The 57,671-nt window shown below is 31.0% G+C and carries 57 protein-coding genes (1 of these 57 running past the window's edge); 33 read left to right on the forward strand and 24 right to left on the reverse strand.

Annotated features, from left to right (window positions below; genetic code table 11):
- The first annotated feature begins 269 nt into the window (after positions 1-269).
- From HSX10_RS12500 to HSX10_RS12530, 7 genes are all read left to right on the forward strand, one after another.
- Complete coding sequence (locus tag HSX10_RS12500; protein ID WP_173588571.1) at positions 270-1,769, forward strand: class I SAM-dependent DNA methyltransferase; 1,500 nt, start codon at positions 270-272, stop codon at positions 1,767-1,769.
- Positions 1,762-2,946: a restriction endonuclease subunit S gene (locus HSX10_RS12505; RefSeq protein ID WP_173588572.1), complete on the forward strand. Its 1,185-nt coding sequence runs from the start codon at positions 1,762-1,764 to the stop codon at positions 2,944-2,946. Before HSX10_RS12500 ends, HSX10_RS12505 begins: the two co-directional genes overlap by 8 nt.
- Positions 2,947-3,001: 55 nt before the next feature.
- On the forward strand, positions 3,002-3,190 hold the full coding sequence (locus tag HSX10_RS12510; RefSeq protein ID WP_173588573.1) for a hypothetical protein: 189 nt from the start codon (positions 3,002-3,004) through the stop codon (positions 3,188-3,190).
- Between the two features lie 20 nt (positions 3,191-3,210).
- Positions 3,211-3,702 (forward strand): N-carbamoyl-L-amino acid amidohydrolase, encoded by a 492-nt coding sequence (locus HSX10_RS12515; protein ID WP_173588574.1) that lies wholly within the window; start codon positions 3,211-3,213, stop codon positions 3,700-3,702.
- A 5-nt stretch (positions 3,703-3,707) separates the two neighbouring features.
- Complete coding sequence (locus tag HSX10_RS12520; RefSeq protein WP_173588575.1) at positions 3,708-3,908, forward strand: hypothetical protein; 201 nt, start codon at positions 3,708-3,710, stop codon at positions 3,906-3,908.
- 392 nt (positions 3,909-4,300) lie between these two features.
- Complete coding sequence (locus HSX10_RS12525) at positions 4,301-5,848, forward strand: reverse transcriptase domain-containing protein (RefSeq protein ID WP_173588576.1); 1,548 nt, start codon at positions 4,301-4,303, stop codon at positions 5,846-5,848.
- A gap of 14 nt (positions 5,849-5,862) precedes the next feature.
- A complete protein-coding gene (locus HSX10_RS12530; protein WP_217363271.1) occupies positions 5,863-6,702 on the forward strand; it encodes a GIY-YIG nuclease family protein in 840 nt (279 codons plus the stop codon).
- A 378-nt stretch (positions 6,703-7,080) separates the two neighbouring features.
- Here HSX10_RS12530 and HSX10_RS12535 read toward each other — a convergent pair whose 3' ends face one another.
- From HSX10_RS12535 to HSX10_RS12590, 12 genes are all read right to left on the reverse strand, one after another.
- The gene (locus HSX10_RS12535; RefSeq protein ID WP_173588577.1) at positions 7,081-7,668 is read right to left on the reverse strand and encodes a hypothetical protein; all 588 of its coding nucleotides are present in this window, start codon (positions 7,666-7,668) and stop codon (positions 7,081-7,083) included.
- A gap of 342 nt (positions 7,669-8,010) precedes the next feature.
- Entirely contained in the window at positions 8,011-8,427 is a 417-nt protein-coding gene (locus HSX10_RS12540; RefSeq protein ID WP_173588578.1) for a hypothetical protein, read from the reverse strand.
- Positions 8,428-8,669: 242 nt separating this feature from the next.
- Complete coding sequence (locus HSX10_RS12545; protein WP_173588579.1) at positions 8,670-9,248, reverse strand: hypothetical protein; 579 nt, start codon at positions 9,246-9,248, stop codon at positions 8,670-8,672.
- Positions 9,249-9,400: 152 nt separating this feature from the next.
- Positions 9,401-9,949 (reverse strand): STM3941 family protein, encoded by a 549-nt coding sequence (locus HSX10_RS12550; RefSeq protein WP_173588580.1) that lies wholly within the window; start codon positions 9,947-9,949, stop codon positions 9,401-9,403.
- A gap of 215 nt (positions 9,950-10,164) precedes the next feature.
- The gene (locus tag HSX10_RS12555; RefSeq protein WP_173588581.1) at positions 10,165-11,634 is read right to left on the reverse strand and encodes a T9SS type A sorting domain-containing protein; all 1,470 of its coding nucleotides are present in this window, start codon (positions 11,632-11,634) and stop codon (positions 10,165-10,167) included.
- A 222-nt stretch (positions 11,635-11,856) separates the two neighbouring features.
- Positions 11,857-13,869, reverse strand: a complete 2,013-nt coding sequence (locus tag HSX10_RS12560; RefSeq protein WP_173588582.1) for a YHYH protein — start codon at positions 13,867-13,869, stop codon at positions 11,857-11,859.
- A 386-nt stretch (positions 13,870-14,255) separates the two neighbouring features.
- Positions 14,256-14,753: an STM3941 family protein gene (locus HSX10_RS12565; protein WP_173588583.1), complete on the reverse strand. Its 498-nt coding sequence runs from the start codon at positions 14,751-14,753 to the stop codon at positions 14,256-14,258.
- A gap of 289 nt (positions 14,754-15,042) precedes the next feature.
- A complete protein-coding gene (locus HSX10_RS12570; protein WP_173588584.1) occupies positions 15,043-16,059 on the reverse strand; it encodes a TlpA family protein disulfide reductase in 1,017 nt (338 codons plus the stop codon).
- A 130-nt stretch (positions 16,060-16,189) separates the two neighbouring features.
- Positions 16,190-16,906, reverse strand: coding sequence for a CPBP family intramembrane glutamic endopeptidase (locus HSX10_RS12575; protein WP_173588585.1), 717 nt, complete (start codon positions 16,904-16,906; stop codon positions 16,190-16,192).
- Between the two features lie 311 nt (positions 16,907-17,217).
- Complete coding sequence (locus HSX10_RS12580; protein WP_173588586.1) at positions 17,218-17,658, reverse strand: UPF0158 family protein; 441 nt, start codon at positions 17,656-17,658, stop codon at positions 17,218-17,220.
- A 4-nt stretch (positions 17,659-17,662) separates the two neighbouring features.
- Positions 17,663-18,004, reverse strand: a complete 342-nt coding sequence (locus HSX10_RS12585) for a hypothetical protein (RefSeq protein ID WP_173588587.1) — start codon at positions 18,002-18,004, stop codon at positions 17,663-17,665.
- Positions 18,005-18,206: 202 nt separating this feature from the next.
- On the reverse strand, positions 18,207-18,617 hold the full coding sequence (locus HSX10_RS12590; protein WP_173588588.1) for a hypothetical protein: 411 nt from the start codon (positions 18,615-18,617) through the stop codon (positions 18,207-18,209).
- A 655-nt stretch (positions 18,618-19,272) separates the two neighbouring features.
- Here HSX10_RS12590 and HSX10_RS18760 point away from each other — a divergent pair.
- The 5 genes from HSX10_RS18760 to HSX10_RS12615 all read left to right on the forward strand — a co-directional run bounded on the left by HSX10_RS18760 (position 19,273) and on the right by HSX10_RS12615 (position 24,525).
- Positions 19,273-20,079 (forward strand): sensor histidine kinase, encoded by an 807-nt coding sequence (locus tag HSX10_RS18760; protein WP_173588589.1) that lies wholly within the window; start codon positions 19,273-19,275, stop codon positions 20,077-20,079.
- Complete coding sequence (locus tag HSX10_RS12600; protein WP_173588590.1) at positions 20,076-20,792, forward strand: LytR/AlgR family response regulator transcription factor; 717 nt, start codon at positions 20,076-20,078, stop codon at positions 20,790-20,792. The genes HSX10_RS18760 and HSX10_RS12600 overlap by 4 nt, the downstream gene beginning before the upstream one ends.
- 97 nt (positions 20,793-20,889) lie before the next feature.
- Positions 20,890-22,077: an Lcl C-terminal domain-containing protein gene (locus tag HSX10_RS12605; protein WP_173588591.1), complete on the forward strand. Its 1,188-nt coding sequence runs from the start codon at positions 20,890-20,892 to the stop codon at positions 22,075-22,077.
- A 155-nt stretch (positions 22,078-22,232) separates the two neighbouring features.
- The gene (locus HSX10_RS12610; protein ID WP_173588592.1) at positions 22,233-23,471 is read left to right on the forward strand and encodes an Lcl C-terminal domain-containing protein; all 1,239 of its coding nucleotides are present in this window, start codon (positions 22,233-22,235) and stop codon (positions 23,469-23,471) included.
- Positions 23,472-23,490: 19 nt separating this feature from the next.
- Positions 23,491-24,525, forward strand: a complete 1,035-nt coding sequence (locus HSX10_RS12615) for an arylsulfotransferase family protein (RefSeq protein WP_173588593.1) — start codon at positions 23,491-23,493, stop codon at positions 24,523-24,525.
- Between the two features lie 97 nt (positions 24,526-24,622).
- Here HSX10_RS12615 and HSX10_RS12620 read toward each other — a convergent pair whose 3' ends face one another.
- From HSX10_RS12620 to HSX10_RS12630, 3 genes are read right to left on the reverse strand one after another with little or no spacing between them, the layout of a single operon-like run.
- Positions 24,623-25,447 carry a hypothetical protein gene (locus HSX10_RS12620; RefSeq protein WP_173588594.1) on the reverse strand — a complete coding sequence of 275 codons (825 nt, stop codon included), beginning with the start codon at positions 25,445-25,447 and terminating at the stop codon, positions 24,623-24,625.
- Between the two features lie 33 nt (positions 25,448-25,480).
- Entirely contained in the window at positions 25,481-26,113 is a 633-nt protein-coding gene (locus tag HSX10_RS12625; protein WP_173588595.1) for a hypothetical protein, read from the reverse strand.
- A gap of 43 nt (positions 26,114-26,156) precedes the next feature.
- Positions 26,157-26,747, reverse strand: coding sequence for a hypothetical protein (locus tag HSX10_RS12630; RefSeq protein WP_173588596.1), 591 nt, complete (start codon positions 26,745-26,747; stop codon positions 26,157-26,159).
- Positions 26,748-27,428: 681 nt separating this feature from the next.
- On the opposite strand from HSX10_RS12630, the gene HSX10_RS12635 reads away from it, so the two are divergent.
- The 18 genes from HSX10_RS12635 (at position 27,429) to HSX10_RS12720 (ending at position 44,099) form a co-directional block, all read left to right on the forward strand.
- Complete coding sequence (locus HSX10_RS12635; protein ID WP_173588597.1) at positions 27,429-28,253, forward strand: hypothetical protein; 825 nt, start codon at positions 27,429-27,431, stop codon at positions 28,251-28,253.
- 35 nt (positions 28,254-28,288) lie between these two features.
- Complete coding sequence (locus HSX10_RS12640) at positions 28,289-28,558, forward strand: immunity 17 family protein (RefSeq protein WP_173588598.1); 270 nt, start codon at positions 28,289-28,291, stop codon at positions 28,556-28,558.
- Between the two features lie 33 nt (positions 28,559-28,591).
- Positions 28,592-28,834 carry a hypothetical protein gene (locus HSX10_RS12645; RefSeq protein ID WP_173588599.1) on the forward strand — a complete coding sequence of 81 codons (243 nt, stop codon included), beginning with the start codon at positions 28,592-28,594 and terminating at the stop codon, positions 28,832-28,834.
- A 33-nt stretch (positions 28,835-28,867) separates the two neighbouring features.
- Positions 28,868-29,605: a hypothetical protein gene (locus tag HSX10_RS12650; protein ID WP_173588600.1), complete on the forward strand. Its 738-nt coding sequence runs from the start codon at positions 28,868-28,870 to the stop codon at positions 29,603-29,605.
- Between the two features lie 34 nt (positions 29,606-29,639).
- Positions 29,640-30,197 (forward strand): hypothetical protein, encoded by a 558-nt coding sequence (locus HSX10_RS12655; protein WP_173588601.1) that lies wholly within the window; start codon positions 29,640-29,642, stop codon positions 30,195-30,197.
- Between the two features lie 439 nt (positions 30,198-30,636).
- Entirely contained in the window at positions 30,637-30,906 is a 270-nt protein-coding gene (locus tag HSX10_RS12660; RefSeq protein ID WP_173588602.1) for a hypothetical protein, read from the forward strand.
- 1 nt (position 30,907) lies between these two features.
- On the forward strand, positions 30,908-31,528 hold the full coding sequence (locus HSX10_RS12665; RefSeq protein ID WP_173588603.1) for a hypothetical protein: 621 nt from the start codon (positions 30,908-30,910) through the stop codon (positions 31,526-31,528).
- 610 nt (positions 31,529-32,138) lie between these two features.
- A complete protein-coding gene (locus HSX10_RS12670) occupies positions 32,139-33,740 on the forward strand; it encodes a tetratricopeptide repeat-containing sensor histidine kinase (protein ID WP_173588604.1) in 1,602 nt (533 codons plus the stop codon).
- A 5-nt stretch (positions 33,741-33,745) separates the two neighbouring features.
- Complete coding sequence (locus HSX10_RS12675; RefSeq protein WP_173588605.1) at positions 33,746-34,480, forward strand: LytR/AlgR family response regulator transcription factor; 735 nt, start codon at positions 33,746-33,748, stop codon at positions 34,478-34,480.
- A 191-nt stretch (positions 34,481-34,671) separates the two neighbouring features.
- A complete protein-coding gene (locus HSX10_RS12680) occupies positions 34,672-35,085 on the forward strand; it encodes a hypothetical protein (RefSeq protein ID WP_173588606.1) in 414 nt (137 codons plus the stop codon).
- 158 nt (positions 35,086-35,243) lie between these two features.
- Entirely contained in the window at positions 35,244-37,400 is a 2,157-nt protein-coding gene (locus HSX10_RS12685; RefSeq protein ID WP_173588607.1) for a toxin-antitoxin system YwqK family antitoxin, read from the forward strand.
- Positions 37,401-37,453: 53 nt separating this feature from the next.
- The gene (locus tag HSX10_RS12690; protein ID WP_173588608.1) at positions 37,454-37,942 is read left to right on the forward strand and encodes a hypothetical protein; all 489 of its coding nucleotides are present in this window, start codon (positions 37,454-37,456) and stop codon (positions 37,940-37,942) included.
- Positions 37,943-38,197: 255 nt separating this feature from the next.
- On the forward strand, positions 38,198-38,971 hold the full coding sequence (locus HSX10_RS12695; protein WP_173588609.1) for a hypothetical protein: 774 nt from the start codon (positions 38,198-38,200) through the stop codon (positions 38,969-38,971).
- A 23-nt stretch (positions 38,972-38,994) separates the two neighbouring features.
- Positions 38,995-40,071 carry a hypothetical protein gene (locus HSX10_RS12700; protein WP_173588610.1) on the forward strand — a complete coding sequence of 359 codons (1,077 nt, stop codon included), beginning with the start codon at positions 38,995-38,997 and terminating at the stop codon, positions 40,069-40,071.
- A 41-nt stretch (positions 40,072-40,112) separates the two neighbouring features.
- Entirely contained in the window at positions 40,113-40,883 is a 771-nt protein-coding gene (locus HSX10_RS12705; protein ID WP_173588611.1) for an SH3 domain-containing protein, read from the forward strand.
- Between the two features lie 67 nt (positions 40,884-40,950).
- A complete protein-coding gene (locus HSX10_RS12710) occupies positions 40,951-41,889 on the forward strand; it encodes a hypothetical protein (RefSeq protein WP_173588612.1) in 939 nt (312 codons plus the stop codon).
- A 207-nt stretch (positions 41,890-42,096) separates the two neighbouring features.
- A complete protein-coding gene (locus tag HSX10_RS12715; RefSeq protein ID WP_173588613.1) occupies positions 42,097-43,200 on the forward strand; it encodes a toxin-antitoxin system YwqK family antitoxin in 1,104 nt (367 codons plus the stop codon).
- Between the two features lie 74 nt (positions 43,201-43,274).
- Complete coding sequence (locus HSX10_RS12720; RefSeq protein ID WP_173588614.1) at positions 43,275-44,099, forward strand: phosphodiester glycosidase family protein; 825 nt, start codon at positions 43,275-43,277, stop codon at positions 44,097-44,099.
- 303 nt (positions 44,100-44,402) lie between these two features.
- Here the strand turns inward: HSX10_RS12720 and HSX10_RS12725 are convergent, their stop codons facing one another.
- Complete coding sequence (locus tag HSX10_RS12725) at positions 44,403-44,660, reverse strand: CAP domain-containing protein (RefSeq protein WP_173588615.1); 258 nt, start codon at positions 44,658-44,660, stop codon at positions 44,403-44,405.
- Positions 44,661-45,048: 388 nt separating this feature from the next.
- The gene (locus HSX10_RS12730) at positions 45,049-46,377 is read right to left on the reverse strand and encodes a sodium:proton antiporter (protein WP_173588616.1); all 1,329 of its coding nucleotides are present in this window, start codon (positions 46,375-46,377) and stop codon (positions 45,049-45,051) included.
- A gap of 275 nt (positions 46,378-46,652) precedes the next feature.
- Here HSX10_RS12730 and HSX10_RS12735 point away from each other — a divergent pair, with 275 nt between their 5' ends.
- Positions 46,653-47,342 (forward strand): hypothetical protein, encoded by a 690-nt coding sequence (locus HSX10_RS12735; protein ID WP_173588617.1) that lies wholly within the window; start codon positions 46,653-46,655, stop codon positions 47,340-47,342.
- A gap of 13 nt (positions 47,343-47,355) precedes the next feature.
- Entirely contained in the window at positions 47,356-47,757 is a 402-nt protein-coding gene (locus HSX10_RS12740) for a hypothetical protein (RefSeq protein WP_173588618.1), read from the forward strand.
- A gap of 156 nt (positions 47,758-47,913) precedes the next feature.
- Here the strand turns inward: HSX10_RS12740 and HSX10_RS12745 are convergent, their stop codons facing one another.
- Positions 47,914-48,309 carry a hypothetical protein gene (locus HSX10_RS12745; protein WP_173588619.1) on the reverse strand — a complete coding sequence of 132 codons (396 nt, stop codon included), beginning with the start codon at positions 48,307-48,309 and terminating at the stop codon, positions 47,914-47,916.
- Positions 48,310-48,461: 152 nt separating this feature from the next.
- On the opposite strand from HSX10_RS12745, the gene HSX10_RS12750 reads away from it, so the two are divergent.
- Positions 48,462-49,454 carry a hypothetical protein gene (locus tag HSX10_RS12750; RefSeq protein WP_173588620.1) on the forward strand — a complete coding sequence of 331 codons (993 nt, stop codon included), beginning with the start codon at positions 48,462-48,464 and terminating at the stop codon, positions 49,452-49,454.
- Between the two features lie 57 nt (positions 49,455-49,511).
- Here HSX10_RS12750 and HSX10_RS12755 read toward each other — a convergent pair whose 3' ends face one another.
- The 6 genes in view from HSX10_RS12755 to HSX10_RS12780 are tightly spaced (at most 56 nt apart) and all read right to left on the reverse strand, a layout consistent with a single transcriptional unit that may run on beyond the window.
- Positions 49,512-50,147 carry a response regulator transcription factor gene (locus tag HSX10_RS12755; protein ID WP_173588621.1) on the reverse strand — a complete coding sequence of 212 codons (636 nt, stop codon included), beginning with the start codon at positions 50,145-50,147 and terminating at the stop codon, positions 49,512-49,514.
- A 5-nt stretch (positions 50,148-50,152) separates the two neighbouring features.
- The gene (locus HSX10_RS12760; protein ID WP_173588622.1) at positions 50,153-52,120 is read right to left on the reverse strand and encodes a tetratricopeptide repeat-containing sensor histidine kinase; all 1,968 of its coding nucleotides are present in this window, start codon (positions 52,118-52,120) and stop codon (positions 50,153-50,155) included.
- Between the two features lie 23 nt (positions 52,121-52,143).
- A complete protein-coding gene (locus HSX10_RS12765) occupies positions 52,144-54,393 on the reverse strand; it encodes a tetratricopeptide repeat protein (RefSeq protein ID WP_173588623.1) in 2,250 nt (749 codons plus the stop codon).
- Entirely contained in the window at positions 54,390-55,049 is a 660-nt protein-coding gene (locus HSX10_RS12770) for a DUF1266 domain-containing protein (RefSeq protein WP_173588624.1), read from the reverse strand. The genes HSX10_RS12765 and HSX10_RS12770 overlap by 4 nt, the downstream gene beginning before the upstream one ends.
- Positions 55,050-55,052: 3 nt before the next feature.
- Positions 55,053-57,539 (reverse strand): hypothetical protein, encoded by a 2,487-nt coding sequence (locus HSX10_RS12775; protein ID WP_173588625.1) that lies wholly within the window; start codon positions 57,537-57,539, stop codon positions 55,053-55,055.
- Positions 57,540-57,595: 56 nt separating this feature from the next.
- On the reverse strand, positions 57,596-57,671 hold the 3' portion of the coding sequence (locus HSX10_RS12780) for an SMI1/KNR4 family protein (RefSeq protein ID WP_173588626.1). Its footprint extends 986 nt past the window's final position; the window shows 76 of its 1,062 coding nt (coding positions 987-1,062); its start codon lies off the right edge, out of view; its stop codon occupies positions 57,596-57,598.

The following is a 57,671-nucleotide window of genomic DNA, read 5'->3' on the forward strand; positions in this document are numbered from 1 at the left end:
ATTAATTAAAAAAGTTATAGGGAGGCACTTCGACTGCGCTCAGTGTGACAAGTAGTAGTAAATAAAATAATAATGTGTATATAAAAGCACTTTAAAATATTAATTAAAAAAGTTATAGGGAGGCACTTCGACTGCGCTCAGTGTGACAAGTAGTAGTAAATAAAATAATAATGTGCATATAAAAGCACTTTAAAATATTAATTAAAAAAGTTATAGGGAGGCACTTCGACTGCGCTCAGTGTGACAAATAAAAGAATTAAAAACAATTAATGAGCATACAAAACAACATAGACAGAATTACAGATATCCTTCGTCGTGATGATGGTATTTCGGGAGCGATGCACTACACAGAGCAAATCTCTTGGATTCTGTTTCTTAAGTTTCTTAACGATTACGAAGATAATAAAGCCGACGAAGCCTTTTTAGAAGGTACAGACTATAATTATGTGCTGCGCAAAGATTTACGCTGGCAACAATGGGCTTGTCCTAAGGATGACGCAGGTAAACTAGATGTTAAACGTGCCTTAACAGGAGACGACTTAATAGACTTCGTTAACAAAACCTTGTTTCCGTATTTACAAGCGTTTAAAGCTACTACTAACGATCCTAAAACGCTAACCTATAAAATAGGCGCTATTTTCGAGTATTTAGATAACAAAATAGCCAGCGGACACACCTTACGAGAGGTGTTAGATATTATAGACGCTTTAGATTTTCAGAGTAGTGATGAGTTATTTGAGCTATCTCAAGTCTACGAAAGCTTACTAAAAGGAATGGGAAGTGATGGTGGCAACTCGGGTGAGTTTTACACACCAAGAGCCATTATTAAAGCCATGGTAGAAACTACAGATATTAAAGTGGGTGATACCATTTACGATGGCGCTGTTGGTTCTGGTGGTTTTTTAGTGGAAGCCTATGAGTATTTAACTGGTGGCGATAAAAAAGAAAAGCTCTCTGCCAAGGATTGGGAAACCATACAAAACGACACCTTTTACGGTCAAGAAAAAACAAGTTTAGGTTATGTTATGGGCATGATGAACATGATTCTGCATGGTATAGAAAGTCCAAACGTATATAAAGGCAACACGCTGATACAAAACATACGCGATTTTCAAGAGAAGGATCGACACAATGTTATTTTGGCCAATCCACCTTTTGGAGGTAAAGAAAAAAGCCAAATACAACAAAACTTCCCTGTAGAAAGTAACGCCACAGAGATTCTGTTTTTACAGCATTTTATGAAAATGCTAAAACTAGAAGGACGTGCTTCTATTGTGATACCCGAAGGTGTGCTCTTTCAAACCAACAATGCCTTTACCAAAGTAAAACAAACCTTATTAGAAAACTTTAATGTACATACCATAGTCAGTTTACCATCTGGTGTGTTTTTACCGTATAGTGGTGTAAAAACTAATATTTTATATTTTGATAGAAAAGGTGCAACGAGTGATATTTGGTATTATGATGTGACACCACCTTATAAACTGACCAAAAATAAACCTATTACTTTCGATCATATTGCAGAGTTTGTGCACCTCTTCCATAACTCAAAAGAGCGTAATGCTACTAATGCCAAAACAGGTAAAGCGTGTAATGATTGGACTGTTAATGTAAAAGACATTAAAGACTACGACCTAAGCGCCAAAAACCCACACAAAGTGGTTGAGGTGATCCACCAAACCCCAAAAGATTTATTAAAGGCTATTAAGCAAAACGACACCGAAATAAACACATTAATGAACCAAATAGAACAGTTGATTGATGGGTAAGTGGGAGGAAGTAAAGTTAGGTGATGGTAAGGTAACTGAATTAATAATGGGGCAATCACCACCATCAAATACTTATAATAGAGAAAAAATAGGATTACCTTTTTATCAAGGGAAAAAAGAATTTGGAGAACTGTATCCTACTGTTGAAAAATGGTGTAGTAAGCCTAATAAAATTGCTGAGTCTGGTGATGTTTTATTATCAGTAAGAGCACCTGTAGGTCCAACAAATTTAGCTTTTGAAAAATGTTGTATTGGAAGAGGACTGGCTTCAATAAGACCGAATTTAGATTTAATTGAAACAAAATTTCTACTATATTATTTTCAGAATTTTGAATTAGAAATTTCATCAAAAGGTCAAGGAAGTACATTTAAGGCAATTTCAGGAAAAGAATTAAGAAATCTTCAAATCCCACTTCCACCATTACCAGAACAACAACGCATTGTTGCAAAATTAGATGGTTTATTTGCCAAAATAGATAAAGCTATTGGGTTGTTAGAGGCTAATATTTTGCATACGCAGGCTTTGATGGGTAGTGTTTTGGATGAGGAGTTTGGGAAGTTGGAGAAACTATCAACTAAATATGATAAGTTAAAAAACTTAACAAAAAAGATAGGAAGTGGTTCTACACCAAGAGGAGGGCAAAGTTCATATAAAGAAAGTGGTATTAGCTTAATTAGAAGTATGAATGTTCATGATTGTTATTTTAAGGTTAAGAACTTGGCTTTTATTGATGATATACAAGCCGACAAATTAAAAAATGTTGAAATTCAAGAAAATGATGTTTTGTTAAATATAACAGGTGCATCTGTTGCTAGATGTTGTATTGTTGATTCAAACTATTTGCCCGCAAGAGTTAATCAGCATGTCAGTATTATCAGAACAGATGAACGTATTTTACCAGAGTTCATGCTTTACTTTTTAATAAGTCCAAAAATGAAGTCTAAGCTTTTATATGATTCATCAGGAAATGCAACACGTGAAGCGATTACAAAATCAATGATTGAAGCAATTGATGTGCCAATTATTTCTCTAGAAATTCAACAAAAATTAATAAATAAAATAAAAGAATCATTTAGATTAAATAATAAAATTATTGAAACCCAAACTCAAAAACTAACTCATTTAAAAGCTTTAAAGAGCAGTTTGTTAGATCAGGCTTTTAAGGGGGAGTTGTGAAATGTTTAGTCAGTCAATAGTAATTTCAAGTAAAGAAGAATTTTATACTGGGTTTATGGATACAAATCCTCAGTACAACGATGTAACTGTTGATATAGATGTTATTATTGATTCAAGTACGATTAATTGGAATTTTAAAATAATAGAAAATGTAGTATTTAATAAACTAGTTAAAGTACAACAAAGCCAAGAACATAGTGGGATGTTGATGCGGTGTTGTTTGCGGGCGGTTTTTGAAGTTTAGAATAACATAAAATTAAATATATGAAAGAGTCACCTTACCTTAAATATGACAACCGTTTAGCAGATGTTATTGCCGCAATCCAAGTTATGGGTATCTATAAATTTTATAAACTTGATTTTAGTCAATGGGCGGATAGAATAAGTGGAGATATAAATGAAACAGCTAAATGGGAAAACGTATTTATTGAGCATCCTGAGTTTTTTAGAATAGACCAAACTAAAAAGAAAGTATCTTTAGTTTGGAGACGTAATTATCCAAAGAATTTCGATGTTGATACAAGAAATGAAATTTCAAAATCAGATTTTCTAGCACTTTCGGATGAAAAAAAAGCTCGTATTTCAAGAAACCCATTAAAAAATGATGATATAACCATGCTTATAGAATCAGCCATAAGTCTACATTCACGTGCATTACAGCTAAAACAAGACAAAAGATGGTGGGTTCCTGTATTGATAGGTGTTATAGCTGGAGTAATATCAACTATAGCTAATATTGTTATGGGTAGCATTTAAGCATAATGAAAATTGAGATAAATAAATCAAAACAAAAAGTCATCGTGAAAAAAGTAAATGCTTTAATGGATTTATGTGATAGGTTAGAGCAAGACGTACAACAAAGCCAAGAATATAGTGCGGTGTTGATGCGGTGTTGTTTGTGGGAGGTTTTTGAGGGGGAGAAAGAATTAAATAAAAATATAATTATATTAGTTAAAAAATAAAAATCTAGTGAGTTAGAGAAGTGCTGAAGAATGCGTTTCAAGGTGTAATTTGTTATGTAAATAACAAAGTATAAGCTTAACATTAAAAGCTGTTAAGAAGAAGGTATTTTACAAATGCAAGAGATTGTTGGATTAATTTCTAATAAGTCTTGTATTACCTCCAGAACCATCATAAAGATGTCTGGGGATACCCTAATAGTTCTGTTGAAGTTATTTAATATCATCGGCAACGTTGTTATTATATGCAAATATACAGTAATTATTTATCGCCCAACTTGAATTGGGGCGGTTGTAGACTTAGGTTTCCAATCGAAAGAGCATGCATTTTTCAGGGGTTTTATAAACCCTAAAAGCAATGCTTCGTAGTTGGCTTCTCTGCTCACTTTTATATAATGGAAAAGAAAAAGAAAGATTGGTTTAAGTTAAAACGGTATCCTCATATTGGTTTTCCGTTAAAATCTAAAGATAGGTATCTTTGGATAGAGGAATATGTAACCTCTCCAGATGAAATACAAAAACATGCTTTCTTACCCTTTATCCATAAAACTTCTAAAAAAAGAAAATTTAGAAAACAATATTCTGAAGACACAGGAAAAGTAATTATAGATACAAAAGCACAAAAGGCTTTAAGAGAGCCTGATATTAAAGATAGAGAATTGTATTATGCTTCTCACTTAGATTCTTTAATTTATAGTTATTATTCAGAAATTTTGTCTAAAAACTATGAAGATAAAATTAAGGAATATGATTTAGAAGAGGTTGTACTTGCTTATAGGTCTATTCCAATAAAATTAGAAAATCCAGAAGGTCCCAATAAATGCAATATTGATTTTGCAAATGATACTTTCAACTATATAAGAAGTTATCCTGATAAAGAGTTTATTGCAGTAGCTTTGGATATTAAAGGTTTTTTTGATGAGTTAGACCATAAAATTCTGCGAGATGTTTGGTTGCAATTACTACAGACAAAAGAAAATATTTTTAAAAAACTACCACCAGATCATTTTAACGTATATAAAAACATTACAAGATTTACTTATGTAGATATTGTTGATTTGTTTAAAGAATTTCAGAATAAAATTTTTATTCAAAAAAGAGATGCTAGTGGTAAATTATTACCCAAAAAAAGAAGCAAAGTTTCTAAAATTAAATTTCTAAAGAATCAAGATGCTGTTGCGTTTTGTACAAAAAAAGAGTTTTATAAAAAGAAAAATAAATTAGTTCGTAATACTAAACTAATAACTAAAGGTAAAAATAAAGGTTTACCTAAAAAATTTGGTATTCCACAAGGTTCTCCAATAAGTTCTGTATTGGCAAATGCTTATCTTTTAAATTTTGATAGAACAATTAATGATTTCATTAAAAAAGAAGGTACTTACAGAAGATATTCAGATGATATGGTAGTTGTGTGTCCTTTAAATAAAAAGGATGAAACAATTAACCTTGTAATGTCTGAAATAAAAAAAGTAAAATTAGAAATTCAAGATTCTAAAACACAAATATTTCATTTTACTAGAAAAAATGGAATTCTTAGTTGCGGTCAACAATTTAAGAACGGAATAAATGAGAATAAAAACCTTATTTATTTAGGTTTTGAATTTGATGGTGAAATTACTTTAGTTCGTTCAGCTAGTATTTCAGCTTTCTACAGGAAAATGAAAAAAACTGTAAAACGTTCTAAACATTATGCTAAAAAAGGTAAAAATAAAGGACAGATTTTTAAAGGAAGAATATTAAAAAAATTCTCATACAAAGGAGCAGATAGAAAAAGAAAATGGGAATGGGATGACTTAATTAAGGGTTTTGTAAAATCTGACAGTTATGATTGGGGTAATTTTTTGTCTTATTCCAATAAAGCAGCAAAAACTATGACAAAAAATAAGATTAAAAAGCAAACAAAAAAGTCTTGGAATAAACTGGTTAAAGAAATAAAAAAGTAATACAATAAAGCAAAATGATCAAACCACAAACCATACAAATATTCCTCCCAGACGGTTCACCAACAAGTATTCGTGAAGCTGAACTCACCAATAGATTGGTAAAAGCGATTCTGTTTCCTAGAAATAAACTGCAAGAAGTAGCCAAACGCGAGATGGTACATTTTACAGGTGTTTATTTTTTGTTTGGTAGTACAGAGGATGGCGCAAAACCAATAGTTTATATTGGAGAAGGAGAAGATTGTTTTACACGAATACAATCGCACAACCGTAAAAAAGACTTTTGGACACATTGTGTTATCATTACCACCAAAACAGACGAGTACACCAAAACAGATGGTAAGTATTTAGAGCATTACTGTTTGGCTAAAGCCAAAGAAATTGGTAGATATGTTACCGATAATGATACGGGTTCTAAAAAGCCCTCTATAAGCGAAAGTAGGGAGTATGATTTGTTAGATAATTTTGATACTGCTAAAATACTATTAGCAACATTGGGCTATCCCATATTTGAAGAAAAACGTAAAGCAAAAAGTCCTAAAGAATTATTTTATTGTCAAGGTAAAGAGGCTTCTGCGGTTGGTGAGTTAACGGATGATGGTTTTCTTATTTATAAAGGAGGGAAAAGTAATATAAAAGAAACTAAATCTATTGGTTCTTGGGTTTCTAGAATACGAAAACAACTTATTGAGGATGCCATTTTAAAAATGGAACATGGTGTTTATGTTTTTCAACAAGATTATGTTTGTAATTCACCAAGTGGAGCGGCAGCAGTAGTGCTAGCTAGAGCTGCTAATGGTTGGATAGAGTGGAAAGATAAGGATGGTAAAACCTTAGATGAGTTGAAGCGGAAGTAAAGTGAGTTTTAAATACCAAATTTGTATTAATTACAATTTTACTTCGGTCAGCATCTTTAAGCGCCTTGCCTAATCTTGCTCACCAGTTGCATGTCCATAATTTGGGGTTGTATCAAAAAAATTGATTCTAAAATCTAAGGATTTATGAACAAGTTTAATTGCTTCAGTTTCTGTTATGCTTTTCTAATCCGAGTTTTGTGCTAGATTGTAATGCCCTGTAAATGCTATACTAAAATAGTAATCTGAAAGGAATTTACAGCTTTGTTGTGTGGTTATTTGCGTGTTTATAAGCGAGGATTTTCAGAAGGAAAATCAGATGCAGGCAAACACGCAATTGCCTTTGAATAAGCACCAAACCGCAATTATTTTTATACGGTGTTATGCAATGTTTTTATATTCATTTAATAATTTGTCATAATTTTCTTGAGATATTTTTGATTTAGACATTTTATGTTGAAAAGCACAAATTGTAAATAAAAGAGGTAATTGTGCCTCGTTATAATCATTGTTTTTAATAGTATTTCTCCAATTATTAATTCCGAACTTGTCTTTAAGAGTTTGTATTAGTTTTTTTTGGAAATCAAATGATTTGTCATAATTAAAATATTCTGGTAATAAGCTCATTCCAATTGCTTTTTGAAATAAATCTCTAACTTCATTTTCTTGCTCAGTTGTTTTTTGAAATACGAAAAAGAAATAAATCGAGATAATCAAGCTGATTAAACCTATAAAGAATGAAATTCCAGAGCTGAGAGGAAAAACATTCTCAAATTGTGAACCTACTAATAATATAGTTGCGATAGCAAAAGTAATCCACGCTAAATAGGTTTTAAAGATACTCTTTATGTTTAATCCTAGTTCTATGTACGACATATCATCAACAACAAATAAACTTTCAACAGGGATTAATGGTAGTCCAATAATGATAAACCTAGTAGTAACATACTGTTTTTCATAAGTTTTCATTTTGCCAAGTTTTTTAATTCCAAATACCATAATCTTTAGATTTTTGCTTTAGTTATTTAATGGGTTCTTAATTTCGTCAAATATTGCATAACTAGTAATAATAATTGGAAAATAGCTATTACCCTGTAAATGCTATACTAAAATAGTAATCTGAAAGCCATTTACAGCTTTGTTGTGTGGTTTACTTCGTCTGTTCGCTGCGCTCGGGTGTTGCGTGTTTGAGCAACTAATTTAGTAAATATTTACCGACCAAGAAAGTCTGCGAGGATTTTTGTAAGTAGGCTATAACTAGCAATAAATTATATATGGTGTTGGCAATAGTTATTTATTCAAATTCAGTTATTAGGTTGTCATAAACAATATCAATATTAATGTCATAATTCCAAGTATTGTGGTAAATCTTCCCATTTTTTTTGATTTAGTCCAACCTGCTAAAGAAATCATTGCAATTAAAGATGTGATTCCTAAAAAAAATGAAATAGAACCTAAAACTCGTGGAAGGAATAAATCATTATCGACTACTTTAAATGGATATCCAACAGTTGTTTTCATTAATACATTAGTCATTGCAAAAACAGTAATCAAAAAGAAACTTGCAGCTAAAGTTGAAACAACCATAATTGTTTTCGATAATTTAGTATTCATATCTGAAACTAATAAATTTGCAATTACAGCAATCGAAAATCCACCAAGTAATGAACTAATTGTAATTGTTTGTTCAGCAAGTTTATTCCAGTATTCAAAGGTAATTTCTGTCATCTATTCAATTCGTTGTTTTTATTCTAAATTCTATAATCCGCTCAATTTTTCATTCAGCCGTAATGTTTTTTTCAGCTTGCAGGTAACGGTTTTGTGTATAGTTTACTTCGTCTGTTCGCTGCGCTCGGGTGTTGCGTGGTTTGGAACTAATTTAGTAAATAAATCACAGATAGAATATTCCGCAGGAATATTAGCAAGTAGGCTAGAACCAAGCAATTAATTATACACGGTGTTGTAGCACGTTATTTTTTATTTTCATACAACTCAATTGCTTTTAACAACTGCTTTCCGCCAAATTCTGTTTGGTCGTATATATATCGTTTTAAGTCTAGTTTAGGGTAATTTTCCTCCACCCAATTTAAAAGTCCTGTTCTGTTCTTTTCCCAAGTAGCTTCGTCAAAATTTAAAGCTTCTTCTTCTACAGAAATTACTTTGTTGTTTTGAAGCGTCAGAATCTGATTTGTCAAAAAAGGCTTTTTCATAAAGAAAAGAATTCTCTTGTCAGTTTTTGAAACTTTTGCTTTGACAGTTCCGTTTTCCAATTTCATTTCAACAACTTTATAAGTTGGTTCAAAAACTGAATCCCATTTTAACCATTTACCCAAGTAATCATTTTTAGAATATCTCGCTTCATATTCATATTTCGGTATCGTGGTTATGAGACTGTCAGTTAATAAATCTTTCATTTCGGAACTATTCGATTCGTTAAGTGCCACGAAATATTTTTCAGCAATTTCAATCTTGTCAATAGTCTTTTCAGAGTTTTTACAAGAAATAAATCCGATTGCTAAAAGGAATAAAAAAACTACGATTTTGTTCATTGGTATCTTGGGTGGTTTAATGTGCTACAACGTGTTTGTATATGGTTTGTTGCGTGGTTTAAGCAACTAATTTAGTAAATAATTGCCGACAAAGAAAGTCCGCGAGGACTTTCGTAAGTAAGTAAGAAGCCAGCAATAAATTATATACGGTGTTACCCAACGTTTTTATTTCGTTCAAATTCAGTTTGTATTAATTGTTCCAGTTTTCCAAAATCATATTTTAGAGTATTGGATGTAATCGAAAGTGGTGTTCCGTACATTTTCATATTCGAACGCATAATTTTGGCTTTCATTCCGCTTTTTGCTTTTTCAATATATTTTTCAGGATTCGTTACGTTAATCAGCAGAAATTTTGTCGACATAACTTGCTTTGTTATGATATCAGTTATATCATTCCATTCAATTAGTCCGACACTCGATGCGTTTGAGTTGTCAGTTATTCCGTTTGAGTCAATTGTCAGTCCAACTTTTTTATCAAACAGTTTTTTAAATCCGAAAATTCCTGTCGCACCAAAAAACAAAATACTTAAAATTCCAACTCCTTTTGCTACCATTGGATTTCTCAATATTCTAAATGAATGTTCTTGAAAACTCTCCGCATTTGTAAACAGCCAAACTCCTAATATTACAAATAGTATAGAACCTCCTATTCCTAAAAGTAATTTGTTTTTGCTTAATGGTATTTCAATTTTTTCTTGCATTTAATTCAGTTTTTGATTTGAGTGGTTAATGTTGGGTAACTAGTAATAATAATTGGAAAACAGCTATTATCCTGTAAATGCTATACTAAAATAGTAATCTGAAAGCCATTTAAAACGTTGTTGTGCAACGTTTTTTATTCATTATCTTAACTTTTAACACTATCAAAAGCCTTAAACATTAATTTGTCTTTTGCTGTTTGTTTTTACTCTATCTACTATCTCAAAATTACTTTAACAACACCTATGCCTTTCTCGGTATGTACTCTCAGTATATAAATACCTTTTTCTTTTCCTGATAAATCTATTTTATTACTGCGTTCTATTACATAAATACTTTTGCCAATCATATCTATCAATTCTATTTTATGAATACGATCTTCATTTATAAAAACAATACCTTCTGTTGGGTTTGGATATATTGAAATATTTGTGCTTTTAAAATCTTCAACTGAGAGTGTACTATTATTAAAAACTCTAACATGACCTGAGTCTTCTCCATTTCCATCATTCAACCTCGCTCCAATAGCAACTATAGAGCCATTAGAACTTAAACTTACTGAGTTACCAGACATGTCATTTTCTGCTTCGCCGTCAATATCCATTCCTACTTTCGTCCAAAGACCATTTAAATTTTGGTAAACACGAACATGACCAGAAAATTCGCCATTCCCATCATTTCCAATAGCTCCAATTGCGACTACCGATCCATCAGAATTCAAGCTCGTTGAAATTCCAGAATTGTCAAATGCAGCTTCACCATTTATATCATTACCTATTTGAGACCATGTACCGCTTATGTTTTCAAATATTCGGACGTGACCTGAAGCTGAAGCACTACCATCATTTCCTTGTCCTCCTATTGCTACTATTGAGCCATCAGAACTTAAGCTTACTGAGTGAAAGAAATCACCTGATGCTTCACCATCGATATCATCACCTATTTGCACCCAAGTATTTTCTTGATTTTGATATATTCTTGCATGTCCAGAATCTTCTCCGTTACCATCATTATTAGGAGCTCCAATTGCTAATATTGACCCATCAGAATTTAGACTTACAGCACGACCAAAGAGATCACCTGCAGCCTCACCATCAATATCGTCTCCTATTTGTACCCATGTATCATTTTGGTTTTCGTAAACACGAACATGACCTGAGTTTGGACCATTACCATCATTTCCTGAAGCACCAATTGCGACTATCGATCCATCAGAATTCAAGCTTATTGAAATACCAGAACTATCAAATGCAGCTTCACCATCAATATCATTACCTACTTGAAACCATGTATCATTTATATTTTCAAATATTCGAACATGACCTGAGGCCATACCATTAGCATCATTTCCTTTTCCACCAATTGCTAAAATAGAACCATCAGAATTTAAACTCACTGAGGCTCCAAAACCATCATTGGCTTCTTCACTATCAATGTCGTCTCCAATTTGTATCCAATTTCCATTTTGATTTTGGTAAATACGGGTATGACCTGCAAATGATCCGTTGCCTTCATTTCTGATTGCTCCAATTGCTAAAATAGAACCATCAGAATTTAAGCAAACTGAACCGCCAGAAAGATCTTCTAAAGCTTCTCCGTCAATATCTGCTCCAGTTTGTTCCCATTGGGCTTGTAGTAATAATATAGGTAGTAATAAAAATATTAGAAATAAAATGTGCTTTTTCATTATTGAAGATTTATAGAAAACAAACGTAATTTATAAAAATGGCTTAGCGTATAATTTTGTTGATATTTTTCTCTAATGTTGCACAACGGTCTTGTGTATGGTTAGTTTTGGGTTTGTATGCGAGGAATTTCCGAAGGAAATTCAGCCGTTACAAACACGCAACGCCCTTTGATTAAGCACTAAACCGCAATTATTTTTATACGGTGTTGTAACCAGTTTTTATCAGTTTCTTCTTGTCATTTCATTTTGTGTGATATAACCATCTTTGTTTTTGTCTCTATTCTGAAAATTTTCTTTTATATTTCCTTTAGCTTCAGATTTTGATATTTTCCCATCATTGTTTGCGTCCATTCTTTTGAGCATATTTGTGAAACTTGGAGGCGTGTTTTCATTTGTTTTTTCTTCCCTTTGTCGTGGTTGGTTTTGCATTTGCTGTGTTTGGTTTCTTCCTCCACCAATTTTAAAATCGTTACTTGGTGTTCCCATAAAACATCTGCTTGCAGAAGGAAACTCATCAGAAACCACATAATAATACGTCCCATTTGGAAATTCAGGTGTTACTCCAGATCTTCCGTTACATTCATCTAAATCACCATAGTTATTTTGGTATTCGTAATCACGCACATATTTTCCAGAATAAATTCCGTTTGGTGCAGAAACTCCATTTCCTGGTCTTTCTCCTTGTTTTAAAGTATAACTAGATTTTAACTGAATAATGCCACTATTTGCATCCATTGGATCTTTATATCCCATTTTATAGTACATAGGGAATCCGTCTGCAGCCCAACCCACTAAAGTCATTTTGTTTTTATCAAAATTAGCAACCAACCCTGATGGTGTACCGTGATAGTGATACTCGCCATTTGGTTGAACGTGAGCGTTGTTATAGTCTTCACCTAAGTTCACTTCTTCACTTAAAGGTTCAAGTGTCCATTCATAATTAGGTTCATTTGTTTCTATGTTTCTAAAATATTCGTTGGCAGAAGGCTCAAATTTCACTCCATTAATAGCAACACCAAATACATAACTTGGTCTTCCTTTATCAATTCCTAAATCATAAACATAGGTGATTTTGTTCGCTAATGTTGGTGTTAAATCAATAGAATATTCTTTGTTTTGTTCTGTAATTGTGTTTGGATTTCCTTTTGTGGGAAATTGACCGACAGTATGATTTGGAATGGCATTGGATTTTATTATACGAACACCATTCTTTTTATCTTCTGTAATAGAAACTTCGTTTTGAAGTGATAGTTTTTCCTTGGAAGAGTTCTTTATTTCTGGCAAGTGTTCATTATTGTGCGAATGAGATATGCCATTATGACTATGAACCTCATTTTCTAGCGGTAATACCATCAAATCTTTAGCGTATAAAATTTTGCCAATATAATTTTTGCGAATTTCTGCAGATGTAGCATCTTCATCAACATTTGTAAAGTTGAAATGCGTTAACACTAAATTTTTAACATTGGCTTCTTTTGCCATTTGTGAACTTTCCGTTAAATTAACGTGTGCTTTTTCTTTAGTTTTAGCACCGCTTCTATTGTTGTTACTTCTTGTAGCATTTCTTTTTTTTCCTAATTCAATAGCTCCACCAGAATCCATTATTAAATAATCGGCATTGTTAGCCAAAATAGGTAATGACTCAGAATATGTTAAGTCTCCAGAAATCACGATAGATTGATTTCCAGCATCAAAACGATAGGCATTTGTGGCAATTGTATGGTTTACTGGCGTGTATGATATTTTTATGTCTCCAATATAGAAAGAATTACTTCCTATCAAGTTTTTAGCAACATAGTTGGACTTTACACTTTTTAAACTTCTTCCAGATTTTGATAATCTATACTCAATGTCTTCTTCATAAATATCAAGAATATTAGCAATGATTGAAGTAGTATGTTTTGGACCCGCAATAGTTATTTTATTTCCGCCTAGTAGCGATTGAATAAAAATAGGAGCAAATTCTTCGTTATGGTCTAAATGATGATGTGTAAAAAGTAATCCATCTAGGTCTTTAATTTTTAGGCGTAATTTGTTCAGATTGGCTTGTGTACCATTTCCCATATCTACCAAAATCTGCGTGTTTTTGTAAGTAATTAATACGGAAGGTCCCACACGTTCTGTGTTAAATTTAGGTGAGCCAGAGCCAATTATTGTTGCAGTTAAATGGTTGTTTTCTTGAGCGAAAAGTTGTGCGCCCAAGCAAACCATCATTAAGACTAAGTATTTTATCATTTTAAATATTTTGTTTTTTAGACACTTTTTTTTCTAAATAGTTTAATTTAAAAGGAAATAAATTCAGACAGGTTTAGTTAAATTGGCTACAGCGGTTTTGTGTATGGTTTACTTCGTCTGTTCGCTGCGCTCGGGTGTTGTGTGGTTAAGCACCTAATTTAGTAAATAAATCACAGATAGAATATTCCGCAGGAATGTTCGTAAGTCGGCAGTGACCAAGCAATTAATTATACACGGTGTTACCCAACGTTTTTACTTATTAAGTATTAATTCAAATTTCTAATTATATAGACAACTCTAATCTTAACATACTTATGGCATTATTTAATTTTCTTTAATGTTATTGATTGTACCAGACTTTTTTTTTGCTTAAATATTATTAATCTTTAACTAAGATTATCAGCTTTTTTTTTGTTTAATTTTGAATTTAGAAAAGCATTTAATTTTGGATAGTCAACTACTAATTGCTCAATATTTAATTTTATTATATTGTTTTTTAATTGAGATTTAGCTGTTTTTTTAAAAAGATATTTGAATTTATCAAAGTTTATATTTCCTTTTTGTTTTAAAACTATCATATGATTGTTTCTCTCTTTCTTAATCTCTGCTTTTGAAATATCGTTCCAAGAAATCATCTTTTTAGTGATTTTTTTATGTTCAATTCCTATATCAGTCAATATTAATTGAGGACTATTATCTAATAAATTATATAATCCGAGTGATATACCTAAAAGACCAAGAATCAAATTTAGAAATCCAATGATATCAATTATAAGTAAATCGGAATTTATACACGAAATTCCTATTATTGTGATTATTGAAGAACTAAGAATTAATTTAGTTATTCTTCCTTTAGAAGTATAAAATTCTAATTTATTTTCCATTTTGTTTTGTTTCAAATGTTGGGTAATTAGTAATAATAATTGGAAAATAGCTATTATCCTGTAAATGCTATACTAAAATAGTAATCTGAAAGCCATTTACAACGGTTTTGTGAATGGTTTACTTCGTCTGTTCGCTGCGCTCGGGTGTTGCGTGGTTGCGCCACTAAGTTAGCAAATAAATCACAGATAGACCCGAGCGCAGCGAACTGGCGAAGCAATATTCCGCAGGAATGTTCGTAAGTCGGCATTGACCAAGCAATTAATTATACATGTTGTTGTAAACAGTTATTTATTCTAATGTTTTTTCAAAATCCTCAAACGAATTATATCTTGCTTTTATTTCTCCATTATTGTTTAAAACCAGATAAGTTGGAAAAGACCATATTGCCATATCTTTTGTAACTCTTTTTAGAGAGTCAATTTCTCTGTAGTTTTTCCAGTTGTAATTGTGTTTTTTTAGATATTCTTTCCAGTCAGAGTGATTTCGGTCAGTAGAAATCCCAATTAGTTCTACATTCTTTTCTTTAAGCAAATCCAATTTTCTGGAAATCAACTTATGGTCTCTGATACAAGGTGGACAGTTAATGAACCAAAAATCAAGAAGATATGTTTTTGATTTTTCTAATTCAATTGATGACATTTCATTCTCAACATTCGCAAACTTATAATCTCCCGTATTTAAAGAATTTACCTTTAGTATGTTTTCTATTTTTCTGTGAATGCTTATAAAATGATTTTTTAAAGTATCGCTTTGGGTTGAAAGTATATCAAATAGTTTTCCAATCTTGGCTTTGTCATTCTGATTTCTGTATATATATGGGCTTGCAATATTATATGAAAATGGACTTTGGGTATTTTGATTAATATTTTCAAGAAGAAAGTTGTCAATTGTAATGCTATCAGCCTTATTTTGAATTAATTCACGATATTTTTTTGAAAAATTGATAGACTTATAATATAATTCGGAATTTAGAATTGTATCGATTTCTAATTTTTTGTTAAGTTTTCCAATTACAATTACATTGTCTCCATTTAACCAAAGTTGATTTGATTTTCTTCCATTTTCTGTGTAAAAATCGATATTATATAAATCATTTAATTTTTCTTTAAAGTTTACTTTAATTGTGTCCTTAAATGGTAAAAAGAAACTTTCTGTTTGTCCAATATTAGAAATCCAAACACTATCAATTTTAGTGTGGGCTTTTATAATCAGATTAATATCGGATAAATTAATTTTATTTGGTTTTATTTCAGATCCACAACCAAAAATGAAAGCGAATATCAATAGTACAATTGTTTGTTTCATATTAGTTCAAAGCTTGTTTATAATTGTTTATGTGTTTGTGTATGGTTTGTTTAAGCAACTAATTTAGTAAACAAAAACGAACGCGATAAAATTCCGAAGGAATTTTCCAAATAATCAACGACCAAAGCAATTAATTATACATGTTGTTAGCGGTAGTACTTTTTATTCTATTATCATATTTTACAATCAAAATGGCACTTACCGCACTAATTATTATAATTGCTAATTTTTGTTTCATTTCGATTCCGCTCAATAATTCGTTTTGTGAAATATTAAAGAAAGCGTGAAATAAAGCCACAAATATTAATGATTTTGATTTGTCAGCTACATATCCAATTCCAAAACTACCTGCGAATAGAATTAGGAAAAAGATTAAATTGTTAAATGTCAGTTCAAAATTCAGATGCCAAATAAACCATAAAACAGTAATTATTAAGTACTTGATTAGTTTGTTTAATTCGCTTAATTCCGATTGTAAATAATTCCTCCAACCATATTCCTCGAATAAGGCATAAACCAAGATTATTGCAATAAATTTAGGTGCATTCAAATAAGGTTTTCCTGTATTCAAAATTCCGACTAATGAAAATAAAACTATCGGAATGCTAATAGCTAAAAGTGTTTTTAAAAATCCAATTCCTAACAGTTTTAGTTCGTTTGGTCTTTTAAGAAATTTTATAACAAAAAGTCCGCCTAAAAGTGGTCCGATTGCTTGTAACAAGACATTAATATAAAGATTTGAATTAGTAAAGAAATCAGGTTTAATTTCAGTTATGTAATATCTTAATCCGATTGCAATAATGTAAAATATCACAATTGCTGAAATTCTTTTGGTGGAATTTGTCATAATATTAAATTTTCTCCAAAGGAATATATTTTATTCAGTCGTTTCAATTTTAGTATTCTCAATTGTTGTTTTCGGGCGATGAGTTGGTATTACAGCTAACTAGTAATAATAATTGGAAAATAGCTGTTAAGTCCTGTAAATGCTATACTAAAATAGTAATCTGAAAGCCATTTACAGCTTTGTTGTGTATGGTTTACTTCGTCTGTTCGCTGCGCTCGGGTGTTGCGTGGTTGCGCCACTAATTTAGTAAATATTTACCGACCAAGAAAGTCCGCGAGGATTTTTGTAAGTAGGCTATAACTAGCAATAAATTATATATTTTGTTGTGCGCTGGCTTTTCCACTGTCTAATTGGTTTTCTACTATTTTTTCCAACTCACTTTTCTTAAATTCAAACCAACTTTGTCTAAATTCAGAATGGTCGATTTTATGTTTAAAATTCTGAAATGGCTTTTTATTTGCTAAAATATTTTCCAATTCCGACTTTATATTTTGGTCAGATAACTGCTCGACAAAAAGCTCCATGATTTTAAATGACTCAAAGCTTTCTAATGACTCAAACTTTATAAAATCCGTTTTATGTTTTTCTACATTTTCTAAACTGTCACTAAAAGCCTCTTTAAAATCTTCCTCATCTGAAAATTGTGCAAAACTCGGAATTGCAACAATTTCATCAGTTTTGATATTATAGTAGCAGTCAAACCCGCAATCCAATTCTTGCGCAATTTCTTTAATTATATTAGATTTTATCATAAACCTATTCTTGATTTTTTGCTTTTATTTTTACTTGATATTCGGTTAAACAGTTTTGAAATACTGGCCATAATTTTTTTCTTTGATTCTCAATTGACATTTTGGTAATCTCAATATATTTCGATTGAGTAAATTCCGCTTGAATTTTTTCGGTCGAGCATTTACAGTATTCGTGAGTCAATTCAGGGTAATTTTCCGCCATTTCTTTTGAGTCAGAAACACATTTATTCGTTAAAATTTTTGAGCTTTCGGCAGTCCATCTTTGATTTTTATCTTTTATTCCACTATAAATTCCGTAACCAGAAATCAAGATTATTAAAACAATAATCCAATGTTTTCCAGACATAAAATTCTTCTTTATCGGTTCTGTCATTTAGTGCAGAGTGTTTTTTTAGCTTGCGCACAGCGTTGTTGTGTATGGTTAGTTGCGTGGTTAAGCAACTAAGTTAGCAAACTTTTACGAACCCGTGAATATTCCGCAGGAATATTCGCAAGTAGAGAAGAATACAGCAATTAATTATACACGGTGTTAGGCATTGGCTTTTTTTTTAATATTCAGTTAGGTTCGGGAAAATATATTTATCATTTTCTTTGTCATATACAAATTTATAATCGGGTAAATTAAATTCGAAAGCTTCCGATGCCCAAAATGCAATTGCATAAAATAGTCCCTCGCTTTGATAATCACATTCATTTAATTCAATTTCTTCAAGGATTATTTTTGTTGTATGTTTAGTTTTTTCAGTAATCATTGAGTCTACCCATTTTATTCCAGATAACAAAAGGTTAATTTCTTGAGTAGTCAATTTTATGTTTTCGACTTTATTTTCATAAAATAAGTTCTCAGATATTTTTATTCCACCGTTATCTTTTTCAATTCTTGCTGAAATTTTAATCAATATTCCCCAACTCAAACCATATTCTCTAATCTTATAAATTGAAGTGAAATTTTTTCCCATTTGAGTGATTTTCAGCTTGTGCCTAACTAGTAATAATAATTGGAAAATAGCTATTATCCTGTAAATGCTATACTAAAATAGTAATCTGAAAGCAATTTACGACAACTGAAAGCTTTAAATGTTTTTTTTGCATCTATTTTGTACCTTGTTGTGGTTGTTGTGGTTGATGTCCTATAAAGAAGGGGGAATTTGTTACTGTATTTGGGACGTAAATTTTAAACCGTAGTTTTTAAGTGTTTTAATTTTTCATTGATTAAAATTAACTTTCTATTGATACTATTTGAATACTACAGATGGAATATACATTTTTGTTTTTGGCTAATTAGCTTCAATTAAAATGTATCTTAGTCTTATGAATAAAAAAATCTTAAATAAACAATGGTCCAGTTTCTTTGAGTCCACTTTTATCAGTTTATTTTGGATACTTCTGTTTGTTTTACCGCTCTTTTACCAATGGATTAATAGTGCTACTATTCGTTGGAATGCAATCTTTAGCGTTTGGATTGACTACTTGCCCTTATTGGTTATATTCTGCATAAATAGATTTGTTTTAACCCCTTTTATATTATTTAAGAATAAGAAATTTTTATATATACTTTCTGTAATTATAGTCATAGGGTTAACGGTCATTGGCTCAATTTCCTTACGAAAAGAAGTGCCATCTCAAAATGTGAATCCGCCACAAAAACGTGTTGGACTTCAGTTTCCTAATTCGAATAAATTGGGTAAACCACAAAGGGGTTTTGAACCACAAGCTGGTGCAGGAACGTATCCGCCGTATGTAAATTTGATCTTGTTATCTATCTTGTTAGTTGGTTTTGATACTGGAATGAAAATCTCTGTAAAATGGGCGGAAACGCAACAACAAAAAGCAGAAGTTGAAAAAGAAAGTATTAAAAATGAATTGGCCTTTTTACGCAACCAAGTTAGTCCTCATTTTTTAATGAATACCCTCAATAATATTCATGCCTTGGTTGATTTTGATACTAAAGAAGCCAAACGTTCCATTGGGAAATTGTCTGTTTTAATGCGTCATTTATTATATGAATCTAGCGACAAACCTATACCATTATCCAAAGAAATTAAATTTATTGAGAGTTATGTAGAGCTTATGAAGTTGCGTTTTCATGAAGATGTTAGTATTGAATTGCATCTTCCTGAAGATCCGCCAACTATTTCCATTCCAACATTATTATTTACCAATATACTAGAGAATGCATTTAAATATGGTATTAGTTATGAGCAGAAATCGTTTGTATATATTACCTTATGTATTCATGAAAATGAGCTTGAATTTACGATTGAAAACAGTGTGCATAAAAAATTAAAATCAGTTGAAAAATCAGGAATCGGTATTGAAAACACAGCGCAGCGTTTAAGGCTGTTATACCAAGACGATTACGTGTTTACATACACAGTGCATGAAAATGTATATCTTTCAACTATTAAAATACCCATATGATCACTTGTATAGCTGTAGATGACGAACCTTTGGCACTTAGACAAATTGTGTCTTATATAGAACAAACGCCTTTTCTTGAACTTAGAGGGAAATTTACCAATGCACTAGAGGTTGGTAGTTTTTTAAAAGAAAATCCTGTTGATTTGTTGTTTTTGGATATTCATATGTCCGATTTAAACGGATTAGAATTGGCTAAAACTTTAGTAAATCCGCCTCGAATTATTTTTACCACGGCTTATAGTGAATATGCCATAGAAGGCTATAAAGTAAACGCCATAGATTATTTACTTAAACCCATTGAATATGTCGATTTTTTATTGGCATCAAACAAAGCCTCAGACACCATACATAAAGAGCGACAACTTGCTTCAGAAGTCAAAAAGAAAGATGATTTTTTATTTATAAAATCTGGTCAGCAACATATTAGAATTCATTTTAAAGATATTAAATATCTTGAAGCTCAAAAAGAATATGTTTCTATAAACTTAGTGCATGGAGCGCCTGTAAAAACCTTACTTCGCCTTAAAAACATTGAAGACATATTACCTAAAGAAAACTTTATGCGTATTCACCGTTCCTTTATTGTGAATCTCAATCATGTTGTTACTGTTAAGCGGAATAGAATTATTTATGGAGAAAAAGAATTTATTGTAGTTAGCGATACGTACCAAGAAGCTTTTAAGAATTTTTTGAGTACTAATTTCTTCAGCTGAAATTTCATTGATAGAAAATGCCCTTCTATTGATTTTATTTTTTTTCTAATCTCTAAATAGAGACCTTTAAGCTAAGTTATATTTTAAGATTAGAATTATGAAAAAGAAGATTAACAAAGAAATTACCGCACTAGTTATGTGTATCGCTGTATTTTATTCTGCAGCCGCGCAAATAACATATCCAATTGTAGATACTGGTGTTACTGAATTTTACAGTGCTAACACTGTCATTTCAGAACCGCATATTGGCGATGCCTTTTATGGTCAAGATGCCACATATACAGGGAGTCAACCTTCATATACAGATCATGGTGATGGTACAATTACAGATAATGTAACGGGATTAATGTGGGAAAAAGATATGGGTGAAAAAATAACCTATGACGCTTCTTTTTCTAAAGCGGAACAATCTCATTTGGGGGGCTATTCAGATTGGAGAGTACCAACCATTAAAGAGTTGTATTCTCTAATTCAGTTTACAGGTCAGGTTAAAGGCGCTACATCTAATAAACTGTTTATAGATACCAATTATTTTAATCAGTCACTAGGAAATACCAATATAGGAGAACGAGAAATTGATGCACAAATCTGGTCTTCTACAAAATATGTTGGTGTAACAATGAGAGGTGATGCGACTGTTTTTGGTGTTAATTTTATTGATGGTCGTATAAAAGGGTATCCTACAGTTAAGAAACGTACACATAGTAAAAACACCATGTATTTTAGAATGGTTAGAGGAAATACTAACTACGGAAAAAATAATTTTATAGATCATGGCGATGGCACCGTAAGTGATTATGCAACAGGATTAATGTGGCAAAAAGCCGATGATGGTAAAGGACGTGATTGGGAAGCCTCTTTAGTATATTCAGAAAACTTAGAACTTGCTGGTTATACAGATTGGCGTTTACCCAATGCCAAAGAATTGCAGAGTATAGTAGATTATTCTAGATCGCCTCAAACCACAAACTCTCCAGCAATAGATCCTGTTTTTATAACTTCGGAAATTAAAGATCCAGAAGGGAATTCAGGACACTATCCATTCTTTTGGACGAGTACCACGCATTTAGATGGTGTAAACCCAACATCTGGCGCCGTATATATTGCTTTTGGAGAAGGGCAAGGAAGAATGAGAAATCAGCTTATGGATGTGCATGGCGCAGGATGCCAAAGAAGTGATCCCAAAAGTGGTAATAAAAATCAATATCCAAAATATTTCGGTCCGCAAGGTGATGTGAGGTATGTCTACAATTATGTGCGGAGCGTACGTACAATTAAAATGTAATTTTCTAGCTTATTGAAGCTTTAAAAGCGGCTTATATCTTAAAAGTTTAAACTTAATCGGCTTTTCATTGATTAAATACTAAATTCTATTGATCCCTTTTTTTTACAACACTTTGATTAGTGACCTTTGAATTCTAATACCTTAAAACAAAATATATGAATTTTAAATATTTAAAAATTACATTAAGTCTACTTGTTCTTTTTTCTATTATCTCTTGTTCAGATGACGATGTTAATACGTCTGATAGTGGTGAAGATGGAGGAGGAGCGACTGTAATTACAGAACTTACTTATGCTATTGTAGATACAGGTGTTTCTGACTCTTATAGTAATGATGCTATAATTTCATCACCTAGTATTGGTGATGCTTTTTATGGTCAAGATGCCACATATTTTGGTCATCAACCTTCTTATACGGATCATGGAGATGGTACAGTTACCGATAATGTTACTGGCTTAATGTGGCAACAAGATATGGGTGATAAAATGTCTTATGCCGATGCCATAGCGTTGGTAGAGGACTTTAATTTAGGTGATTATACCGATTGGAGAATACCAACAATTAAAGAATTGTATTCGTTAGCGAACTTTACAGGGCGTTGTTTTGGTGATGATGCTGTAGATATGTTTATTGACGTTACTTATTTTGACCAACCTATTGGTGATGAATCTATTGGAGAACGAGAAATTGATGGGCAAACATGGTCTATTACAGAATACGTAGGACAAATAATGACAGGAAATGAAGCTGTATTTGGGTATAATTTTGTGGACGGTAGATTAAAAGGGTATCCTAAATACAGTCCAGCGATTGGAGCAGCAAATACTATGTATTTTAGAATGGTAAGAGGAAATGAAGCCTATGGTGAAAATAATTTTATAGATAATGGAGATGGTACCATTACAGATGATGCTACAGGCTTAATGTGGCAACAAGCAGATAATGGTGAAACTTACGATTGGGAACAAGGTTTGGCTTATGCAGAATCACTTACGCTTGCTGGTCAAAGTGATTGGAGAATGCCTAATGCTAAAGAATTACAAAGTATTGTAGATTACACAAGGTCTCCACAAACTACCAATTCTCCTGCCATAGACCCTTTATTTACGTGTACTCCAATTTTAGATTCTGACGGTAATTCTGGTCAATATGGTTACTATTGGGCAAGCTCACCTTTACAAGATGGACCAACTCCTTATACCGATGCTGTTTATTTCTGTTTTGGAGAAGCAGAAGGTGAAATGAACGGTCAATTATTAGATGTACACGGCGCAGGCGCGCAACGTAACGACCCAAAAGCAGGGAGCACGGATGATTTTCCTGATTCTTTTGGACCACAAGGCGATATTCGTAAAGTTTATAATTTTATAAGATGTGTACGAGACGCTAACTAATTATTAAAACTAAATAAAGATGAAAATCAGAAGCTTTTATATATCGTTATTTCTTATTGTATTGTGTTCCGTTTGTGCATGCGAATCTGATGCGGCAGGAAGTGGTGAAACAGATACGGAATTAACATCGCATATTACAGAGGGTTATGTGCTCTATTCCTATATAGGAAATAAAACAACTCATCTCATTGATTCTTTGGGCGTAGATGTTAAGACATGGTCATCAGCTTATAGTTCTTCAGGAGGGAGTTATTTATCCGAAAACAATAATTTATTACGATTGGGGAAATTACCACTTGTAGCTAGTGGATCCTTTTCTACAGGAGGTCTAGTTGCAGGTGTTATAGAAGAATTAGACGATAATAGTGATGTCATTTGGTCTATAGAAAAAGCTAGTGATGCGGCAACATTTCATCATGATTTTAAGGAAATAGATGCTAACACGATTATTGCATTAACTTGGGAATTGAGAACCTATAACAATTCTGAGTATTGGAATGAGGTTGTTATTATAATTGATAAGTTAGATAATTCCATTATTTGGGAATGGAGTGCTATGGACGATGGTGGTATTTTACCAGTAAATAATGACAACGTAGACTATCTCCATTTTAATTCGGTTGATTATAAAGACGGAAATATACTTATAAGTTCAAGAGGTAAAAATACATTATACATCATTAATGAAGCGAGTAAAGCTATTACGCAAAGTATTACAGCTTCTGGTGCTTTATCAGGACAGCATGATGCAACGTTTTTAGATAATGGCAACCTCCTTGTTTTTAATAATAATGCAGAAACTAACGTATCTGCAGTTTTAGAAATTACATTAGCAGATGAGGTTGTTTGGAATTATTCAAACCATTTTTATTCTGATCATATATCAGGAACACAACGTCTGGATTCTGGAAATACTTTAATTTGTTCAGGAGTTGAAGGGCGTTTTATTGAAGTTAACGAATTAGGAGAAGAGGTTTGGGATTTTACACCTGAAAATACAAATACAAATAGCCCATCTCAAATATTTAAGATACGTAAGTATTCTGATTATTAGTGTTTGTAAAACGCCTATTGAATACCTGTTTTATTGCTATAAAAAAGTCTCATAAAATAAATTTTATGAGACTTAAACTTTTATTATTGAGTAATACTTAGATGCTGTAAAGTTCTCCGTTTACTACCTTATAGTTGTTAACATGAAATTCGTTTCTATTATCAAAAGCTATGAATGGCAACAGGCCATCAGAACCAATTGCTTTTCTTGGCAATTTATCATTTTGGCTATCAGAGAAACCAATTGTAGCAACTCTAATATCTGTAGACATTACGCGTTTGTTTTCGAATTGAAAATTGTAAGCATCTAACAAACTTTGATCTAAATTAATATCGAATGTAGAATTCGGATTATCCAAATCACTATGAAGTTTAGTCATTCTTTGTGATAAACCTGCAGGCAAATTATCTTCATCTCTAAAGTTATTAAGTAGTTCACTTATAGATTTTAAAAATAGAGGATTGTTTTTGTATTCGTTTTTTTCAACCAACGCACAAACTAGCATACCATACCCAACATCTTCGTGTGTTTCCCATAATTGAGGCGCACATTGTATAACTGTAGCTATTATCACTTCGCCTTCTTTTACTTTCTGTTTCCAGCTATCTTTTCCCATTAATGGAGCAGACATGCTTTTCTTTATAAAATCGGAATCTGGATCGAGTTTAGAATCTATATAAGGTTTTAACAAACTAACATCAGTAGCATTGGGTATTTTGCTCAGGTCTATGTTAACATCTTCAAATCTTATACGAGCCAAAAGTTGATTTTTATTCTCACCTTTCTCGTATTTTTCAAGGAGTTCTTTAACGTCAAAGCCTTGACCTTCCATTTCTTTCAACTTCTCGTAAGAGAGTTCTTCTAAATCATATTCAGGTGTTACGCTTTTTAATAGTTTTGAAAACATGTCTTTAAATCCCATACTTATGTTTTTTAGTTTGTAATTATTTGTTTCTTAACCCTCTAATCCTTCGGTAGATTTTAGAACATTATTTTCATCTGCTTTAAATTCAAATTGAAAAGTATTCGTATTTCTTACACGTTCTCCATAATACGTAGTTTTACCATCTGGTTTTTCCCCTTCTATAACAAATTTAACCTTTACCTTATTGTCATTTGTAACATCGATATTGAAATCTTTCATATGAAAATTAGAAAACTGGTCGGTTGTAGATTCAATCATTTTAATGGCTTTGTTGTAGTTTTCTAAAATTACTGTCAAATCCAAATCCTTAATCTTTATCTTCCCTTTTTTGTCTTTAAAGAATGATTCATTTTTTACAATATCTTTAACTTCTGTAGGTTCTATCTTCACACCATATGGACCTGTTATATAAGATTGAGAATAAGCTTTTCCATTTTCGACGTACGTTATGGTTGCCATTTCAAATTCACTTGTTAAGTGGTCTTTTGTTGTTAAGTCTAAGCCATATACGGCTCTGTCTCCACCAAATTCTTCTATTAAATTAGTTTGCAGTCCTTTTAGACCTTCTGCGTTGTTTAGTAGGTAAGTATCGCTTCCTCCTGATCCACAAGATTGAAGAAAAATAAATAGAAATGCGCAACTGGCTAATAATGTAGTTTTCATATAATTCTAGTTTTGATTAATTTATAGTATACAGTGTTTAACCTTACATTTTAAGTTGTAGATTACCATCCTTGTCAGACGTAAATTTAAATTCATAATAGTTTGTTACTATAGATTTACCTTCCATATGGCTTCCTTCAGATTTCTTAGTTCCATTTAGCGTAAAAGTTGATGTCACCTCATTGTTTTTGTCTACAACAAACTCCCATTCGTACAGTACAAACTCGTGGTATTCATCCGTTTCTGCATTTATTATTTCAACGGCTTTATTAAAACTTGGAGGAATCTGCTCAAAATTGAATTCAGATATTTTTATAGCACCATCATGTAAATTTCTTTGAAACATTGATTTTTTAGGATCGTTAACGACTTTTAAAAAATAATCTTGAGAATATTCTTTACCATTTCTCATATAGGTTATTTGAGCTCTTTCAAATTGGCTAGATAGATAGTCATCTGCTCTAAGGGTTAATTTGTTAACCATCTTGTCAGCTCCAAGTTTTTCTTCAACGGTAGCTTTAATTACTGCAATGTCATCAGCGTCATTCAAGTTTTTTGGAACTAAAGAATCCATACCACAAGATGATAATGTTAATACTGAAACGGCTAAAAAGGTTTTTAAAATATTTTTCATAATTGTTAGTTTGTTTTTCGCTAAAACTATTAGCGATTAAATTAAAAATGTGTTTTTGTTTTGAACTCTAAATGGTTGATGATTAATTGTTGTATTTCAATAATTGTTGACTAATATTTATTTGTTCGGTACAAGATTACATGAATAGCTAAGAGAATAATAGCCTCAATCTATATTCGTTAGTTATCAGTCTATATTTGATCATACTAATTTGAATTTTATACGCGCAGCCTACTTTAATGCTTCTAAATCTATAGACGATGTGTCCGTTTTGTAATCGTTTATGGCGTATATAGAAGGCTTAAGAGCTTTGTTTTTAAAGGTATAAGTATGTATTGAATGTTTTAATATGAGGTGTTATCCCTTTTTTTCAAATATTAACTCATAACTAACGAATATCAATTGGTGTTTTTAATACGTTAGATAAAGTGTTAATATTGATTTTTACAGAAATATGAATTGATACATTATGACAACTTATAGAAATCTATTTTTAAAATAGGAATCACTAGAGAACACCGTTTAGAGTATACGAGAATAAAAATTGCTTCTCGCACTTATTTATCTAACGTTGCTTTTTAATTAAATTATAGGGTAAAGAAGAAAGACCAAACCTTTGGTATAAAAAATAATGTTGTTATTATTTTTACAAAAGTGAATAACTGTATAAATGCTTAAACGATGCTAAAAAACAAGAATAAAGCCTTAAAAATTCTAAAAAAAGTTTACCACTACACTAATACAGATTATGATACGACTCATTTGGGTGAAGTGGGGTATAAAACAGATTTTCTTAGTAAAGATCAATGGCAAATTTTAGAAGAAAATAATCTAAAGCCTAATCAATTTAAAACGCATACGCACAACAGTTTAGTTTCTGATTTTTTGAAATTAAAAAAGAATGATAAGCTAAGCTTAGAATATGCAAAAGCACTCTTTATTAAGGGTTTAACTGGCGAATTTCCAAGGTTTAGGCAAACCCTAATTAGTTATTTGTATTTACAAGATATTAGCACTCATGACTATACACCTCAAAAAGGATATTCTAATTGTGAAATTTGTGGTCTACCAGAAAAAACAATAGACGATAGAACACATAACTTATTTACCTATTATCTAGGTCATGCTTGGAATGAGTATCCTAAACACTTTGTTGCAGAATTAGAAGATATTATGCAATACCCAATTCCGGAAATTACAGAGAAAGATAAAGATATGCTTGTGCTATTGTTACTTTTTATAGAAAAGGCGAACGATAATGAAACGCCAGGTCAGCTCGAAAAAAGAATAGGAAAAGAAAAATTACTACCTAAAACAGATAAGTATAAAAGGTATGGGATTTTACAAACTCTAGCCATTTTAGAAATCTTGCCACATAAAGACACATTTGATAAACAGCCAGCGCGTTCGGATATCGTTATGCCATTAGCAGGTTGGAGAGGAGAACTCAAGGTAGATTTTAAAAAAGCAAGGGAAATATTTAATATATCGATACCTAATACATAATCAGGTATTATTGAAACATTAAAAAGAACAAATCTATGGTAGAAGAATTTACAAATTTTATGGCGCTTAATCCAGAATATGGTTACTTATTAGGTGCAGCTGCATTTCTATTTATAATTATTGGACTTATTTTAGATTGGGATTGGGTTTTAGAACCAGGAGGTGGTTATTTTAATATTGCCTATTATATAGACGTTTTTGGACGAAAAAAGGTACGGATAGTATTTGGTTTTATATCGTTTTTAGCAGTGTTACTGTTTATTTATGGGTTTTTTACATACAATCCAGAATTGTATAATGTTTAATTTGAATTTTATTGTTTAAACAGATCAAAAGCTATGGAAGATTTTTTAAATACGCTACCGATTAAGAAGATACTTGCTGGTGTTTTTATGGTCCTGTTGGTGTTTAGTGGTTTTTTTAAGGAACATTTTTTATACTCTAAGAGCGAAAAAAAAGTATTAAGAAAACTAGGAGATAAAACAAATAATAAACTTTCTGGTAAAATGGTTACAGCTCTAATTTATTTTACAATTACGATAGTTGCTTTAGCGATAGGTTTAGTAGTTTATAGTACCTAATATTAAATACAGTTATTCATCATACATTTAGAAATGAAAAATTTAAAGCTATTACTTTTATTACTGATTTTTAGTCGTTGTGATGTTTCAACACTTGGAGGCAAAGCTGTAAATGACTTGTCTAAATATAAAGCAACTATCCTAATAGAAACCAATAATAAAAAAGAGGATTTAAGGAGGATTAAAGTTTCCCTATCTGATGGAGATAAGCAAATTATTAATGACGAAGTAAAAATTCTGGTCAACAATATACCTATGGAATTGTATGTGAAAGATGAATTGTATTACACCAAAACATCATTCTATACTACGGATAGTTTATCTAAAAAAGCATCTTACTATTTTGAAATTATATTACCAGATAGCACCAAACATGCACTGGCTTTTATAAAACCAAATGAAGCATATAATCTAACAAAATTTGAAATACCAGATACGATTTATGATGCAAACAGTATGCGTATAAAATGGACAAACCTTCTTACTCCACATCAATTAAAATTTAATAAATTCATTGAAAAGCCTAAGCCAGCAGATAATATTACATCTAATGCCTATGATGGTGTTACCATAGATTCGTTAAAAACAAAACATGGTGAATATAAAATACCAAAATCTTATTTAATGGATTCCGAAAACACCATCAAGAATGTAAGCATTACTCTCAATAGAGAACAAACAGGTTTGGTAAATTTAAATATGTTACCCAATAGTTCTATTGTATTTAGTCATACTATTTATAAAACAGTAATGGTTGATTTACTTCACTAGTACTATAAACCATAAAACAAAAATAAATTTTAAAATGCCAATACATAAACTTTTACCATATCTGTGTATAATAGTATTAGCCTCTTCTTGCGCTACATTAAAGCAAACTGAAGTTATTGAAAACAAAATAGAATTAACGAAAGAAAATTTACACTTACTCGATGGAACTTATGAAAATAATGAAGCTGAAAGCGCTGGATACTTAGATTATTTTTGGGGTTCTTATTTTAAAAGCAAGGAATCTAGGATTATTTACAACATGAAATTGGAAGAAAAACCATGTTACTATATTACCTTAAAAGTCATTAATAAAAAAAGAATTAGTGCCACATTGCATGTCAATGAAACCTATATAAAGTCTTACCTAATTAAAGGTAAAATTAAAAAGGGTTATTTTGAACAAAACAGAAAAGGGTATTTTTTACCAGCAATACTTCTTAATCAATATCACTCTTCAAAATTTAGAATTGGCCTGCTCAATAACAATAACGTTATTACTGATTCTAGAAAAATTGAATTCACAAATTATTACTTTTTTAGTTTCATAAAAGACAATCATTCTTATTACAACCTACAACATCAAAAAATATAATTAAAATTAAGGTTGATGTCAAAATAGTTCCAAATACATTTAGATTAAAAACTAGGAGTACAATGGTAAGTTAAAATAAAAGCCATAGATATGGCATCTTCACCTTCCGCTCTTTTCATTTTAGTCATTTACGCCAAAAGGAGTAACTGTCTACGTTTCAGAAAAGTGAAATTAAAATTCATATACGGTGATACAATACAAATTAATGAAAACTTTATAAAAGGAAATAAACTTAATCAACTACTACAAATTATAAAAAAAGCAACAAAAAAAGAATACACACTAAGAAATGAAATTCGTAGGCTAACAATTAAATTCACATCATTCTAAATTGTAGAGAAATTAAGGACAGATATTAACTATTCTCTAGCGAATAAATGTTGATGCTTTAAACCGCTGTCATAGTATTGTAACATTGTATTAAAATAAAATAAATATTATGTTAGAAATTTTAGCACTGAGTTATTTTGCTAGGCAAATAAAAAAAATAGCAGAAGAAAAAGGGATTAAACCAGGTAAGTGGATCGCAGCCACATTTATATCTTGGTTTGCCATTGAAATATTAATTTTCATCATTGCATTTGCATTTTTTGATGTAGACAGTGATGGTATTTTAGTTGTTATGATACCTGCCGTTTTAATATCAGCGACAGTTGCTTTTGTGATTTTAGAAAAATTGAAACAACAAGAATCTGTAAAACTTAACTAAAATGGAAAAGTTTATAATTAATACAAAAGCGACTTTAATAAAAAACATCTTAATTACGGATGATAGTTTAAAACTGTCGGATGAAGATTACAAAACAAAAGATGCATTTTTAGAAAAGATAAATGCTGAAAAGAAAGGCTTTTTAGATACGCAGCATGTTATTGCCTATTCTAAAATAACTAAAATAGTGCCTTTTGAAAACGAAAATGGAATTCAACTTTTCTTTGTTGAAAAAGAGAAAAAAGAGAAAACTTATTTAGAATTAAATTCTATTGAAGAATATACAGAAACACTTCAATATATAATAGCTAAGACCCATCATTTATCACTACAAACTATACAAAGTAAGTCAATATCGACTTGGATAAAACAAGCAACTTATACTTTAGTGTCTTTGTTTTTTACATTGGCAATTGCGATGACAGCTAAAGATATTGAAGCTGGTAAAAGAGTTACTATTTCAGGTAGGAGACGAGGATTAAAGCAAATTATGCTTGCTGTAGCAGAATATTTAGGAACATTAAACACCATCTTATTAGGTACTGCAATAACACTTGGGTTAGCTTTTTGGACTTATAAAAAGTTTAAAAAAGGACAAACCGCTATAAATGCTTATATGTAAATCTATTTTATGAAAAAATCAATAGTCACTTTAGTGCTTTTTACTGCATTATTTTCTGCGTGTAACGGACAACAAGCTACGAAGGAAAATATACTGAGTTCTAAATTGAAATAGATAATCTTACTATTGGTGAATCTTTTTTTAATCTTAAAATAAAAGACGAGACTTTAAAAATCCAACATTATTCTAAAAAGATATGTCAATGATACTGCGTAAAAAATGCCTTTAGATATTTATGAAAACAAGAATAATATTTGCCATATTTTAAAGATAGGAAAATCAGAAACAAATATTTTCTAATTAATATGATTATATCTAAAAAACGAATACTTGAATCTATTTATTACAGAACTATTAATAATGTATTTTTATAGTTTTGAAATGAAGAGTATTTTTTTAGAATACCATTCGTCAAGATTTGGCAGGTTGTATAGAAAAACAACACTCAAAAGGTTTACAACTCTATTTAGAACGTTAGGTAATTAAAACAAAAAGAATTTTAATAGAGATAATTAAAGAAATATCAACTTATATGGTTATTAAAACCAATTTAAAAGTGAGAATACATTATCTCACAGTCTGTTTCTTTACGTTGCTTTTTGCAACACAATTGAACGCACAAAATAATGTAGAAGAACTTTTTACAAATGAAGACTATGCTAAAGTTATAGAGATTTTAACCGCGAAGGAATCTAATGAACCACTCACATTACGCGACTATTTTTTATTAACAAAATCTTACGGACGTAATAAGCAATATGCTAATGGTTTGATCTATTCTAATGAGATGATTGGTAAAAGTTTAGAGGCAAAAGACACAACAAATTTAGTAAAAGCCTTTAATTTAAAAGCCGAAAATTTAATTGATTCTGGTGGTTATAAATCTGGCGTTATATTTTGTGAACAGTCAAGTCGGGTTTTTAGAGAACAAGACTCCATTGAATTTCAAAAATTATGTTTTAAATGGGGAATGATGTATTATCATACAGGAGAATTTCAGAACGCTTACGATACTTACAATAAAATTACTTTACCAAAATATAGAGACTTAAGCTTGTTTACTAATAACTATGCTTTAACCCTTATGGGTTTAGAAAAATGGGATGAAGCCTTATTCTATTTTAAAAAATCTATCGCAAAATATAAGTCTAAAGGCAATACAGAAAAATTAAATGTAAACTATTCTAACGTTTCAATTGTTTATATGAATCAAGGGAAGTGGGCAGAATCAAAAGTATATTTAGATTCTGCCGCTAGCGTTTTATACAATGACAGTTCATTAAGAGCCCAAAAAGGTATTTATACTAATTACTTTAAGCTTTATCAAATTCAGGGTAAATATGATAAAGCTTCCCATTATTTAGAATTAATTTCAGAAGTAAACGAAGATATCTACAGAAAAAAAATTAATGAAGAAATAGATGCACTAGAGACTTCTAATAGAAGAGAGGATCACTTAAGGGAAAAGGTTAGAGCGTCTGATAGGCAAATACTTTGGGGAACTATAGTGTCCTTATTGGCTTTAATAGGTTTTATAAGTACTATTTTCTACTTTAAATATAAAAACGTGAAGTCTGCTCACGAGAAATCCGTAACAGAGCAACAACTTTTGCGCTCGCAAATGACCCCTCATTTTATTTTTAATTCGTTGTCTGTAATTCAAGGCATGGTATTAAATAAAGAAGATAAAAAAGCGGTTAAATATTTGTCTAAATTTTCAAAATTACTGAGGCTAATTTTAGAAAGTTCTCGCGAAAAATTAGTCGCTGTAAAGGAAGAACTTTTGGCTTTACAAAGTTATGTAGAGTTACAGAATTTAAGTCGATTACAGCCGTTTGAATATAAGGTTGAAATTGATGATTCTGTTAATGAGGAAGATATTCTTATTCCGCCTATGTTAATTCAACCTTTTATAGAAAATGCCATAGAGCATGGGTTTAAAGAACGGATAGACGATCCTAAAATTAAAATACATCTATCAGCCCAAAACAATGTGCTTGTTTGTACCATAAAAGATAACGGAATTGGTCTAAATGCGACCAAAAATATAACTAAAAGCCACAAAAACTCGCTTGCCACTAAGATTACTTCAGAGCGTTTAAAAATGTTATCTAAAGATTTTAAAATCGAATCGAATCTTATTCTCGAAGACAGAGAAAAATATAATGAAAAGGGAACTCAAGTAACATTAATGATTCCGTATAAAATATAAGCAGCATGATGAAAGCGTTAATCGTAGAAGACGAATTATACATTAGAAAAGGACTTTTGGCTATGATAAATAGTTTAGATAAGGATATTACAATTTTAGGAGAATGTGAGTCTGTAAAAGAGGCTGTAACGGTAGCCAATGCTTGTAAACCAGACCTTATTTTCTTGGATATCAATTTACGAGATGGTAATGCTTTCGATTTTTTAGAACAAGTTGGGAGTTTAGATTTTCAGGTCATATTTATAACCGCTTACGAGCAATACGCTTTGCAAGCTATAAAAAATGGTGCTATTGATTATATTTTAAAACCAGTAGATATAGATGAGCTAGAGCAAGCCATAGATAAGGCTCTAGTTGCAGATAAGTCTATACTCGGAGAACAAATTCAAATTGTAAAAGATCAGTTAATAAACAAAGACAAAAACAAACTGGTTTTGAGTTTGCAAGAAGGGTACCAGGTTATTGATTTTAAAGAGTTATTGTATTGCAAATCAGACAAAGGTTATACTACATTTTTTTTAACGGATAGACGATCGTATTTAGCCTCAAAACCAATTAAAGAATACGAAGGTCAGTTGCCAGAAGGTGATTTTTTGAGAACGCATCAATCTTATATTGTAAACATGACTTTTGTAGATAGATATGATAAAAATGGGTATATCTATTTAAAGAGTGGCGAAAAAATACCTGTAGCTTCACGTAGAAAAGACGATTTTGTTTCTAAGTTAATTAAAGGGTAAAGCACTTTGATATATCTATATTGGTTTTCAATGTAATAGTCTCAATTCTATTCATAATTAATTTAAAAGAAAGCTATAATGGAATTTTGTGAATTTATTTCACGAATATAGACTCAACCCAATCAAATATTAATTGCCTAATTTTTATCAGTCTTACCTGTTCTATTTTTATATCTCAAAAGAACGAGATTATGGGGAATGAAACTACAGAAAAAATTGAATTAAAATCTTTAGAGGCTATACCAAAGGAGAAAACTCAAGAGATGATGGACCTTTATGGGGCGTCTATAGATATGGAAACTTATGCAAAACTATGTTTTGCCCTCATATTTGTACTCGTTTTAATCCACAATATATTTATTGCAGGTAATAGTTATGCTATAGATACTTATGATACTATTATGGCTGTGGAATTGTCTATAGTTGGTGTTATTATCCTTGCCGTTTTTGTTATTGCAGGTATTGCAATGTCTAAGTCTAGCCAAATAAAGAAGTTAATTGTAGAAAACAGCAAAAAATATAAGTTAAAAAAAGAAGAACTAGGTGAAGAGTTTAGTTTGTTTGCTGTTCATTTATATGGTGGTCGAGGTATTACGATTAAGTGAAAAACCATATTTCGAAATAATAAATAGTCAGCCATTTTTATAACAATAGTTTCTATACTTTTTACTGTTTTTTCAGGTCTTATGGTTATAGTAGGTTTTGTTGTGAGTCTTTTAGCAGAACAAATTTTGTGTAAATAATTTTAGATAAAAAGAATCGTATGAAATTAAAAAACAGCAATAAAAACATATTTTTCATTTTACTGTTTGCATTTAGCATCTCAGCGAGTTTTGCACAACATTCAGAGACTAAAGTTATCGACCATGAAGTCTATGGCAAGGCAAACTTAGAATTACTCTATTATAAAAATGATGTAATAAAACAGAAAACAATATTTACCACAGATACCATTTTTACTAAAGGCGCATTAGAGGTAGGCGACATATTGCTCTATGATGAAAAAGGAAAACTATCTGCTAAAGGTCCTTTTTTAAAACAGAATAAATATGACTTTTTTGGTCGGCTTTTACCACGGCAAAAACATGGAGAATGGAAGATGTTTGATGCGCAAGAGAAATTAAGTGGAACTTTTAATTTTAATAAAGGCAAAGCGCATGGCGTTTTTATTTATTATCACGAAAACGGAAGAGTAGCAAATACCGGAAGTTTTATTGATGATCGTAAAGCAGGAGTTTCAGAAACTTTTTTTAATAACGGACAGTTGCATAAATCATCTAATTATAAAGAAGGTAAAGTTTATAATATACTTTCATTTTTCGATAAAGAAGGTCATAAGTTAAATCACGGAACTTTAAAAAATGGTAACGGAACCTTAAAAAGTTATGATTTAAAAACAGGGAAATTAAAGAAAACGTATACCATAATAGATGGTGATTACAATGATGTAGACACCAAAATATTAAAAACTCCAGAAGGTGATATCATTGAGAAAACATACAAGGATAATAATGAAAGCATAGAGAGAATAGAGCGCAAACGTAATGATACGTTAGAAGGCACTCAAGAATTTTATGATTATAAGGGTCAATTAAAAGAGACCATAAATTATACCAAAGGCATAAAAAACGGTAAGCACGCAAAGTTTAATGATGATGGTTTGTTGTTTTATGAATACAATTATGTAAACGGAGAAAAAGTAGGTGCTTTTAAATACACACCAGAAGGTTATAATACAGAAGGTGCTAATCCACAAGTCTATGTTTTAGAAGAAGGTAGTTACAATAATCAAAGAGAATTAACGGGAGAATTTACAACCTATTTACAAGATTATAAAAAAGTGGTTGCTTTAGGTAAAATGGATTCAAACAAAATTATTATCCAATCTGGAATTTACCAAGATGGTATTAAAACTGGTATTTGGAAAACGTTTGATAGAAAAGGAAAACTGACAAAAAAAGTTGATTTTTCTGATGAAGAATCTCATGTCGACACCAAAAAGGAATACTATAAAGAGAGTAAAAACCTAAAGTCTGTTACAGCGTATAATACGTTAAGAGAGGAAGGTACTAAAAAGATGTATTACCCAAATGGCCAATTAAAATTCAGTGCTTCATATAAAAAAGGAAATTTACATGGAGAGATAAAAGAATATTACGAAAGCGGACAATTAGAATCTGTTAGTTATAGAAATGAAGGTGTGAGAACAGGAAATTGGAAAGAGTATAATGAAGCCGGACAAATTGTAAGCGACGATATTTATTCTGGTGATTGTTGTTTTCCTTCAAAAAGAATTGACTATTACTATAGAAATGAAGGGCAACTATCTTCAATAATAATTCAAGAAGATAAACTACTAAATCCATTAAATGAAAATGAATCTTTTTTTGGTACTACTATAAATAAAGATTTCTTCGAAAACGGGCAATTAAGAGAGTTTAAAACTAAAAAGAAGCTCACTTATAACCAATATAGTGAATTGGAAGGATTATATCAGCGCTATTATTCTGATGGTCAATTAGAAGCAGAAGGCCATTATAAAGCGGATAAAAAAGATGGGCTTTGGAGTTATTATAATAGAGATGGTAAGCTAAAACAAAAACAAAATTACAATAAAGGTGAAGCCTTAGGTTCTTTTGAGGAGTACGAGTATTACTACCCAAGTAATATTCTAAAGGAGAGCTTTATTGGTGTGAGTTATAAAGAAGGACGTACGTCCACTTTAATAAGATATCATGAAAATGGAAAAGTTGAAAAAACAGGAAAATATGTGCTTTCTAAATCCGATGGTGCGTGGATAGTATATTTTGAAAACGGAACCATAAAACAAGAAAAATTCTACGAAAAAGGAGAAAAGAAAGGCGTTTGGAAGTTATATAACGAAAAGGGAAAAGTGATAGAGAAAACGAGGTATAAGTAGTATACTCTTAAAACGATGAATATCATTATATAACACTCCAGTTTAAATAATCAATGAAGGTCACCAAAACGCATATAAAAACTAAAATAGATTATAACGTTCAGTTGGAGCCTATTATTCTTGGAGTTATCTTATTAATCATAGGATTATATATTGAATTTTTTAAAACAGAAAGTATCAGTTTTTGGTGGTGCTTTTTAGGTGTTATAGTTGTTTTTTTTGGTCTTTGGAATATTAAAACTTACGAGATTGAAGATGATTTTTTTAAAACTCATCGTTTTTTAGGGCTTATTACAAAAGAGCGTAAATTGAGTACATTGGTAAGTTTTAAAATAAAATCCGTAGATTTTTCAATGTCTAATAGAGCCTTTTTTATTTTGGCTATTTATGCTAAAAGGAGTAACTATTTACGGTTTAGAAAGGTGAAATTAAAATTTTTAGATGGTGCTACAATGCGTATCAATGAAAACTTTATAAAAGGAAATACCTTAAATGAACTCTTACATCACATAAAGAAGCATCTAAAAAAGAATGAACACTAGCGAATATAGATTGGCGCTTTAGGTCACAACATCATTTTACTATTTTTATTTAAAATAAGACTAAAATGAAGTTCATCTTTAAAATCACATATATATTCCTGGTGTTGTTTAGTCTAACAGCTCACGTAATTGAATGTTACCATTACCATACACTAGCGTTTTATAAATTATTTGTAGATAATAAGCAATTGCTTTTTTAGCATATTGTGAAGTATCCTCATTATATAAGCTGTATCTCTTAAAATAATTGTTAACATGAAAAATAAACTAGCATTTACCATACTGGCTATTGGTGTCTTAATAGGCACAGCAATAGGTGTTTATTTTTTAAAAAATCATCAACTTGAAGCACGAGCAGAATTGCTAGAATTAGAGGCTGAAAGGCAGAGCGAAATGTTAAGTACGTTACAAGATGTGCATAAAAATTTTAAACTTTTAAACAATCCAGAATATGCTCAACCCTTTGTAAAAAGTTTAATAGACAGAGGTCTTGTTGAGTTAAGATTTATGGATTTTCATAAAGATAGTAGTGCTTTGAGGAAAATAAATAAGATTATAGTAGAAGATTATGTTGCTCATCTAGATTTAAAATTAGAAAACAAGCGATTAAAAAAACTTTTAGAGAATTACGAAAACCAAAGGTTTAGTCCATGTAATGTGTTTACTGTAGATTTCCCTACGATAATGTATGAAATGCATGAGGCTGAAAAAATAACAAAAGAAGATTTAAGTACTTATAAAATACCATATACTTATACCATAAAAAATAAGCATGATAATTATTTTATAACGGATAATTTTAATGGAAATAAACACTTGGTAATTGTTCAGAATTGGAAAGAACATAGGCTTTTGGCCTATTTAATTTTAAATAAAAATGACGCACCTATTCTTGTTTTTTCTTCTACGATAAAAGGTGATGCCTACTGTGGTGTGCAGTCTAAAATATTTGAAAATGACGTCATAGAAATTAAAGAACACAACTGTGACCAGTCTAAAGAAACGATTACATATCACCAGATAAAATAAAGATAAAACTAATAAAAGATACTATGAATAAACATAAGAACAGAAACAGCATAGTCTATAAAATCCTCAATTTTAGTAATGTTGTTAAACTAGGTGTAATATGCGCTTTCTTTAGCTTCACAACCATTAATGCACAAAGACCAACACTTAAACAAGAATTGATAAATGAATTAAAGTCTAGTAGTTTTGAAGAATTTGTAGTAACTCAAAAAGATTTTATAGATAGGTCACCTTCAATTATAGAAAATGAAACACGGAAACGAGGTTTTATATGTAATGAAGATAATGATCAAGACGAACTAAAATTTACAACTGAAAGTTTTGAGACGACGACTACATTTGATAAACCAAAAGCAGTCTCATTGATTGTTAATATTTCAGAAGACATCTCTTTTCAGCAATCTTTTGGAATGGATGGTTCTATAGTTCAGCTAATTTTAAATGTTGAAAACCTGATGTTATTTGCTAATCAAGAATATTCTAATATAGCTTTTAAAACTACAATTCATAACATTACATATAAAGATGGTTCTAGCTCACAAGATGAAATCGTGTTTAATGACTTAAGTTTCGAAATCGATACAATCAAAGAGATTGTAGAGCTAAAAATGACTTTGACTATAGAATACCCAAAACTCAAAGTCTATAAAATAACTGAAGCTTATCAAAAAATAACGGAAGGAGATGAAAGTATTGAAGTCCGTTTCAAAGAAAATAAAGTTCAGATTATAGTGCCCCAAAAAAACACTGAATTTTTAAGCTTAGATGATTCACAACAAATTGGAGCTATACATAAGTCTAAGAAAAATTTAGAAGTGATCTCTAGTTCTAGTCATCCAGTACTTAGTGATAGCTCAATGAAAGAGTTAAAAGAAACTATAGAAATTATAAAAACTATACAAAATAAAGTAGATACTGAAGAGATTACAACAAAGGCACAACTCATGGAAGCCATGGAGCAGTTACCAGATACTAACTTTGAATACCATTATTATATAAATAACTGTTATTATGGTGATATTGAAGCGGTGTTGTTTTATTGTAATACAAAAGAGAACGAAAGCATTACGGAAGAAGTTATTATTAAGCCTTTTAAATAAAGGATTAAAGGAGCATTAAAGTTACGACTTAGACTATAGTTATGAAGAAATTTACAATCATTTTATTTTTTATAATTTCAATTTCAGCATTAAAAAGTTATGCTCAAATTAAATATATTGTTACTGCAGAAAATGGACTTATTCTAAGAGAAAAGCCAAATTCTAAAGGCGAGAAATTGGGTAAATTACCTTTTGGTGCTCAGGTTCAAATCATTGAGGAAACAGCATACACACAAACGATACAAGATGATGCTAAAGAAATTAAGGGAACTTGGGTAAAAGTAAAGATTGAAAATAAATCTTATTTTATTTCTAACGAAGAATTTGGTTATGTGTTTGATGGTTATTTAAAGAAAAAATCAACAACCATTAAAAATCTTGCGGCTGAAGTTTTTAAACAAAAAGAACTCGAAAATTATACTTTTAGAGCAGAGATGGAACCCTTTTACTTAAGAGGTGATTTTTTTGGAGATAAGACAGATGATCTTATTGTACTACTTAAAAACGATGCAGAGGAAACAAAAATTGCTTTTATTGATTACGGAAAAACGATTAGAGTTTATATTTTAGGATTAGAAAATGATCCATTTAATATAACGGATTACAGTTGGGTTGGCATTTTTGAAAAAGTAGATAGAGGAGAAGCGTTATGGTCTAATTTCGAAGATGATTTTATAGACTACAAAGATGTGCCAGAAAATAAAAAAGTTAAACTGAACTATAACGCTATTTACATGCATGCTTCCGAAAGTTGTGGAGGCGGTTTTGTTTACTGGCAAGATGGAAAATTTAACTGGTTACAACAAGAGTAATAGTAGATAATTACCTTAATATATCAAATTGTAACTATTTATATAATTGGTGAATTTGGCAGTATTTATGAGTGAAAAAAAAGGAGATATTAATAATAGCAACTTAATTCGTAAAGGACTTTATATCTTATTGGGAGGATTTTGTTTAGTCATTATACTCTCAATTGTATTTCAGGAACCCAAAATAATGCTCTTTTATGTTTTTATTTCGTTTGCCTTGGTGTTCATGCTAGTCGGTATTGTTTTTTTGATGAAAAAAGTTAAAATTTTAGGAAGCTCACAGGCTATATTAACTAAAATTCTTAACTCTAGAAAAAGTGGATTACAATCCACTGGTCATAATGTTTTTTACAATCCTATGTATTTTCATATTTTTCTAGTTGTTTTAATACTATTAAATATCATTCTATCTCAATTTAACTTAGCCTCATATAATAACTCTTATTACAATCGGTTTTACGACGATTTAGTTTTTCAATTTAATGCTGCTATTCTATTTAGTATTATAGGAGTTTTAAATCCGTTTTTAAGGATTCCGGAGCGTGTAAAAAGTAACATTAATAATAAAACGTTACATCGTATCCTTAACAATAATGAAGGTTTATTTTATTCAAGGCTGTTAGCATGTATTTTGGTTATTTTATATTTTATTTATAAAGATTGGTTGGTGTTTTCTAATTTTCTACAAGATAATTTAGTCCTTAAAGGTATAGACATTGCTTTGTTGTTCTTTATTTTAAATGTCACTTATCGTATGATTAAATATGCCGATGTATTTGTAGTCGAAAATATATTTAGAGTCATAAAATCGTTTTCAATAGGTATAGCATCATTATTTGTATTAGTTCCTTTAGTACCCATAACAATGTTGTCTATTCATTTTCTCGGTATGGATGATAAGTCTTTTAACTTTGAGCCCATTGCTTTTATTGGTTTTAATCTTATAATGATTTATGTTGAATACAGTTTGAATAAGAATAGAGAACGTGCTGTCTCAGCAGAATAAAAAACCTATGCTCTAATAAGTACTTTAGGCTAATAATAGCCTTATACCATCCGAGTATTAGCTATTGAACTCGTTTTAACAAGTACTTACATTATATCTTACTAATATAAACGCAATGCTAACGAATATAGATTGGCTAATTACTTCTTGTCTAACCTCACATATCTTTACATCAGTATCAATTATAAATTTCTAAACGGATAAAAGATGTATAAGTTAATCTTAATAATTTGCTTAATTACCATAACAAAATTAAGTGCTCAAGACACCTATTTAATGTGGGACGATGTAGAAACCCAACGTTTTGGTAAAGATGTTTTATTTAAAAACGATAATAAATTCTTAGAAGGCGATTACAAAATTGCTGAGAATAGTGGCGCTTATACCGAAGTCAGTTTTAAGAACGGTAAAATGATAGGTGTCAAGAAGGATTTCGATATGTCTGGAAACATAGAACAAGAAATGACTTTTAATGATAAAGGGCAAGCTAACGGAAAAAGCATTTCTTATTATTCAGATGGAAGCATAAATGAAGACTTTAAGTATCAGGATGGTTTAAAGGAAGGCGAATGGAAAACCTATAATAAAAAAGGAGACTTACAGAGAACAGAATCTTATAAAAATGATTTAAAAGAAGGGAAATGGGTGGTGCATTTAAAGGATGCAAGATTAGGAACAAAATTAATTGAAACCACGTTTTACAAAAATGACAAACCAACAGGTTCTTGGTCACAGAAGACTGAAGATGGTCGTATGATTTGGGAGAAAGAATACACAGCAGCCAAAGATTATGTAATGAAAGATTACCATGTTAACGACAAATTAGCGTCAGAAGAAACCTATAAGGATGGTAAGTTAGATGGTGTTAGTATGTATTTTGATTCTTCAAGTATTTTGTTAAGTGAAAAGAAATATGCAGAAGGTTATTTAAAATCTGAAACTAATTTTTATGACAACGGAAATAAAAAAGAAATTGTAGATTCTAAAGATGGTTACAAGGATGGTATTTACAAAAAATATTCTAAAACAGGCGATTTAACATTAGAAGGACAATATAAAATTGGTTATCAAACTGGTGTTTGGACAGCTTATACAAGTGACCAAATGCTTCAAAATACGACCACTTTTGTAGATGGTAAAAAGAATGGTATTTATAAAAGTTACAATGCCGCTGGTAATGTGTATAGTGAAGGTTTATACGCAAAGGATGAAAGAACTGGTTTATGGAAATACTATAAATTAAACGGAAAAATTGAAAAAGAGATAGAATACAAAAACGATAAAATAATCTCTGAAAAAGAATATAATTAGTAGGGTTTAATTTCTAAGTCAAAGCACATCAATTACAGATAATAATAAAGTTGAATTATATAATAATTAATAAGATGAAAAATGTTTTATATGTCGTTATTGCTGTAATAATAGGATGTCTGCTTTTGTCGAGTAGGTTTATTGAAGGTGAAATAATTTGGAAAGAAATTGATGAAGGTTTGTATTATACAACATATAATGCGCCAATAAAGTCGAGCCATAGTGATAGTAAAATAGATGTTTTAAAAATCTCTTCTAAATTATATAATTTCAATTTGTTGAGTGCCAAGGAAAAAGGGGGGAGCTCTAAAACAGCCAAAGATTGGTCTAAGCAAGAAAATCAAATTGCTGTAATAAATGCAGGCATGTATATGGCAGACCATGCTACAAATGTTGGCTATATGAAGAATTTTAACTTTGTAAACAATGGAAGATTAAATAGCGATAATACTGTTGTTGCTTTTAATAGAAAAACGGATAGTGTTCCAGAATTTCAAATCATAGATTTAACCTGTCAAGATTGGGACGTATTAAAAACACAATACAATTCGTTTTCACAATCTATTAGAATGATGGATTGCAACCAGAAAAATAGATGGAGTCAGCAAAGTAAAAAATGGAGTATGGTGGTTATTGGCAAGGATAAAGAAGATAATGTCCTTTTTATATTTTCTCGGTCGCCATATTCGGTGCACGATTTTATTGACATACTCTCTAAATCTTCATTAAACCTACATAATTTAATGTATCTAGAAGGCGGACCAGAAGCTTCTTTTTACCTCAATCATAACAAGACAACCATTGAAAAGATGGGGAGCTATGAAACGGGCTTCAATGAAAATGATAACAACAATCAATTTTGGCCAATACCAAATGTCATTGGTGTTTCAAAAAAATAATTAATTGAAGAACGTTATTTTTAGTTTAAAACTTAAAAATAGTATTTGTAATTATAGGGTTTGCTTTTTACAAATATCTCTATTGAGATACCCAAATGAACTTATAAATGATGTAAATATCATAGAATATCTTTTGAAAATAAACAGAATTAGAGTTAACCTGCTTTTTTTACCTAATCGATAAATAGTGTAAAATTTGCATCACATTTGTACTGCATAAACCATTAACTCTTTATAAATAAAGGACAATTAGATACTGTATTGTAAAGTGAAAAAACTATAAAGTGTTTGTGTTATTATATGTTATAATTTTTTTATAAAAATATTTGTAAAATACCATTTCCCATTATCGGCTTGTTCTGCAGATATATCAAAATGTGTGTGATCTCCTTCAATATTCATTTTATGGCTTTCGCTATTTAACCATGCATTCACTGTCGCTTCAGCTGTAGAAAAACCGTAAGCTACATTTACAGATACCGCAGTTATATCAGCTTCTGCCATTAAAAACTGTTGTCTTTCATAAAAATTATCATGTGATGGTCTAGATTGAACTATCATATAATTAGTGTTGTAAGCTTTTCCTAAAAGTTTTATAGCTTATTAGTTTTTGTATCACTTAAGAATTGAAATTGATTAGGAGCCCATTTTATGTAATGATCATCTCATTATTTAGAATAGGGTTCCTTTCTATATTATATAGTTTGTTGTTCTATTTGCTATACTTAACGTAACGAGGACTTAAAAAACCATGTGACTTCATCTTCTTCAAAGGTAGCCATAGGAATACAACGTAATAGATTATTAAAGTTTTAGATGGATAATCCAAATTTTATTGTTATTTCAAGACTAATGCGATTTTTATTAATTCACATAAATAGATAAAAAAAAAGCTCATATGAAAAATAGGAGCTTTTTTTTATAAACGTTCTACATTATATTCACTCTATTACATAAATATAAGTTGCGTAAGTATATATATGGGTAATAAAATAATTAATGAAAATTTAAACATATACCCAAAGAAGCTAGGCATGTTAATACCGTGATCTTCAGCAATAGACTTCACCATAAAGTTGGGGCCGTTTCCAATATATGTTAATGCGCCAAAGAAAACGGCACTAGTTGCAATAGCTTTTAATATGTTTTCAGCGACGTTAGCGACTAATGGTATACTATCTGCATACGGTATACTAGAAGCTACACTATGAAAAGCCACAGCCGTTGGTGTATTATCTAAAAAGGCACTAAGAAAACCAGTTGCATAATAATATTGCCATGGATCAGTAAGTCCTAAATCTGGCGCATGCTGGCTTAGATAAATAAGTGTTGGTGTCATGGTAATAAATATTCCGATGAAAACCACAGCAACCTCTGCGATTGGTCCCCATGAAAATTTATTACTTTCACGTATTTTTTGAGATGTTGTAAAATAAGCCATTACAGTTAATACAATGAGAACAATTTCTCTTAAATGTTTAAGGAAATAAGACGCGTCTTCTTCAGCCATTGCAGGTATAACATCGTGATTAATTAAAGCCACAGAAAAAACGACTCCTAATAAAAAGATAAAATTAATAGCTCCGGTAATGCGTATCGGTTTTATTTGTCTTTCATCCGCAAGGAGATTTACCTTAGGTTCTTTTTTATAATAGTAAGAATCAAGGAAATAATAAGCTGTAAGAAGTAGTGTTCCTACAAAAGCCCATTCGGGTAAGAGATTAAAGAACCAAGTAAAACTAGCACCTCTTAAGTATAACATTAATAATGGTGGATCACCAAGTGGGGTTAAAAGCCCACCACAATTGGCAACAGCAGCAATAAAAAATAAAATGGTATGTACACTAAACTGTCTTTGTTTATTAATAGATATTACAGGGCGTATTAGTAACATTGCAGCTCCTGTTGTTCCCATAAAAGAAGCTAAAAGAAAACCAATACCCAAAAACAGTGTATTAATCTTTGGTTTAGCTTTAATATCACCACTGAGGTGTATGCCTCCTGTAATAACAAATAAGGACGTTAATAACACTATAAAAGGTAGGTAATCTCCCAAAACTTGATGTTTTAGGTGTTCGGTAAGATCCATATATACTAAATAACCTATAGTAGGTACACTTAGAACTATTGAGACTAATAATTTATTACGATTGTTTTCCCACCATTCCTCTGCAATGAGAGGGCCAATGGCTATGGCTAATAGGATTAAAAAAAATGGGATTGACGGCCAAAGTGGGATTTGTTGAGTCAATTCATGACTATTATTTATTAACAACATATAGTATATTTATTAAACTAGTTAATCTACTACTAATTTAAAAAAAGTTAAACCATTAAGCACGTTGTATTATTTAATTTTTATGTTAATTAATTGCATAATGTGTAGTCTTGTGGTCTTTTTGTTGATGTTTTTAAAAGAGAGTGAGGATAGGCAAATACTTTTAGTTTTTTTTGCTTTTTTAGTGGTTTAAATGGGATTGTAATATCCCTGAAAACAGTTAGAAATATTTACCGCTATTATTTCAACTTTGTATAAAATAAAAAAATACAATTATGGATTTTAAAACAATGTTACAATTACCAGTATTAGATACTAATGCCGTTTTAAAGATAGTTCAAGAAATAGCAGACATAGAAAGAAAAGAAGATAGACCCCATATGCCTAAAGTTTCAATATCTACACATTCAGGTAGTGCTTCTGGTTTTTTTGTAAATCATGATGCCGAAAAGAAAGTTGTTTTATTATGTGATATTTATGATCGTGATGCACAATTTCAATATATAGAAGTACATTCAATTTCTTCGATCTCTTTGAGTAACATTAATAAGTATGGTTACCTTTTATCGGATGGGAAAATTCCTTTCGTACCAAACGCAGATGAAATTCCTACTGTTCTTCAACTTAAAAAAGATATAAAAGCGTTAGAATTAGAAGTTAAAGCAGTTTTAGAAAAAGAAATTTCTATAGTTTATATCCATGAAGGTACTCCCGAAGATCTTGATAAATTTTATGCTTCAAAAATAGTTTCGTTATTAAAAGAAACGCTTTCTAGTATAGCAGCTGATCATTTAGCAAAAGAAGCATTTTCAGAATCTATTTCAACAATAAATTTTAATTTAGGTAGCGAAAATAAATCAAGTTTAGAAAAAGATGTACTTTCGATTACTGTAGATACATCTAAAGGTTTAAAAAGCTTCCCGAAGGCAAAAGGATTACAAACACAAATAGAAAAGCAATTGTAAAAACAAGAATGATATGAAAGAATTAAATGTAATTCAGCGTATAGAATTAAGAATTAAAAAAGACGAACATACAGAAGAGCTATTTAAGCTTTCGCAATGTGATTATAGCTTTTCGTCTACATACTATCCAAACGAAGAACAAGAAAGAGGGGTAGATGTAAATTTATCTGGCGCTATGAGGAACGAGATGAGCACGCTATTTTTAGAATGGTTATCTCATAAACCAGGCGATTGGTCAGGCAGTTTGAAAATTTATTATCAAAACCAAGAAGAACCTGTTGTTAGTTTTGTATTTGATAATGCTATAATTCATAATTACAGTCAGTCATTTTCAGAGAACAATGTACAGTCTCAAGATTATTACTTTAGTGCGATATTAACAGGTGTAGTTTTAAATGATGTAAAACTAAATTAAGCACAACATATTACAATAAAAAAAGCCTTTAAGAGATGAATCTTAAAGGCTTTTTTATTTCAGATATAAAAAAATATTGAAGTATACAAAAAGGGAAAGCGTATTACGTTTTCCCTTTTTGTATTGATACTTAGACGTTATTAAAAAAATATAATTCTATAAGTTGTTTTCTAAATACTCACGAATTGTTAAATCTATAAAATAACCACTGTGGTGCCCTCCCCAACATGCTGTTAATGAAAATACGCCATCTTCTAATTTTAATTCTTTTTTAGCTTCAGCACCTTCGTTTGGGATGCAATAGACTTCAATAGCGTTTATACTTTCTGCGACAGCTTCTTTTCCCATGTCGTCTTTGCAAACTAATTTTAGTCCGTCTGTAAGGCGTTGTAAACATACACTTGGTACAAATTTAATAAAATCCATTTCAAAGGTATCCCAATTGATATTTATTGGTAATTCTTTACCAACAATCTCATTAATTTCTTTTTGGTAATTTCCTAAATATTGGTCTTCTATTGATTTTGCAGCTCTTTTTTCCTGTAATCCCATAATATGTGGTTTTTAGTTTTATTAATATCTCAAAGGTATAGGATGTATTAATAGTAAAAACACCACTATTAAGGGAATGTGCAAACTCACTGAATTCCGTGAGTATTTGCTACGCGTGTTATGCTACATTTATTTTTTTAAACAAAAAAAGTATGAAAATTACAATTATAAGTATTATTTGTATCCTAATTATAGGACTTATTGTTGCAGGTTGTGCAAATTACATCGGAATTCCTAAAAAGAAAGCTGCTGCTAATTTAGAAGAATATTTACAAAAAAAATATAAAGGAAGACTTGCCTTTAGTGATTTAAGCTTGTTTTTCAATGCAGCAACTATGGATCCTAATATGTATGGTATGCTTATTTATGATAAAAATATTCCTGAAATTGAATTTTATACACACCTTAATCTAAAAAACATATTAGAAAACGACACCTTGCCAATGTACCCTACTATAGATTCAATGACTGTTGACGATTTATATAAAGGTGCCGTAAAGCGCTATGAAGCGAGACAAGCTGTTAAAGCCGATTTTAAAAATGAAATTCCTGAAATACATTTTTCTACAGAAATTATTGATTTAAATTTTAAGGCAGATGTAAAACCAAATGAATTGGAAGCTATCGTGGCACGTTTTATAGATCGGTTAAGTCAATCTATAGAAGAGTTAGATTCTGCTTATCAATTTAGTTTACGGATTAGAACAGCGAGTCATCCAGAGGGTTTTATGATCATTCCGTTAGAAGTTGAAGATAGTAAATGGCAAGCCAACCCAATGTTATTGTCCGAAAAAGCAGTTGGTTTTGAAACTTTAAAAACAATGATTCTAAAAAATATACAGGCAAAAATAGAAACACCATACCCTTATTTTAAAATTACTGAAAGCAGCAAAATTTATATGGATAAATCTTCTTTGTCTAGAGGTGCTTGGATACAGTATTTAGAAGATAAAAGAATTGTAAATAATAGAAAAGAGAAATGGAGAAATCCACAGACCGGAATTTATGTTATCTATTTTGATTTAGATACCAAATTTATTTATCGAGGAGAATTGCTAACAGAAGAAAATGATAAAGATTCTTACGTTGAAGAACTAAGACAATTAATAAAAACGGTAGAAGCAGAGGGGATAAGAACAAAATAAATGATCTATTAGTGTAAATAAAAGCGGCTTGAAAGTGGTATTCAAGCCGTTTTTATATTAATCAAATAATCCAGATTCTATAGCGTATTTTACAGCTCCGGTTGTGGTTTTAGAACCTGTTTTTAAAAGAATATTTTTTCGGTGTGTCTCTACGGTATTAACAGAAATAAATAACTTTTCTGAAATTTCTTTAGACGTTAGCTCATCTGCCAAAAGCGCTAATACTTCTTTTTCACGAGGCGAAAGTTCTATGTTTTTATACTTTTTACGTTCAAAAACACTTTCCATATAACGTTGCTTAATCAATTCTGAAAAATATTGTTCATTACCTAAAACGGTACGCACTGCTTTTTGTAACTCTTCTTTACTCGTAAATTTAGGTACAAATCCATCTGCACCTTTCTGAATGACTTTATGTACCGTTCTATGGTTATCTAGCATACTCAGCATTATAATTTTTACACTCGTATGTTTTTTCTTAATCTCGGTAAGTAACTCTATGCCGTCCATTTTTGGCATACTAATATCACTTATAATTAAACCAATTTCAAACTGATTGAGTAATCTAATTACTTGTTTGCCTTCGGTAGCTAAATGTATCTCACCAATTTCTTCCATATCGCTTAATATGGTATTTATGCCTTCTAAAAACATAAGATGATCGTCTGCTATAATGATGTTTGTTTTCTTCAAAATCTTTAAATTATAGGAATATTTATGGTAATCGATGTTCCGTTACCAGGACTACTATCAATATCTAAATCACCTTCAACTTTGTGTAAACGTTCTTTAATATTACGAAGTCCTATACCTTGTTTTTTATTCTTTTTAAAGCCTTTACCATTGTCATTTATTACAATATTTAAATGGTCTTCATGCTTGGTCAATTGTACGTCTGCATGTGTAGCCTCTGCATGTTTTAAAATATTATTTATAAGTTCTTGCACAATACGATAAGCATCTGCAAGAAGTAATTCTGGTAATTGATCGATTTCTTCTTCAGGAAAAAAGAAAGTCTGAATTTCAATAGATGATTTTGTTGAGATTTGATCAATAAAATCATTTAAGAAACTGGTAAATCCTATTTTCGAGAAAGAGAGAGGATGTAGTTGATGAGAAAGACTACGTACATCTACACAAGCACTACTTATAGCTTTTGCTATTCTATTTGATTGTGATTGATCGTGATTACTTTCAACATAATGTTCAAAAGCTATTTTTATTCCTGCTAAATCACTTCCTATGCCATCATGTATTTCTCGTGCTAATCTAGAGCGTTCTTCATCCTGGCCTTCTTGGTAACGTTCAATAACAGATAGCTTATGATCCTTCATCATTTCACTAATCTTTTGCTTGGCATTTTCTTCCTGTTGTAGGCTTAATTCTTTTTGCACACGCAAACGTTGAAGATAGAAAAGTCTTAAAATTATTAAGGTTAGTAACACCAGGCCAAACCCAGCAATAAGCACATTTCTAATTAATTTTTGTCGTTTTACAGTCAGTTCTACTTTTTGTAACTCGGCATCACTTAATTTTTGCTCTTTTTCTAAAAGTTGAATGCGGGTTTCCTTTAATTCGGTTTCATAACGTTCTTGAATGTTAGCGACATATTTTTCTTTGTCTAGTGAGTTTTGTTCTTCTCCAGTAATAACACCTTTTTGATAAAATTTTAAAGCATTTTCGTAATCGCCATCTTCTTCGTAAAGTTGTGCTAAATTTTTATAAATATCAGAATTATAAAGCTGAAGCGATTGGTTTTGGCCTATAGATAAGGCTTTTACAAAGGCTGCAATAGCTTCTTTTCTATGTCCTAATTTACTTTCGCATAATCCTAAATCATTTAATACAATAACAAGATCTGAATTAAATTTAAGGGCTTCTAAAAGCGACATTGTTTTGCGTAAAGCAATCACTGCTTCTTTACAACGGCCTTCTTCAACAAGCATTTGCGAAAGGTTAATATTAACATAAGCAATTACGGCTTTATTACCTTCTTTTTCTCTGTAGCCTAAAACCGTTTGGTAATGTTCTCTTGCTTGGTCAAATTTCCCTTCTTCTTTTAAAATATTAGCAAAATTAAATAAGGTAGTAAGTACCCCATCATCATCGCCCAACTCTCTGTAAAGATTTGCTGCACGATCTAAGTTTTCTGCGGCTTTTTTATATTCTTTTTGAAGTAAATAAAGTGTTGCTATATTTTGATAGGCATTGGATTCTTGTACTTTATTCTTTGTTAGTTTAGCATAATTTAAACACTGAATAAAACTATCCATAGCTTCAGGATATTGCCCTAGGTTTTTGTAGCCTAAGGCTAATATATTATAGCAAGCAGCTAATCCTTTTTCAACTTTAACAGCTTTAAGTAAGGTAATTGCTTCGGTAGTGTACGTTATAGTACTTTTATAATCGCCTGAAATATTTCCTAAATTTCCTAAAGCATACAAGGCGCGAGCCACTTGTAAGTCCATTTCTAAAGCTTTACTTTCTTCTAACCATTTTAAAGCTGCTTTTTTAGCGACTTGTGGGCTTTTATATAGATTATTACTGTAAACAATAGAAAGTGAGTCTATTTTTGATGTATTCTGTGTTGTTTGTGCAACAACGACATTAAATACGTTCAAAAAAAAGAATAAAATAAGTAGGTTATATTTTGAGTGAATTTTCATTTGACGAGCGAAATTAATGACTTTTAAACGAAATAGTCAGCTCTTATTCTAGTTTTCATTTCATTTAACATTTCTAGCTCTCCGTTTTCAAATTCTATATTTCGTTTAGAAATGCTTTCTAGTAAATTATGTTGAAGAAAGATATCCTCTTTATGATGTTTTTGTGCAATTTCTAAATGCTCTAATAGGGCCGTTTCAGACGGATTGTCTTTACTTAAATACATGGCATTGTATTTTGTGTAATCTTCTACATTATCCAAACCTTTAGCCATGTTTTTTATAGCTCTTAACATGACATGATATTGGTCTTTTGGGAAATTAATAAATGTTTTTTCAGGATAACTTTGCAATAGATTTTCATACGCAATTTTAGCATCTTTATATCTTTTATCTTGTTGTAAAGTATTGGCATAATCAAAATCTAGTTGCCAATCTCTGGCTTCTGGAACCTCTTTTTTGATGGTTTCACAAAGGGTAATAGTTGTTTTATTATCAAAACCTGCTGTTAAACAATCTAAGGCTAATTTTAAATAACAGGCTTTGTTAGTTGAAAGCTCTGCTGCCATTTTTAAAGATTCTGCCCCAGCAGTATTATCTCTTAACATCCATTGAATGAATCCGTTATTTCTGTATTCACTGAATGTTGTTGGGTTATCTATTAAATCATCGGCAGTGGCTTTACCTAATTTTTCTGGGTGTTCCAGAAACGTATAATAACAAATCCATTGAAAAACAGGTTTTAATTCTGTCGGTAACTGCTCTTGCTCAAAATTATAGATGGCGTATTTATGACATTCTTCGTAATCTCCCATTTCTACAAGTACTTCAATACACATATTCATTGTACTAAAATAATCCGAATCATCATCCTCATAAAAGTTGATTTCTTCTTGCATATCTTCAAAAAAGGCCGTGTAATTATGGTTTATTCTATGAATATTCATTCGTAAATTATACAACCAAGGCGCAAAAGAATGTTTTGGTAACGGAAAATCTGCAAGCGCTTCATTAATCACCTCTAGCGCTTCATCAAATCTATGTAATCTAAATAATGCTCGTGCTTGAAAAAATAAGGTTTTAAGCGTTGGTGTTTCTCTGCGATGAAACTGTACAACGATATCTAAAATACCTTGCCAGCTTTCTATTCTACCATTAACCTCTAGTAAATATTGTAAATATTCACTCATTCTTAATCCGTTTCTAAAAGCCTCGTGGTAGGCAGCTCCTGTTTGGTTATAGTCTTTGTCAAGGAAATAAGATTTTGCTTTTAGAACATGAAGTAACGGGTTTTTAGGGTTTAAAGCTAAACCGCGTTCTACACAAGCCTCAATAGTTGGTTTGTGTTTTGTATGATAATATCCTGCATTTCCTATCAACACATATTGATGCTGTGCCGATTGCCAACCAGAGTTTGCTAAGGCTTTCATATAGGTTTGATACTCCTCAAAATTGCTGTAGTTTTCCTCTGGAAATTCCGGTTCAGGCGGTGTTGCTACTATTTGAGATACAAAATCATATCTCATAAAATTCTTAGCAAAATCAGCTAATAATAAGCGTGTGTGATCTGTTAAATCGAAATGTTTCCATTCTTTATCCCATAGCTTTTTTATTTCTGCCGACCATTTTGACCAAATCTCGACTTGTATCATTGCTAGGTTTTTACCAGCTTGATCTAAACGATCATCTAATTGTAAGCCTTTTAGAACCGTTTTATTATGGGTAGCCGATGCTAAATCTAATAATTCAAAACAATCTGCTTCTTCGGAAGATGCGCATAACTGTTCTAACTGAGCCGATTGAATATCCCAAAGTAATAAACGTGCTTCTGTTAACGCAGGATAACATTCTAAAACATATTTAAGCGTGATAATAGCTTCTTCAAATCGTTTGTCTTCTTGAAGTTTTAACGCGTAATGGATATGTAAGGTTTCATTATATGAATACGTCATTAATGCCGTTTCATATACCCATTCTTTACACTCTTTATAGTAACTACAAACATATTCGTAATCGGAAGGTAATACTTCATTTATATCTATTAAAGCTTGTAAATAAGACTCCATAACGTCCATATTCATTTCTTCAAAAGCACCAAGATAAAGCATGTAAATACGATAATATCTGGCATTATCGGCAAGATTGTTATCTCCTAATACGTCAAAATTTTCTTGAATATTGCTTATTACAGATTGTAAAGGCGCATAAAGGTTAGCTTTATAAAGTGCTTCTGCATGCTCAATTTGTTTTATAACTTCTCTTCTTGTTAAACTCATTTTTTCCATGTTTTAAACCAGTCGGCATGTTCTATATGTAAACGTTGGTAGCAGTCCCAAAGCGTCGCTGTTCCTGGGAATTTACTCACATCTTGTTCTGTTGCTCCTAAAGCGTATTCGTCTCCTAAACATACGTTACGATGAAAATCACTCCAACTAGAAAAGGTCGATTTTATAGTGTCGTTAGCTTCTTCTAGACGTAAAATCATTTCATCTGTATTTATAAAACCTAATACGTGACCTAAACGCATTTGAAAAATATAAAAGGCCATTTCGTACCCCATAAGTTTTTCTTTTTTTAGACTAAAACGGTATTTCCATACCATTTTATAAATGCCTTTGGTTCTTGGGCTTTCTTCGGCATTATATTTGGCATCAAAATCGGTTGTGGTAATCATACGAAACTCTGAAGCCAATTTTTCAAAATTATGAGATACCATTTGTCCGTTTTCATAGCGTTGTAAACTATTGCGTAAGTGCAAACCAGATTTTATGCCAAATAAACTTAAAAGGCGTTTGGCTTGCTTTACATGCATTTGGTTTTCTAAATCGAAACCAGACCAACTTGTTAAATCTGCGTTTTTATAATTTTTCTTTAAAATCAAGGCCGATAAATTTAATTGGTCTTGTATTTCGGGTGTGATCTCTTGTGTCATTTTCTAAGCGTTTAAATCATCAACGACTTGTAATAAAGCCGTCGTTAAATCTTCTGAATAGGCTCCAGATTTTGCCATTGCCTGTAATCCCATACCGTATGAAGGTGCCATTTGAGTGCCTTTTACTAAGTGTATAAATAAACTTCGGCAAAGATTTCCGTAGGTTTCTTGTGCTGTTCCTGGCGCTAAATTGGTGTCTAGCAAAGTCATATAAAGTGCTTGCCCCATTCGTACTTGTATTGCTGTTTCATCATCAAGTAACCAGGTTTTAAATTCTTCTATTTTTTCATCCAAAGGCTGTAAAAGTTCGGTGTCGTAACTTCCATTTTCACTATAATGTTCTAGATTATTAAGCACAGCATCTACATATTTTTGATTGATCTCAGTAACTTCCATTTCAATTGTAATGGTTTGAGAATTATTAACAGCTGTGGGTGTTTCTGTGGTTGTTTCTTCTGTAAAATGAAAATTATAAAAAGCTTTAATAGCAGTTACTAATTCTGTTTGATCATTAAAATCGGCTATTGTACTTTGACTATAATCAGAAAGAAACTTAGTGGTGTTTACGTTTAGTTTATCTTTTTTTAATTCACTTAGAAAATCAGTTAAATACACTTCAATTTCTGTTGAAATTTCAGCTAAAGCGACATTTTCAGAAGTTTTAATTTTGCATTTTTTATGAAAAGTGATGATACGATTGATCGCCTTATCTAAGAAATAACTGGTGTCATCTTCACGATCATTAAAATAGGTAGCTGTCCTTACGCCTTGGGTTGTTAAAAGATTAGAAACCCAAACGGCTTCTTGTCTAGAACTGTAATAAAAATCGCCTAAATAATTAAACCACGCTTGAATAATATTTAGTTCTAACGGACGCGCTTCATTGATATAATGTCCGCCAGCAAACGTGTTACAAATTTTGGCCACACAAGCATCAATACTTTTAAGAGCGCCAATTTCGTTTACACGAGAATAATTTCCTGGTTCCGCACATAACGTAATGAGCGTTTTTGTGATTAAAGGCAGGTTTTGTTTTCTAATATCATCTCTAACATCTCTGGTAGAATAGGCCATTTCTAACAAATACAATTGTAAAATCTCTTGTTGTTCTGCGTTGTATAAATTAAATAATTCCTCGCGAGCATCGTAAAACGTACGAACTAAAAACTGATTTAATGGATTTTTAATACTTTCTTTAGTAAAACCATGAAGAAACCCCTTTAAGTTATCTTTAGTTTGAAAAACGTTTTTAATTAAAAATTCACCCGTCATTTGAAAATCCTTATGATCAAAACGCATTATAGGAAGTTTGCCTTGGCGTTCTTCAATCAATAGATCTGAAAAAATGGTATTGTATGTTTCTGTTTGGTTTTTAATACCTGTTTCTGGATGGCATGTATTAAACCAAAACGGAATGCATTGCAGCGGAAGTGCTTCTGCTGTATTTTCTGTGAAAATGAGTTTGCCATAATCTTTAAAAGCTTCCGTATAAAAATTACTTCCGCCATCGGCAGTTAACCAATCTATAAATCTTAAATAGCAAACGTCTAATTGTTCTTGTGGTATGTTTTTATCACGATTATTAAATAATAAGGTATCGCCAGCATCCCAAACTTTAGGACCTAAAGCAGCAATTAATGGGTAGAAACCTTCAGCCGTTTTTAAATTAAGTAATTCTAAACTTTTAACGTCTCCAAAAATCAAGCGTTCTTTTATCGCTTTATGTGCTTCATAAATAACTTCTAAGCTATTATAATAATAGGCTGCTAAATCTGTGGTAAACCAAGGCAACATTAAATCGTAAGCACCAGTAACGTATACGCGACCGACGGGTAATATACGATGAAATTGAGTGATGAATTTACTCCAATCATTCTCAAAAAAATGCTGAACAAAATCGTTGTTTATTTTGAACGGAAGTTTAGTAATCGTTTTATCTGACTGGACAACGGAATATGTTTCGTTTAAAATTTGATATCTAATACAAAACTGAATTAAAAAATCGGAACTCAATACATCTCGAATATCAAAAATCCGGTCGATTAAAAAGCGGGCGATAGGAAGAGAGGCTTCCGATTCGCTTTGTACGAGCATTTTTAAAACCTGAAAAATTTGTGTTTTTAAATCTTCAGAAACGGCATCGGTTTGTAAATAACTTAGACTAAAATTTAAAAACTCGACGAGCTTATTCGTGCTTTTTTCATCAGGAAATAATCCTTTTTGTAATAGTGGGTACCAAGACCCAACAAGCTCTAAACCTTCCTGTTCATTGGCAAAAACCTTAGGGTGAAAATAGAGGTGTTGTGCTGTGTTTTTAGTAAATTCAGCTGTTACACCGTTTAAATTACTACTATTTACAGCATTTTTATAAACATCGGTATCTGTAGCGTCCATTATCTCTAAAACTTGAAGCATTGCTTTTACTTCAGGTGGAGCTAATGATTCTAACTTTAATTTTGGTACTATTTTTTCTTTAAAAATCGCAGACATGTGCTGGGTATTATTCAAATTATATTGTAATGTGTTTTATTCTTTTTAGGATGATTTTATTCGACATAAAACCATTCGTTTTCTTCAATTTCGCCTTCGTTACCCATTAAACTTTTCAAGAAGGTATTTAAA

Source organism: Winogradskyella undariae, from assembly GCF_013285155.1.
Classification (GTDB): Bacteria; Bacteroidota; Bacteroidia; order Flavobacteriales; family Flavobacteriaceae; genus Winogradskyella; species Winogradskyella undariae.

Coding starts and splice junctions, on each gene's coding strand:
- HSX10_RS12500 (WP_173588571.1), top strand. CDS start 270: ATGAGCATACAAAACAACATAGACAGAATTACAGATATCCTTCGTCGT.
- HSX10_RS12505 (WP_173588572.1), top strand. CDS start 1,762: ATGGGTAAGTGGGAGGAAGTAAAGTTAGGTGATGGTAAGGTAACTGAA.
- HSX10_RS12510 (WP_173588573.1), top strand. CDS start 3,002: ATGGATACAAATCCTCAGTACAACGATGTAACTGTTGATATAGATGTT.
- HSX10_RS12515 (WP_173588574.1), top strand. CDS start 3,211: ATGAAAGAGTCACCTTACCTTAAATATGACAACCGTTTAGCAGATGTT.
- HSX10_RS12520 (WP_173588575.1), top strand. CDS start 3,708: ATGAAAATTGAGATAAATAAATCAAAACAAAAAGTCATCGTGAAAAAA.
- HSX10_RS12525 (WP_173588576.1), top strand. CDS start 4,301: ATGGAAAAGAAAAAGAAAGATTGGTTTAAGTTAAAACGGTATCCTCAT.
- HSX10_RS12530 (WP_217363271.1), top strand. CDS start 5,863: ATGATCAAACCACAAACCATACAAATATTCCTCCCAGACGGTTCACCA.
- HSX10_RS12535 (WP_173588577.1), bottom strand. CDS start 7,668: ATGAAAACTTATGAAAAACAGTATGTTACTACTAGGTTTATCATTATT.
- HSX10_RS12540 (WP_173588578.1), bottom strand. CDS start 8,427: ATGACAGAAATTACCTTTGAATACTGGAATAAACTTGCTGAACAAACA.
- HSX10_RS12545 (WP_173588579.1), bottom strand. CDS start 9,248: ATGAACAAAATCGTAGTTTTTTTATTCCTTTTAGCAATCGGATTTATT.
- HSX10_RS12550 (WP_173588580.1), bottom strand. CDS start 9,949: ATGCAAGAAAAAATTGAAATACCATTAAGCAAAAACAAATTACTTTTA.
- HSX10_RS12555 (WP_173588581.1), bottom strand. CDS start 11,634: ATGAAAAAGCACATTTTATTTCTAATATTTTTATTACTACCTATATTA.
- HSX10_RS12560 (WP_173588582.1), bottom strand. CDS start 13,869: ATGATAAAATACTTAGTCTTAATGATGGTTTGCTTGGGCGCACAACTT.
- HSX10_RS12565 (WP_173588583.1), bottom strand. CDS start 14,753: ATGGAAAATAAATTAGAATTTTATACTTCTAAAGGAAGAATAACTAAA.
- HSX10_RS12570 (WP_173588584.1), bottom strand. CDS start 16,059: ATGAAACAAACAATTGTACTATTGATATTCGCTTTCATTTTTGGTTGT.
- HSX10_RS12575 (WP_173588585.1), bottom strand. CDS start 16,906: ATGACAAATTCCACCAAAAGAATTTCAGCAATTGTGATATTTTACATT.
- HSX10_RS12580 (WP_173588586.1), bottom strand. CDS start 17,658: ATGATAAAATCTAATATAATTAAAGAAATTGCGCAAGAATTGGATTGC.
- HSX10_RS12585 (WP_173588587.1), bottom strand. CDS start 18,004: ATGTCTGGAAAACATTGGATTATTGTTTTAATAATCTTGATTTCTGGT.
- HSX10_RS12590 (WP_173588588.1), bottom strand. CDS start 18,617: ATGGGAAAAAATTTCACTTCAATTTATAAGATTAGAGAATATGGTTTG.
- HSX10_RS12600 (WP_173588590.1), top strand. CDS start 20,076: ATGATCACTTGTATAGCTGTAGATGACGAACCTTTGGCACTTAGACAA.
- HSX10_RS12605 (WP_173588591.1), top strand. CDS start 20,890: ATGAAAAAGAAGATTAACAAAGAAATTACCGCACTAGTTATGTGTATC.
- HSX10_RS12610 (WP_173588592.1), top strand. CDS start 22,233: ATGAATTTTAAATATTTAAAAATTACATTAAGTCTACTTGTTCTTTTT.
- HSX10_RS12615 (WP_173588593.1), top strand. CDS start 23,491: ATGAAAATCAGAAGCTTTTATATATCGTTATTTCTTATTGTATTGTGT.
- HSX10_RS12620 (WP_173588594.1), bottom strand. CDS start 25,447: ATGGGATTTAAAGACATGTTTTCAAAACTATTAAAAAGCGTAACACCT.
- HSX10_RS12625 (WP_173588595.1), bottom strand. CDS start 26,113: ATGAAAACTACATTATTAGCCAGTTGCGCATTTCTATTTATTTTTCTT.
- HSX10_RS12630 (WP_173588596.1), bottom strand. CDS start 26,747: ATGAAAAATATTTTAAAAACCTTTTTAGCCGTTTCAGTATTAACATTA.
- HSX10_RS12635 (WP_173588597.1), top strand. CDS start 27,429: ATGCTAAAAAACAAGAATAAAGCCTTAAAAATTCTAAAAAAAGTTTAC.
- HSX10_RS12640 (WP_173588598.1), top strand. CDS start 28,289: ATGGTAGAAGAATTTACAAATTTTATGGCGCTTAATCCAGAATATGGT.
- HSX10_RS12645 (WP_173588599.1), top strand. CDS start 28,592: ATGGAAGATTTTTTAAATACGCTACCGATTAAGAAGATACTTGCTGGT.
- HSX10_RS12650 (WP_173588600.1), top strand. CDS start 28,868: ATGAAAAATTTAAAGCTATTACTTTTATTACTGATTTTTAGTCGTTGT.
- HSX10_RS12655 (WP_173588601.1), top strand. CDS start 29,640: ATGCCAATACATAAACTTTTACCATATCTGTGTATAATAGTATTAGCC.
- HSX10_RS12660 (WP_173588602.1), top strand. CDS start 30,637: ATGTTAGAAATTTTAGCACTGAGTTATTTTGCTAGGCAAATAAAAAAA.
- HSX10_RS12665 (WP_173588603.1), top strand. CDS start 30,908: ATGGAAAAGTTTATAATTAATACAAAAGCGACTTTAATAAAAAACATC.
- HSX10_RS12675 (WP_173588605.1), top strand. CDS start 33,746: ATGATGAAAGCGTTAATCGTAGAAGACGAATTATACATTAGAAAAGGA.
- HSX10_RS12680 (WP_173588606.1), top strand. CDS start 34,672: ATGGGGAATGAAACTACAGAAAAAATTGAATTAAAATCTTTAGAGGCT.
- HSX10_RS12685 (WP_173588607.1), top strand. CDS start 35,244: ATGAAATTAAAAAACAGCAATAAAAACATATTTTTCATTTTACTGTTT.
- HSX10_RS12690 (WP_173588608.1), top strand. CDS start 37,454: ATGAAGGTCACCAAAACGCATATAAAAACTAAAATAGATTATAACGTT.
- HSX10_RS12695 (WP_173588609.1), top strand. CDS start 38,198: ATGAAAAATAAACTAGCATTTACCATACTGGCTATTGGTGTCTTAATA.
- HSX10_RS12700 (WP_173588610.1), top strand. CDS start 38,995: ATGAATAAACATAAGAACAGAAACAGCATAGTCTATAAAATCCTCAAT.
- HSX10_RS12705 (WP_173588611.1), top strand. CDS start 40,113: ATGAAGAAATTTACAATCATTTTATTTTTTATAATTTCAATTTCAGCA.
- HSX10_RS12710 (WP_173588612.1), top strand. CDS start 40,951: ATGAGTGAAAAAAAAGGAGATATTAATAATAGCAACTTAATTCGTAAA.
- HSX10_RS12715 (WP_173588613.1), top strand. CDS start 42,097: ATGTATAAGTTAATCTTAATAATTTGCTTAATTACCATAACAAAATTA.
- HSX10_RS12720 (WP_173588614.1), top strand. CDS start 43,275: ATGAAAAATGTTTTATATGTCGTTATTGCTGTAATAATAGGATGTCTG.
- HSX10_RS12725 (WP_173588615.1), bottom strand. CDS start 44,660: ATGATAGTTCAATCTAGACCATCACATGATAATTTTTATGAAAGACAA.
- HSX10_RS12730 (WP_173588616.1), bottom strand. CDS start 46,377: ATGTTGTTAATAAATAATAGTCATGAATTGACTCAACAAATCCCACTT.
- HSX10_RS12735 (WP_173588617.1), top strand. CDS start 46,653: ATGGATTTTAAAACAATGTTACAATTACCAGTATTAGATACTAATGCC.
- HSX10_RS12740 (WP_173588618.1), top strand. CDS start 47,356: ATGAAAGAATTAAATGTAATTCAGCGTATAGAATTAAGAATTAAAAAA.
- HSX10_RS12745 (WP_173588619.1), bottom strand. CDS start 48,309: ATGGGATTACAGGAAAAAAGAGCTGCAAAATCAATAGAAGACCAATAT.
- HSX10_RS12750 (WP_173588620.1), top strand. CDS start 48,462: ATGAAAATTACAATTATAAGTATTATTTGTATCCTAATTATAGGACTT.
- HSX10_RS12760 (WP_173588622.1), bottom strand. CDS start 52,120: ATGAAAATTCACTCAAAATATAACCTACTTATTTTATTCTTTTTTTTG.
- HSX10_RS12765 (WP_173588623.1), bottom strand. CDS start 54,393: ATGAGTTTAACAAGAAGAGAAGTTATAAAACAAATTGAGCATGCAGAA.
- HSX10_RS12770 (WP_173588624.1), bottom strand. CDS start 55,049: ATGACACAAGAGATCACACCCGAAATACAAGACCAATTAAATTTATCG.
- HSX10_RS12775 (WP_173588625.1), bottom strand. CDS start 57,539: ATGTCTGCGATTTTTAAAGAAAAAATAGTACCAAAATTAAAGTTAGAA.